We start from the raw sequence: 57,671 nt of genomic DNA, 5'->3' as shown, positions 1-57,671 counted from the left end.
ACTTAAATATTTTCGGATATTAACAGAACGCTATAGAAATAGACGGAAACGATTTGGTCTAAGAATGAATTTAATTGTTGGAATGGTGAATTGGATGCTCTTGAATTAACTTTCGCAAGAGATCTATTGGTGAAGTTTATTTATTCATTTTGAAAAAAAGCGAGAATTTATATCCTCGCTTTTTGAATTTGCATAAGATGTATTATTTTAATTGTAAAAATTTTTAATCAATTTCATACTCTGATGGATCTATCTTATACTTTTTAAAAAGTGCCGAACGTACAGAATCATTTATAGTCTCATCATTTTTAATAATCAAATATATATCTTTCTGGATTAAAGCTACACTTTTAGCCATGTTTAATAAGTCTTTAGATCTTATGGCTGAAAGCTCACTAGGTTGCTTTAAAATTTCAGGATCTTGTTCTTCAAAATTAAAATCAACCCCCTGTAAATTGAAGTAAACTTTTACTCTTTGATTTAAAGAGTCACTATCATCATATAGTACTGTTCCCTCTGGAAGAATCGAATATTCTGGTAATGTAGAGTTCTGGGAATATTTACCTTCAAATGAATAAATCTTTAAAGGTCTTTCTAATATATGAATTTTTGGCACTTCTGTTCCTCGCCATAGATATATATTCAATAAAAGTTGAATGAGAAAAAGTAAAGATAATATTATGATTATTAATTTTCTTTTCATTTCAACTACCTATTAATACGATAAGTGTTTTTTATGTTAACTTTTACATCTGGAGACTCTTTTAAGTAATCATTCAAATTATCTGGTAAAAATAAATAGTTAGGCATTTCATATTTACTAGCCTTAAAAGCAAGTTTAGCCGTAGTAGGTAAGACTTTATCAGAGTTAACAAATCTATGACCTGATTTAGCCATACTTGGTATGGCCTTTTTTGTTGCATCTAAACTTTGGGTAGTACAGTTAGGTCCTAAAGCAAAGTAATCTTGATTAAGCTTATATCGTTTATAATGTGTAGTATTTTGGACAGATAAAGATGATTTAATTAAATTATTATAATAATTAATAACTAAATTAGCCTGACTATCAAAAATTTTATAGCCATAGGCATAAGTTGTTCTAGAACGTCCGCTATTCGCCCCTTGCCTATTTTCTTCCTCAATATATGCTGAAAAACTACTCCAAACTTTTAAGATACCTTCGCCACGAGGACTACTAGCTCCAGATAGAGTAAAAGGACCAAAAGTCTCAGGTTTAATGCGACCATAACGACCAAAATCGTAAATATACTCTTTCCCTTGTACTTTAATATATACAGCAGTATGTCCATAAGGAGATTCCTTTTCTCCTGTACCATAAGCACTTCCTACCAACAGATGTAATTCAGCCTCAGGTTTTAAAGAAACTTGTTGAGTTGGTGAGTTTGAACTTTTTATTGTATTACTTGTTGTTGTTGTCGTCACATTAACTCTCTTCTTGATCAAACCATTTTACTTCTAGTTCATCAGTTTCAGGAGACTTAATTGTATGTGTCATCCCTTCATTATCTGTAAACCCATAGGTCTTAATGCCTGTTCTTTTATTCAAAATTGAATAAGGAATATTTATTAAAATTTCATTATTTTCGGAATTAATTGCCTGAAAATTTCGATGTTCTGTTTTAATTCTTATATCAGGCAAAACTGTTCTAGCAATGTCAACTTTTGTTCCATTTTTAAAAAGATGTTGTCCTGCTTTGGCTTCAAACTTTGCAGGAGTTATAATTTTAATACCATCTTTATTAATGATAATCTGAGAACCACCAGCCATAGGTTTACCTATTCTTTATCAATTGTAAAAATTCAATTAAAATTGGAAAATATAAACATTTCAAAACCTTGGGTGTAAACATGACTTTCATTGTAGCCATACAATTAAATGATAGCATCATTGTCACCACAGACAATAAAAAAATTGTTTTAAAAGAATCTGGTGAAATTCAATTTAATACTAAAAAAAGTCAAAAAATCTACTCATGGGACAAAGGTATTATCACGGGTACAGGTGAAAGTTATGTCATTAGCCGATCTATTGAACTATTTAAGACATTAGCTCACTCAGACATCAACAAACTTCCTCAATGCCTCGATATTTCTAGACAAATAAGAGAATTCGAAGTAGGAACTGACTATTTTCAGATTGAAAATACTAAACTACTTTGTTCCAGTTATAGCGAATATGGCGCACAGCTCTATACAATACAACGCTTTGAACCCTCACAACCGTATGAAGTCACCGTGATTTCCCCTATGGATATTAGAGTTTGGTTGTTTCATCCTAATATTGAAGCCATATCTAATGACTTACAAAACCTCTATGCTGATCTAAAAGATTACAGCACCTTTACCGATAAAGCTGAATGGATTAATTACTATCTCAACCACCTTGCACCGATGTATCAAAAGCAGAGCAAACAAGACCCACTGATGAGTAAAAGGTTTGATTTCTTTTTTCAGGCGAAGAATGAGTATGTGTTTGGGCATGTTCCCAATACCCAAGAAACAGCTTTGAATTTTCAAGAAATATCCACTAATTTTGGAGCTATTTAAAATAAACTGTTATACGAAATTGACAATATGTACAGAATTCTGTGCATTTATATTGTAAAGTTTCAATCCCTACCGCTGAGGTAGTCTAGCTAGCAGCGTTTTGACGCAGCTTACCCTATGAGGGATAGATATATACAATGTATTTACATATGTGGATGCACGTAACAATTTAAAATCTGTTTTAGATAAAGTCTTGATGATGTAGACGTTGCTCTTATTACAAGAAAAGAAGGTGATCATACTGTAGTAATGGGGCAAAATCATTACGATAGCCTAATGGAAACGTTATATCTGCTTTCATCTCCAAATAATGCCAGTCGCTTAAATGAATCAATTGCTCACTTACGTGCAGGGAAAAACCAAACAAAGAGAGTTGATTGAGGATGACGAATCGTAACGTCGAATGGACTGATAATGTCTGGGATAAATATATCTATTGGCAAACACAGGATAAAAAGATAATTAAGCGTATCAATACTTTAATCAAAGAATGTCAAAGGACACCTTTTGAAGGCACAGGAAAACCAGAATCTTTAAAAGCGAATCTTTCAGGATTTTGGAGCCGTAGAATTGATGAAAAGCATAGATTGGTTTATGAAGTGACAGATGAACGAATCTCTATTATTCAATGTCAATTCCATTATTAGCAATATCCCCTATTTTTAGGGGATTATTTTTTGATTTAATATCTTACACGAAACCTACTCCAATCCCTCCTCACACTTCTTACACTCTAGCATCACCCCTAATTTTTCTTTGCGTCCTTGCTCCGTCATCACCCAGGGCCGGTTCTGCCATGGCGGATTATGCCGCACGTGCTGGCCATGACCACAGGCCAGCTCTGCGACCCAATGATTTTCTTCATCTAAATGATATCCCACAATTGGCTGTTGCATGGGCAGCTTCCTGAAATCAGCAAATACAGCGCTGCAAAGCTTTACTCAAATTTAGAAAAACAGGCAGCGAATCTCCGTTATACTCCACATCATAGCAATTTTAAAAGAGCAGTCATTATGCGCGTACTTGTGGTGATGGACCCGATTGAAACGGTGAACCTGAAAAAAGATTCCACCATGGCCATGCTGTGGGCCGCGGCACGTCGGGGTCATGAACTCGGTTATGCACTACAACAAGATTTATATATTGATCAGGGTAAGGCTTTCGGTCTAATCAGCCCGTTAAAAGTCTTTGAAGATTACAACCATTATTATGAGCTGGGCGAAAAACAAAAAGAATCCATCGCGGCCTATGATGTGGTGCTGATGCGTAAAGACCCGCCGTTTGACATGAACTTTGTCTATAGCACCTATATTCTGGAACAGGCAGAGCGCGAAGGAGCGTGGATTATTAACAAGCCGCAAAGCCTGCGTGACTGTAATGAAAAACTGTTTGCCACCCAGTTCCCGGAGCTGCAGGTGCCGACTTTAGTGACCTCTCAGCAACGCCTGATTCGTGAATTTATTCAGCAACATGGCGATGTGATTGTGAAACCGCTCGATGGGATGGGAGGTATGGGCATTTTCCGTCTGTATCAGGATGGTGTGAATATTGGCTCCACCATTGAAATTCTGACCAATAACGGCACCCAGCCAATTATGGCGCAGCGTTATATTCCGGAAATCGTAGAAGGGGATAAACGCATTTTAATGGTCAATGGAGAACCAATTCCGTATTGTCTGGCGCGTATTCCGCAAAACGGCGAAGTGCGTGGCAACCTGGCCGCTGGTGGTCTGGGTGAAGCACGTCCATTGACCGACAATGACAAGGCAATTGCTGCCAAAGTCGGGCCATTTTTACGTGAAAAAGGTCTGGTATTTGTCGGTCTGGATGTGATTGGTAACTATGTCACTGAAATTAACGTGACCAGTCCAACCTGTATCCGTGAAATTGATGCCCAGTTCGGCACCTCAATTGCCGATAGCCTGTTTGATGTACTGGAAGCTGGTCGTTAAGCAGTTCTTGAAAAGAGTCACTTTGGGTGGCTCTTTTTGTATTCTTAAGCGAGATTTGGGGTTGAAAAACTGCGTTGAGCAAGAAAATCATAGCGATTTTGTAAACCAAAACCAGTCGACATAATTTGATGAAAAATGCAGTAAACTTAACAATTTCGGTGAATTAATAATAAAACTAGTTTAAACTTTCAAAACTGTTGAAAAAAACAATGAGCCGCTTGGTGAAAAAAAGTAAATAAACTTTCAAGCTTATACGATTGTGATTACAATTGAGCGCTTATAAAGAACTTTCATTAGCCATATTTGGATTGAAGAATTAGACCGTGACTGATGCAGCGCAAACCAAGCCTAAACATGTGATGATGATGGCCGCAGGCACTGGTGGCCATGTTTTCCCGGCCCTAGCCGTGGCCAAAGAACTCCAGCAGCAGGGAATCCATGTGTCCTGGTTAGCAACGCCTACAGGCATGGAAAACCGTTTATTACAAAACCAGAATATTCCGATTTATCAGATTGATATTCAAGGCGTGCGCGGTAACGGGCTGGCACGCAAACTAATGGCGCCTTTTAAAATTCTAAAAGCCACCTTAAGCGCCATGCAGTTAATGAAAAAACACCAAGTAGAGGTTGTCGCCGGCTTTGGTGGCTATGTGGCAGGACCCGGCGGTCTGGCGGCACGTCTGCTTGGCATTCCGGTCATTATTCATGAGCAGAATGCGATTGCCGGCTTTACCAATACCCAGCTGTCGCATATTGCCAAAACCGTTTGTCAGGCGTTCCCGGATACATTTCCGGCCAGCACTAAAATTGTCACCACTGGCAACCCGGTGCGTAAAGAAATTAGTGCGACCTTAACCCCATCCTGGCGTTATCAGGAACGTGAAAAAGCAGGTTTGCCGCTGCGTATTTTAATTGTTGGCGGCTCTTTGGGTGCGCAGGCACTGAATGAACGTGTCCCAGAAGCCTTAAAACAGCTGAATGTACCTTTAAATGTGTATCATCAGTGTGGGCAAAATCATGCAGACAGCACCCGAGCGCGTTATGCCAACAAGCCGGACAGCTTAACGGTTGAAGTGCAACCCTTTATTGAAGATATGGCACAGGCCTATAGCGATGCCGATCTGATTATCTGCCGGGCCGGCGCACTGACGGTTACGGAAATTGCAACCGCGGGTGTGGCTGCGGTATTTGTGCCCTTGCCAAGCGCTGTGGATGACCATCAGACGGCCAATGCACAATTCCTGGCCAAGACGGGCGCGGCAAAAATCTGTCCGCAAGCCAGCATGACCCCGGACAGCTTAAAAGAACTGTTAATGCCGTTGATGAACCGCCAACTGCTCTCTGAAATGGCCAGCAAGGCGCGTCAACAGGCACAACCTAATGCAACCCAACATGTGGTTGCTTTAATTCAAGATTTGTAAACCGAGTAAACTATGTCTCCATCTATCCCTGCTGATCAAGTAAAAGAACTGATTAAAGTGCCTGAAATGCGTCGTATCAAACATATCCACTTTGTCGGGATTGGCGGCGCCGGGATGTGTGGCATTGCCGAGGTATTAAAAAACCAGGGCTATGACGTTTCCGGTTCAGATATTAAAGCCTCAAAAACCACCGCCCAGCTGGAAGAAAACGGCATTCGGGTGTTTATTGGTCATAGCGCAGACAATATTCAGGGCGCCAATGTACTGGTGGTCTCTACCGCGATTGATCCGGAAAACCCGGAAGTTAAAGCCGCTATTGAGAACCGTATTCCGGTGGTGCGCCGTGCTGAAATGCTGGGTGAGCTGATGCGTTATCGTCACGGGATTGCCGTGGCCGGAACACATGGTAAAACCACCACCACCAGCCTGGTTACCTGTATGCTGGCAGAAGAAAATCTGGACCCGACTTACGTGATAGGCGGTTTGCTGAACCGTACCGGGGTTAATGCTGCACTGGGTGCGAGCCGTTATATTGTGGCTGAAGCCGATGAATCAGATGCATCTTTCCTGCATCTGGAGCCAATGGCAGCGATTGTCACCAATATTGATGCCGACCACATGGATACTTATGGCGGCAGCTTTGACAAGCTAAAAGATACCTTTATTGAATTCCTGCACAAACTGCCATTCTATGGTTTGGCAGTGGTTTGTGGTGATGATGCCAACATCCGTGAAATTATGCCGCGTATTGCCCGTCCGGTGCTAACCTACGGCTTTAATGAAGACAATGATATTCGCGCAGTCGATGTTGATCAGGACGGTATGCGTACCCACTTTACAGTATTGCGTAAAGACCGCGAGCCACTGCGTGTTACCGTGAATCAGCCAGGTCTGCACAATGTACTGAATGCCTTGGCCGCCATTGGTGTGGCGACCGATGAAGGTGTTTCTGATGGTGCGATTTGCCGTGCACTGGAAGGCTTTAGTGGTGTAGGTCGCCGTTTCCAGGTGCAAGGTGAATTTGAACTGGACGGTGGCAGCATCAAACTGGTCGATGACTATGGTCACCATCCTAAAGAAGTGGAAGCCACCATTAAAGCCGCGCGTCAGAGCCATCCGGACCGCCGTCTGGTGATGTTGTTCCAGCCGCACCGTTTTAGCCGTACCCGTGACTGTTTTGATGACTTTGTTGAAGTGTTATCGCAGGTCGATCAACTGCTGTTGCTGGAAGTGTATCCTGCCGGTGAAAAAGCCATTGTGGGTGCCGACAGTCGCAGTCTGGCACGCAGTATCCGTCTGCGTGGTCAGGTTGAACCGATTCTGATTGATCCGGTTGAAGGCAATCTGGAAACACTGGTACAAAAAGTGTTACAACCGAATGATTTATTATTGACCCAAGGTGCGGGTAATGTAGGAGCAATCTCCATCGAGCTTGCTCAAAATAAATTGTATTTAAAATAATCACCCAAAGTGATATTTGAATTTGGTCGCTCAGTGTAAAGTTTAAGGATATAAACGTGTCAAATGCTTCAAAGTTCGGCAAAGTTGCCGTGTTATTTGGTGGAAAATCTGCCGAGCGTGGGGTGTCTCTGGATAGTGGACAGGCAGTGCTCGATGCGCTGCTGCGCGAAGGCATTCAGGCAGAAGCGTTTGACCCGAAAGATCGTAGTGTGACCGAACTGGTCAACTATGATCGTGCCTTTATTGTCCTGCACGGCCGCGGCGGTGAAGATGGCCAGATTCAGGGTGTACTGGAATGGCTGAATGTGCCGTATACCGGTACTGGCGTACAGGGTTCAGCCATTGGCATGGACAAGGTCAAAACCAAACAGGTCTGGCAAGGTTCCGAGCTGCCAACAGCGCCGTATCGTATTGTCACCAAAGATTCAAACCCGGCTGATATTGTCGCTGCATTGGGTTTACCACTGATTATCAAGCCGGTACATGAAGGTTCCAGTATTGGCATGAGCAAAGTCGAACGTATTGAAGACTTTGCTGAAGCGATTGCCAAAGCCACCGAGCATGATGCAGTGGTGATGGCTGAAAAATGGATTACCGGTCGCGAGTTCACGATTGTCTTACTGAACGGTCAGGCCTTGCCGGTGATTCGTCTGGAACCGCCTAAAGATGTGGCGTTCTATGACTATGAAGCCAAATACAACCGTAATGATGTGCAATACGGCATTCCATGTGGCTTAACCGAGTCGGAAGAGCAGCAGTTACAGGTCTTGGCCCTGCGTGCGTTCCAGGCGGTAGGTGCCAGCGGCTGGGGCCGTATTGATGCAATGCAGGATGAACAAGGCAATTTCTGGCTGCTTGAAGTCAACACTGTACCGGGCATGACCAGTCACTCACTGGTGCCAAAAGCCGCGCAGGCGGTGGGCTACAGTTTTGATGCCTTGTGCGTGGCAATTCTTGAACAAACCTTAACGGATGCGACCCACTAAGCCATGGCTCAACTTCCTGCTTCCATGCGCCGTAAACGCGCAGCGATTACCTCGATTCACGATAAGCCACCGACGCGTAAAGAAAAGCTGACGAACCTGGGTGGATGGGTATTGCTGTGCGTGGCGATTGTGGTATTGGCAGCAGGAATCTATGGTCTATATAAAGTCATGACCGATGCACGCGTGGCTGAACTGGACGTGGTCGGTACCCGTTCCAATGCCGAACTGCGCCAGGTCATGACCCATGTTTCGCCAGTGGTCACAGATAACTATTTTACTTCCGATCTGGAACAGATTCGTGATACCGCACTGGAACTGTCCTGGGTCGATCGGGTGGTGGTGTCACGCGCCTGGCCGAATGCCATCCGTTTACGGGTCATGCCACGCCATGCGATTGCGCGCTGGGGCACCGGACGTTTACTCAGTGACAGCGGTGATGTGTTTTCGGAAGTGACACCCAAGAATAATCAGCATCTGCCGTTATTACATGGCCCGATGCATCAGTCCAAAATGATGATGCGTCGCTATAATGAAATTAACCAGTTATTTTTACCGGTGAATCTGCGTTTAAAAGAGTTATATCTCACCGACCGGATGACCTGGTTTATGCAGTTTGATTCTGGCCTGCGGGTGATTGTGGATCAGGATCAGACCATGAGTAAATTGCAGCGTCTGAGTCATCTGGCGCAAAGTGACTTCAAGCCGGTATGGTCCAGGATTTCTGCAATTGACCTGCGTTACCGCAATGGTCTGGCGATCCAGTGGAAAAACTCGGTGGCACCAAAAATTGCCAATGGTCATTTTGTTGTAACGATTGATGACACAAGCATTGCGAATGCAATAGCAGCAAAGCCATAATACTTGGCTTTAAAAATAGAGGCATTAAGCCATTAATTAAACAAACATGTGATGGTAGTAAATAAATGAGTGAAGCTGTTCCCTCGGTTGTTGCGATTGACATTGGGACACACAAAGTTTCAGTTTTGATTGGTAAGGTACACGCGCCAGACAATATCCAAGTGATTGGTATGGCTACCGCTCGTAACCGAGGCATGAATAAAGGAAAAATTGTAAGTCTCGATAAAGTCATTACAGCCATTAAAAATGCCGTTCAAGAAGCAGAAGATATGGCGGAATGCCGGGTGCATTCAGCCTGGATTTCTATTCCAAGTGCAGAATTAAAAAGTTTTTATGCTGCGGGGCGTACCCCAATTGAAAATAGTGACCACACAATTACAACAAGTGAAGTGGTTCGTGCCTTAGATCTGGCCAAAGCCAGCCATTTAACTTCAGACCATTATCTGGTCAGCGCGGTGCCATTGGGCTTTGATCTGGATGATTCCGGTGAATGGGTACAAAACCCGATCCGTATGTCGGCGCATAGCATGACCGGTCATTATCAGCTGATGATGCTGCCGATTAGCACCATGCAGAATCTGGACCGTGCCTTAAAAGGGGCCAATATTGGTGTAGAAAAAATGGTGGTGTCGCATCTGGCCACCGCTGAAGCCAGTTTACTGAAAGATGAAAAAGAATATGGCGTGTGCCTGGTTGATATTGGCGCCGGTACCACCAATATTGCGGTCTATCTGGATGGTCGTCTGGCGCTGTCACAAACCCTGCAGCGTGGCGGTGAGCATGTGACCCGTGATATCGCGGCGGTATTGCAGACCACCACCGAAGAAGCCGAGCGGATTAAACTGCTTTACGGTTGCGTCGATTTAAAAGTGGTCAAACCTGATCACATGATTCAGATTCAGGGCATTGATGGTCCGCAAACCATCAGCCGGATTGAACTGTCGGAAATTATTATTGCGCGTTATGAAGAAATTTTTGCGCAAATCCGTCAAGAACTGGAAAACAGTGGCGCCATTCATGGCTTATATCATGGTGTGGTGCTGGCTGGTGATGCCTGTCAGATTGAAGGCATGGTCAGTCTGGTGCGCCGCACCCTGGGTGTGTCTGCGCATTTGGGCAATCCGCCGGTACAGGTTTATGCCGATGAACCGCATCAGGCTGCCTTACGCCGTTCGCAGTATGCAACCGCAGCGGGCGTGCTGATGTATAGCCAGAGCTACAGTCAGGACACCATTGTCGAAACCGAAGACCCGGAGACCTTATCGGTCTGGGCGCGTGTAGGTCGTGCCTGGTCAGGACTCAACGAAAAACTGAAATCAATTTTTTAGTTGATTTTTTAGGGAATATTGTTAGGAAGTTGTACGGATTATCGCTTGTACTTGACAAGGCAGCCGTTGGACAGCATTCTTAAAAACAATTTTTTATTAAGATCAAGGCAGTATACGGGCTGAAGTGACTGCCAATTATGAATTAGGAAAGCTAAAGGTCATGGCCTCATTTGAATTTTTTGAAGATGATCAAACCGATAACAACGGTCAAGCCCGTTTCACTGTATTTGGTGTAGGTGGTGCAGGCGGTAACGCCGTACAGCATATGCTGGAATCAGATATCCAGGGTGTGAAATTTGTCTGTGCCAATACCGATAAACAGGCACTGGACCGCATGAATGCACAGTGCAAAATCCAGCTGGGCGAGCAAAGTACCCGTGGTCTGGGCGCAGGGGCTAATCCGCAAGTGGGTCAAACCGCTGCTGAAGAAAGCCGCGAGCTGATTCGCCAGCAGTTAGAAGGCACCGATATGGTGTTTGTGACCGCCGGTATGGGCGGCGGTACCGGTACCGGTGCTGCACCTGTTGTGGCTGAAATTGCCAAAGAAATGGGCATTTTAACTGTCGGTGTCGTAACCACACCGTTTAACTTTGAAGGTAAACGCCGTCTGCAATCTGCGGAAAAAGGCATTGAAGCTTTAGAGCAGCATGTTGATTCCCTGATCATCATTCCAAACCAGCGCTTGTTAAAAGTATTCCGCGACATTTCCATGAAAGATGCCTATAAAAAGGCAGATGACGTGCTGTTAAATGCCGTGCGCAGTATCTTTGATTTAGTGGTACGTCCAGGTCACATCAACCTTGACTTTGCCGATCTGAAAACGGCCATGAGCACTCGTGGTTATGCCATGATGGGTGTCGGTCTGGGTCGTGGTGAAAACCGTGCCCGTCAGGCAGCAGAGCAGGCGATCCGCAGTCCATTACTCGATAACGTGACCATCATGAATGCTAAAGGTATTCTGATTAACGTGACCGGTGGTGATGACGTGACCTTTGGTGAAATTGAAGAAATTACCGATGTTGTCAACCAGATTGTCGATCTGGATGAAGGCCAGGTATTCTACGGTACCGTATTTGATCCGGATGCGCGTGATGAAATCAGCGTGACCGTAATTGCCACTGGTTTGACCCGTAATTCAGCCGATGCGGTTGAGCCAGTCAAGCGTTCTTCAGTGGTGCAGTCTGCACAGGCAACCGCTCAACAGCCGGTTGAAGAAGATGATGTTCCGGCCATTCAGCGTCAGGCAGAGGCAGCGCCGGCCATCAATGCGACTGCAGGCAGCAGCAATAATTCACGTCCAACGCCAATGAGTATTCAGGAATATCTTAAAAATCAACAACGTAAATAATTTTTACGATATAGATTTTTATTCCAGAACTTGTAAAAGGTAGCCAAATGGCTACCTTTTTGTTTTTTATCAATGGCTAAATATGCTAACGTATAGCGGTTTTATATACAGATGAATTGAGAGCATGTTGAAACAACGTACCCTAGAACGTGTCGTGAAAGCGAGTGGTATAGGTCTGCATAGTGGACAGAAAGTCATGATTAACTTTGTGCCGCACCATGCTGACGGGGGAATCGTGTTTCGCCGTATTGACCTGAATCCACCGGTCGATATTCCGGCCGATGCCATGCTGATTCAGGAAGCCTTTATGTGCTCGAATCTGGTTCAGGACAATGCCAAAGTCGGCACCATTGAACACATTATGAGTGCGCTGGCGGGTCTGGGAATTGATAACCTGATTATCGAGGTTTCCGCCTCTGAAGTGCCAATTATGGACGGCAGTGCCGGTCCCTTCATCTATTTATTAATGCAGGGTGGCTTAAAAGAGCAGGATGCGCCAAAAAAATTCATCAAGATTTTAAAACCGGTCGAAGCGCTAATTGATGATAAACGTGCCATTTTCACCCCGCATGACGGTTTCCAGCTCAATTTTACCATCGATTTCGATCATCCCGCCTTTAAAAAAGAATATCAGTCTGCCACCATTGATTTTTCTACCGAAACCTTCGTCTATGAAGTCAGTGAAGCACGCACCTTTGGCTTTATGAAAGATCTGGATTATTTAAAAGCCAACAATCTGGCCTTGGGCGCCAGCCTGGAAAATGCCATTGGGGTCGATGACACCGGTGTGGTCAATGAAGAGGGCCTGCGTTTCTCGGATGAATTTGTTCGTCACAAAATATTAGATGCGGTGGGCGACCTGTATTTGCTCGGTCATCAAATTATTGCGAAATTTGATGGATATAAATCGGGTCATGCACTGAATAACCAGCTCTTGCGGAATGTGCAAAAAGATCCAAGCAGCTATGAAATTGTAACATTTGATGACATCAATCAATGTCCAATTCCGTATGTGAGTGTGACATAAGTCATTGTCTTTCCTTGGTGATGTTATAATGTAACATCTAAAAAAGTGAACTAATTCTCGTTTTTATCGGTTTTGTATTTTTTAGATTGGCGCAATGTTACTTTTTATTGCTTGCCAAACGTAACAAAGCTTGGCTAAGCTTAGGGTCGCTCACAAAGTCAGCAGCACCGCGAAGCATTTCCTGGGTTTCTGTACTGAGTGTTCTTGAAGATTTTTCCTGTTTTGGGGGCGTTTGCAACTGCGGTTTTAACCGGACCTGAATCTTGTGTAAATCTTGAAGTTCTGCCAATTGTGATAGCTGAGCAACATACTGTTTTTGCAAATAGGCCAGTTGACTCACCATCGCCTGATTGGCGCCAGTAATGGTAAGAATCCCTTGCTGATAACAAACAACCTGCCAAAGTTCGGGTTGGGGCAACAAGGGTTGAATAATTTGAGTAAGTTTCTGCCAGGCAGCAACTTGCGTTGAGAGAAACGTTAGGTTTCCTGTTTTTATGTGTTTTCTTGTTTGGCGAAAGACGTTACAAGGCTCGGACATACATATTTCCTTCATGTTTATGTCTTAATCTTATGCGCTCCTTTCAGTGAAGATCAAGGAAGAGATCACCAAGGAACTCTGAGTAAGAACAGTTTTTATGAGGTTTTTATGCATACGCGACGTATTTTATTAGCGTTTTCTTTGGCGGCTTCTGCGGCGTCAGTGGCTTTTGCTGATCTGGTTGACTTAAACAGCCAAAATTCATCGACAGACCGTATTGAAGAATTGACCCGCACCCTGGCACAAGGGACCTATAGCGAGTCACAAGACATCAATATTCCGGCGCAAACTGAAATTAATGTCAAACTGCGTGAAAAAACGGTTGAATTAAACAACGAATCTTTAGCGAAAAAATACGGTTCAGCGTCTTCTGCGAAATCTTATAGCGCTAATCCATATAGCTGGTTAGTGGCGCATCCTTTACCCAATGCCCGCGTGAGCTCAAACTATGGCGGTCGTACCATGAATGGTCGTGCTGAACGTCATTCAGGTTTAGATTTAGCAGCGCCAAGCGGCACACCAATTTATGCCACTGGCCCGGGTATCGTAACTAAATCAGGTTGGGGTACAGGTTATGGTCAATATGTTGAAATTAACCATGGCAATGGCTATTTAACCCGTTACGCTCATGCATCACGCTTAATTGCACGTGTCGGCGATCGTGTTGCTGCAGGTGAGCATATTGCAAACGTGGGTTGTACAGGTCGTTGTACCGGTCCTCATTTACATTATGAAGTAGTAAAAGACGGCGTTCGTAAAAACCCATCAACTTACCTGGCAATGCTGCCTTAACAGCTTGCGGCTTTTGCTCAAAAGGCCTAATTTTTGAGCACGTCATGCATTAAGACCTTATAACGATTATATTATCACTCAAAAGAATATTGTCTGTATATTAAACCGCCGCTATTGGCGGTTTTTTGTTATTTTGGGTAATAAAACGTCAATAGATATTTTTTCTCGAAATACTAGTCTAAAGTCGTATTCACCGATGGCCATACCTTTAGAAAGCAGAAATATGGTACATATAAACCATATAATTAGGATTCAGGAATGACCGACTATGGCGTATTATGGTGATACCGACGCGCAGGAAACCCAAGAGTGGCAGGACGCGTTTGATTCAGTTTTGCAGCACATGGGAACCGAGCGTGCGGCATTTTTATTAGAAAAACTTTATCAACGGGCAATCGCGAAACACGTTCCCATTCAGCGTCTAAATACGCCTTATTTAAATACCATTTCAGTTGAAGAGCAACCGCCAATGCCGGGTGATCAGGATATGGAGCGTCGTATCCGCGCCCTGATTCGCTGGAATGCACTGGCGATGGTGCTGCGTGCTAACAAAACGGGCGATGATCTTGGTGGTCACCTGGCCAGTTTTGCTTCTTCTGCCACCCTTTATGATGTCGGCTTTAACCATTTCTTCCGTGCCAATAGTGATAACTTTGGCGGCGACATGATCTATTATCAAGGTCACTGTGCTCCGGGTATCTATGCACGTTCTTTCCTTGAAGGTCGTCTGACTGAAGAACATTTAAATAACTTCCGCCGTGAAGTCGGCGGTAAAGGTTTGCCATCTTACCCACACCCATACCTGATGCCAGACTACTGGCAGTTCCCGACCGTATCCATGGGTCTGGGTCCGATCATGTCGATCTATCAGGCGCATATTCAAAAATACCTGATGAACCGTGGCCTGATCAAAGAAGAAGACCGTAAAGTCTGGGCTTATCTGGGCGATGGCGAAATGGATGAGCCGGAAAGCCTGGGTGCGATTTCACTGGCGGGTCGTGAGAAGCTCGACAACCTGATCTGGGTGGTGAACTGTAACTTGCAGCGTTTAGATGGTCCGGTACGTGGTAACGGTAAAATTATTCAGGAACTGGAATCACTGTTCCGCGGCGCAGGCTGGCGTGTAATTAAAGTGGTCTGGGGCCGTCATTGGGACCCGCTACTGGATAAAGATAAATCTGGCGCGCTGAAAGCAGTGATGGAAGAAGCGGTTGATGGTGACTATCAGCGTTATCAGGTGAAAGGTGGTGCTTACACCCGTGCGCACTTCTTTGGCCGTTATCCGGAAGCTGAAGAGCTGGTGAAAAACTTAAGCGATGAAGATATTGATAATCTGAACCGCGGCGGTCACGACCCGTACAAGGTATTTGCCGCCTATACCGAAGCGACCAAAGCCAAAGGTCAGCCAACCGTGATTCTGGCCAAAACCGTAAAAGGCTATGGTCTGTCTGAAGAAATTGAAGCGGTGAACAAAACTCACCAAATCAAGAAAATGCAGCTTGAATCACTGAAATATGTACGTAACCGTTTCAACCTGCCATTTACCGATGAGCAGCTGGAAGAAGTGCCATTCTATCGTCCAAGTGAAAACTCGCCTGAAATTAAATATATGAAGGCGCGTCGTGAAGCGCTGGGCGGTTACTTGCCGGCACGCCGTAAAGACAGTGAATCTCTCGCGATTCCTGAGCTGTCGGTGTTTGATGCAGTGCTAAAAGGTTCAAACGGTAAAGAACAATCGACTACTATGGTGATGGTGCGTCTGATCTCTGCACTGTTAAAAGAAAAAGCCATTAAAGACCGCGTGGTGCCAATTGTTCCAGATGAAGCGCGTACCTTCGGTCTGGAAGGTATGTTCCGTCAACTGGGTATTTATGCCGCACATGGCCAGAAATACACTCCGGAAGACCAGGAACAGTTGATGCATTACCGTGAAGCCAAAGACGGTCACATGCTGCAGGAAGGGATTAACGAAGCCGGTGCGATGAGTGCCTGGGCGGCGTTGGCGACCAGTTATTCGACCAATAACCTGCCAATGATTCCGATGTACATGTACTACTCGATGTTTGGTTTCCAGCGAATCGGCGATATTGCCTGGGCAGCCGGTGATGCACAGGCGCAAGGTTTCTTGCTCGGTGCAACCGCAGGCCGTACTACCCTGAACGGTGAAGGTTTACAGCACCAGGACGGTCACTCGCACATTCTGGCCAATACCATTCCAAACTGTGTCTCTTATGACCCATGTTTCGGTTATGAACTGGCGGTTATCGTCCATGACGGTTTACAACGCATGTATGTCAATCAGGAACGTGTATTCTATTACCTGACGGTTATGAACGAGAACTACGAGCATCCTGAAATGCCGCAGGGCGTTGAAGAAGGCATCAAGCGTGGTATGTATCTACTTGAAGAAGATGAAAAAGCCACGGTTCAGCTTCTTGGTTCCGGCGTGATTCTGCGTGAAGTGATTAAAGCCGCGAAAATCCTGCGTGAGGAATACCAGATTCACTCCAATGTCTACAGCGTGACCAGCTTCAACGAACTGGCGCGTGATGGTATGGCATGCGAAGAATACAACCGTCTGCATCCGCTGGCGGAAGAAGCCAAAGAGCCGTGGGTATCGAAACAGCTGCGTGGTACGGACGGTATTGTGGTATCTGCAACTGACCATATGCGTGCTTATAGCGAACAGATCCGTGCTTATTTGCCAGACAGCCGTCCGTTTGTGGCGCTGGGTACAGATGGTTATGGCCGTTCGGATACACGTGCCAACCTGCGTAGCTACTTTGGTGTCGATGCCGCACACATTGTGGTGGCGACCTTGAAGAAACTGGCCGATGAAGGCGAAGTTGATGCGCGTCTGGTCAAAGATGCCATTTCAAGCTTTGAGCTGGATACCGACCGTCCGGTCGCGTGGGCACCACAGGCTACGCCTGAGCTGCACGCTGTGGCTGACTACAAAGAGGAGAACTAATCATGCACATTACGACTCCTGATATTGGTGTAGATAAAGCCACCGTGGCTGAAATTCTGGTCAAAGTCGGCGATAGCATCGCGGTCGATGACAGTATTGTGTTGCTGGAATCCGACAAAGCCTCTGTTGAAGTGCCAAGCACTTCAGCCGGGGTGGTGAAAAGCATTCTGGTCAATCAGGGTGATGAAGTCGCAGAAGGCGCGGTGCTGATTGAACTGGAAGCCGAAGATGGAACGTCACAAGCCGTTGAACCACAACTGGCTGATGCACCGCAAAAAACGTCTGAAAACACCCCGACCTCATTGTCTGATCAGGACATTATTGCGGAAGTGAGCAGCCATCAACCTGCGGCAGCCTCGCAAAACCAGACAGCAGCGGCTGGCAGCGCTGTAACCGTTGAAGTGAAAGTGCCGGATATTGGTGTAGAAAAAGCGCTGGTTGGTGAAATTCTGGTTCAGGTCGGCGATCAGATTGATGTCGATCAGAGCATTGTGGTGGTGGAATCGGACAAAGCCACGGTGGAAGTGCCAAGTACGGTATCGGGTACGGTGGCCTCTATTGAGATTCAGGCTGGCGATAGCGTCAAAGAAGGTGTGGTGATTCTGACCGTGGCCACGGCAGAGGCAGCACCAGCAGCTGAACAGTCGCAAGCTCAAGCCGAACAGCAACCCACTGCTCAGGCGGCGCCTGAACCCAAAGCTGAACCAGCAGCGCCAGCTTCTGCAGCACCGGCGGGTGATGTCGAAGTGAAGGTCCCGGATTTAGGGGTTGATAAAGCCGCGGTTGCAGAAATTCTGGTTCAGGTCGGTGATACGGTCGAAAAAGATCAAAGTATTATTGTGGTGGAATCGGACAAGGCCACGGTTGAAGTGCCAAGTACCGCCGCGGGTGTAATCAAGGCGATTCATGTCGAGCTGGGCCAGAATGTGTCAGAAGGCATTGCCTTGGTGACCATTGAGGCGGAAGGTCAGGCAGCACCTGCAGCACCGCAAGCAGCAAAAGCTGAAGCGCCAGCACAAAAAGCCGCACCTGCTGCGCCAGCCGCACAGGCCTCAAGCGCTGTACCGAGTACACATACTGCAGACAAGCTCACCAAAGAGCAAAATGCAGCGAACTCGAAAGTATATGCTGGTCCTGCAGTGCGTAAACTGGCACGTGAACTGGGTGTCATCCTGGCCGATGTCAAAGCTTCCGGTCCACATGCACGGGTTATGAAAGAAGACCTGGTGGCCTATGTGAAGTCGCGTCTGACAGCACCGCAAACTGCTCCGGCAGCCGCAGCGGTGGCAGCAGCACCATCAGGCTTGCCGAAACTGCCAAGTTTCGATGCGTTTGGTGGTGTGGAAGAGAAAGCTTTAACCCGCTTGCAGCAAGTGTCCATTCCGCAGCTGTCTTTAAACAACTACATTCCGCAAGTAACCCAGTTTGATGCAGCAGACATCACCGAACTGGAAGCATGGCGTAATGAGCTGAAAGGCAACTTCAAGAAAGAGGGCATCAGCCTGACCATTATGGCCTTTATTATTAAGGCAGTGGCCTACTTGCTGAAAGAAGAGCGCGAGTTTGCCGGTCATTTGTCTGATGATGGCAAGTCTGTGCTGCTCCGTAATGAAATCCATATGGGCATCGCGGTGGCAACACCAGATGGCCTAACGGTACCGGTACTGCGTAATCCAGACCAAAAATCAATTAAGCAGATTGCCGTTGAACTGGGCGAGCTGGGTCAAAAAGCGCGTGACAAGAAACTGTCGCCGAAAGACCTGCAAGGCGCCAACTTTACCATTTCCAGCCTTGGCGCAATTGGTGGTACCGCCTTCACGCCGCTGGTGAACTGGCCGCAAGTGGCAATTCTGGGGATTTCTCCTGCCACTATGCAACCGGTTTGGAATGGCGAAGGCTTTGATCCACGCTTAATGTTGCCACTGTCGCTGTCTTATGATCACCGTGTGATTAATGGCGCAGATGCAGCCCGATTTACCAACAAGCTGACCAAGCTGCTCAAAGATATCCGGACTTTGTTAATCTAAAACTCCGCTTGGTGTTTCTCTGTGACGGAGAACGTGCAAAGTTGAAAAAACCCTGCTTCGGCAGGGTTTTTGCTTTTGGTACTTGAGTTTTTTCTGTGGCCGATTACAATAACAGCACTTCATTGGGGAGTAGCCGCTTTTTACGCAAAGTAAAAAGGTGATGGTCAACATATTTGCTCAACAGGGCATGGTCATCATAGCAAAGAACCAAAATGCTTTTCTCAAGCTTTCTTTTGTTGGCAAGACCTTTGATTTATCACTCTGCAGATTTGGCTAGCAGGAGGGATAGGTCATTGGTATGTGTGCTAGCCAGAGAAATCCATCATGTATGAATTCCTGATCTCAACTGCAATTGTCGCTTTGGCCGAAATGGGTGATAAAACCCAGCTGTTGGCCCTGTTACTGGCGGCCCGCTTCCGTAAACCGCTGCCAATTCTGCTGGCGATTCTGGCCGCTACCCTGATCAATCACGGTTTATCTGCAGCCTTGGGACAATGGATTACCACCATTTTAAGTCCTGAAATTCTGCGCTGGATTCTGGCACTCGGTTTTATTGGAATGGCGATCTGGATGCTGATTCCGGATGAGCTGGATGATGAAAATGAAAGCATCAACAAATGGCAGAAATACGGAGTGTTTGGTGCCACCTTTATTCTGTTCTTCCTGGCAGAAATTGGCGATAAAACCCAGATTGCAACCGTGGCGCTGGCTGCGCGTTTTGACAGTATTTTCTGGGTGATGATTGGCACCACCTTGGGGATGATGATTGCCAATGCGCCGGCAGTATTTATCGGCAATAAAATGGCAGAGAAATTACCGGTATCCTTGATTCATAAAATTGGTGCACTGATTTTCCTGATCATCGGGGTCAGCACCTTGTTGCAATATTATTTCTTTTAAAGGCTGCTACTGATTTTGGCCCAATCTTCCCGGTTGGGCTTTTTTATGGGCTGAACCTGACCCGTGCTTCTACAAAATAGTTGAAAGTTAAATTGTATATTGATTGTAAGTTGGCGGAATACCCTTTATTTTATAGGGAATTAAAAATTTAATGTAAAGATAAGATTTTTTTGGGGACAAGGTATGGCGTTCGATCGCACCACATCACAAGTATTATTTGATAATGGCACGCATAAATGTATCAGTTTCACCAGTCTGGTCAAAGGTGAGGGCGTACAGGCCAACCAGTTTCTGATTCTGGACAATGACCGTGCCGCGGTTCTGGATCCGGGCGGCGATTTGACTTATGTGCCGCTGACCATGGAACTGAATAAATATACCCGCCTGACCAATCTGGACTATGTGATGGCATCGCATCAGGACCCGGATATTATTACCTCAATGCCGCGCTGGCTGGTGTATACCGATGCCAAAGTGGTGGCTTCGAAACTGTGGGCACGCTTCTTGCCGCACTTGAACTCGGCTTTTATGAGTGACCGGATGAAAGGCAACTGGCTGGAGCGTCTGATTGAGCTGCCCGATCATGGTCAGGTGATTCCATTGGGACAGGCATCTATTGTTGCCATTCCTGCGCATTTTCTGCATTCGGTCGGTAATTTCCAGTTTTATGATCCGGTGGCTAAAATCCTGTTTTCCGGTGATATGGGTGCTTCAATGGTCGAAGATGCGTCCAAGCCGTTAGAAAACTTTGCCGCGCATATTCCAAAAATGAAAGCTTTTCATCAGCGTTATATGTGTGCCAATAAAGTCATCCGTTTATGGGTGAATATGGTGCGTCAAATGGATGTTGAAATGATTGTACCGCAGCATGGTACCGCGTTTGTGGGCAAGGAGCAGATCAACCAGTTCCTGGACTGGATTGAAACGCTGGAATGCGGTGTCGACCTGATGGATGAGTCGGTATTTACCTGTCCGACTTAAGCCAAAAAATCGCGTAAAAAAACTGAAAAAATAACTTGAGTGTAAAAACAACATTTTTTATATTTTCTTCCCCAAAAAAACTCTTTTTTGATGACGAGAATTTTAACAATGTTGTCTCAAGTTGCTTCCTCAGATGCGTGTCTTAGCTGCGGCGCATGCTGCACCTATTTTAGAGTTTCATTTTACTGGGCAGAAGGCATTCCCATGCCTGAGCATTATACCGAACCGGTAAATGCCCTCTATTCATGCATGAAAGGGACCAATCAGGCCAATCCGCGTTGTATTGCGCTGGAGGGAACGGTCGGACAACAGGTCAGCTGCTCTATGTACGAGCAGCGCAGTTCCAGTTGCAAAGAGGTGCAGATTGCCGATGAGCAGTGCAATAAGGCACGCCGTGCGCATAACCTGATTCCTTTAGTGCTGGTCGAAGCGGCCAATGATGGCCAGGACCCGGATTTTGACCGGGTCAGTTAAAGACTTCAGCATCCAGATGCTGTTATCGTAGAAAAGCAGGCCATGGCCCATTGCTGTCCCACAATTTTTCACAAGAGGAAGCTCATTTGAGCTTCCTCTTGTTTTATGGGTATTTTATCGGGTGAAAATAAAGCTTTTAAAGTTCTTCTTTCAAACAAATTCACTTGAATTATTCTGAGTAAACGTTGAACTGTCCAACCTGTTTTTCCTAAATGTCGAGCGAAACTCACCAATAAATAGGCGATCATCGCAATCCAGATTTGTGTCTGAATTGCGTTCCTGCTGCGGCCTAGAAACGCTTTTAATTTGAGATTCTGCTTAATCGCCTTAAAGAACAGCTCAACTTTCCAACGATCTTTATAAATCGCCGCAATGGTGGAGGCGGCTAAATGAAAGTTATTGCTGAGAAAGCTAAAGTGCTTGCCACTTTGCTGATCTCTATATTCAATTCTTCTTAACACTGGGGCTTTTCTTTTTAGGGCATGTGCGCTATTCAGCTGAATGGTTTCATCTTTTAGAATACCTTTGGATTCAAGCACTGGATGTTGCTGGATCACCTGATACACAGATTTAGGCCTAAAACGTGTGACAAATCCAATGTTTTGAGCAGTCAGATTTGCATACCATTGGTAATCGACATAGCCTTTATCAAAAACTACAATGCTGCCAGCAGGAAACTGGAATTTGCGGCCTTGTACCATGTCATTTTCTTTGCCATTTTCAACTGCAACAAACTCAGGAATATCATTGCTGTGATTCAATCCTATACTGAGTTTCATGCTGGCTTTTGAGTCGTGAACTTTGGCCCATTCACATAAGGAAAGCGACAGGTCAATATGACTGGCATCCAAGGAATACAAGGGATTCTTAAAGCGAAATTTATGAGCTACTTTTGAGTGTTCATAGTATTTAAGCAACTTGTAAAATAGCTGTTGATACAAGGCAGCAGGCTGCTGCTCATTGATTCGTGCCAGCGTGCTTCGGGGAATAGACTTTGCTCCGAGATGACTCAGCTTTTCCTGTTGGCACTCCAAATTGGATTGAATATCTCTCAGACTTTGCCTACAAGAGAATTGAGACATCAATATGGCAATAAACTGATCCCACCGGGAAGCCGCTCTAAATTTCTGTCCAACATGGTGTACTTTAGCAAGTTGTTCAAAATCCTGTCGCACAACAGGTTTAATTAGCTCATGAAATACGGTATTCTGATGTGACAAAACCTGAATCCTGGTCGTTAAAGTGTTTGTTTGCACTCATATTTTAACTGTTAGGACTCAGGTTTTTTATTTAAAGCAAACTATGGGACAGCAGTGGGCCACGGCCTGCTTTTTTCATCAGCAAACTCACCCGAATTGTCAGGATGTGCGGAATAAATAATTATTTATGCAATAACAAATGAAATTTATAGCAAGATTTGTTTATAATAGCGCACGGAAATTACCAGTGAGACTGTTATGTTGACCATCGTTCAAGAAGCGCTAACCTTCGATGATGTCTTATTACTCCCTGCCTACTCAACTGTCCTCCCAAAAGATGTCTCTCTAAAGACACGTTTAACTCGCGGCATTAATCTGAATATTCCTCTTGTGTCTGCAGCCATGGATACGGTGACTGAATCCCGTATGGCCATTGCAATGGCGCAAAATGGCGGTATTGGTATCCTGCATAAAAACATGGATATCGCAGCGCAGGCGGCTGAAGTACGTCGTGTGAAAAAATTTGAAGCCGGTATGGTCAAAGACCCGATCACTGTGACCCCAGAAACCACAGTACGTGAACTGATTGCCTTAACTCAAGCCAACAACATCAGCGGTGTTCCTGTGGTGAAAGATGGCAAAGTGGTGGGCATCGTCACCGGTCGTGATACACGCTTTGAAACCAATCTGGAGCAGCCGGTCAGCAACATCATGACCGGTCAGGACCGTCTGGTGACGGTGCGTGAAGGCGAATCAAAAGAAAATATCCAGGCACTGTTGCAACAGCACCGTATTGAAAAAGTACTGGTGGTGGGTGAGAACAACGAACTGCGTGGTTTAATTACGGTCACCGATTTCCGTAAAGCAGAACTTTATCCAAACAGCTGTAAAGATGACCTCGGTCGTTTACGCGTAGGTGCTGCAGTCGGTACCGGTGTAGAAACCCCAAGCCGTGTAGAAGCGCTGGTTGAAGCTGGTGTGGACGTGATTGTAGTCGATACTGCACACGGGCACTCTGCCGGTGTAATTGAACGCGTACGCTGGGTAAAACAGAACTATCCGCAAGTGCAGGTCATTGGTGGTAACATCGCAACGGGTGATGCTGCGCTTGCGTTATTAGATGCTGGTGCAGATGCAGTGAAAGTCGGTATTGGTCCGGGTTCTATCTGTACCACCCGTATTGTGGCCGGTATTGGTATGCCGCAAATCTCGGCGATTGACTCTGTAGCAAATGCATTAAAAGAACAGATTCCATTGATCGCGGATGGTGGTATCCGTTTCTCTGGCGATATGGCCAAAGCGATTGGCGCAGGTGCCAGCACGATTATGGTCGGTTCACTGCTGGCTGGTACTGAAGAAGCACCGGGCGAAGTTGAATTCTTCCAGGGCCGTTATTACAAGGCTTATCGTGGTATGGGTTCATTGGGTGCCATGGCGGGTGCAACCGGTTCTGCAGACCGTTACTTCCAGGACTCTAAAGCCGGTGCTGAAAAACTGGTGCCAGAAGGTATTGAAGGTCGCGTACCGTACAAAGGCCCAATGGGTAATATCGTGCATCAGATGATGGGTGGTTTACGTTCATCAATGGGTTATACCGGTTCTTCAACCATTGAAGACCTGCGTCAGAATGCCAAATTCGTGAAGATTACTGCAGCCGGTATGTCTGAATCTCACGTGCATGATGTGACCATTACCAAAGAAGCACCGAACTATCGCGTTGGTTGATTTTTGGTAATTCGCCTTATAGAAAAGCCGTCATAAATGTGACGGCTTTTTTAATTTTGGTGTAAAGTAAGCGTGTTGAAACAGGATGATGAAAATCACCATAACCCTATAAGAAGTGAGTAAGACATGAGTTATTTTGGAACCGATGGTATACGTGGCAAGTTTGGGGAGCTTCCAATTACACCAGAGTTTGCATTGAAACTAGGTTTCGCGGCAGGTAAAGTTTTAAAAAAATACAGCAAGAAAAATAAACCGATTGTGGTACTGGGCAAAGATACCCGTCTGTCAGGTTATATTCTGGAATCGGCGCTACAGGCTGGTCTGAACGCTGCCGGTATTTATGTACATTTACTGGGGCCATTGCCGACCCCCGCGATTGCACATTTAACCCGTGCCTTACATGCCAGTCTGGGCATTGTCATTTCTGCATCGCATAACCCGTATTTTGATAACGGGATTAAATTCTTCTCCAGCGAAGGCAAAAAACTGCCGGATGAACTGCAGGAAGCGATTAATCAAGAACTCGAAAATGAAATTCAGATTGAAGATAACGCCAATCTGGGTAAAAGCTTCCGCGTTAAAGACTCTGCCGGACGTTATATCGAATTCTGTAAATCGACCTTTCCTTATCATTTCGATCTGAACCATTTAAAAATTGTGGTGGACTGTGCCAATGGTGCAGCCTATAACGTTGGTCCGGCGGTATTTAAAGAACTGGGTGCCAAGGTCATTCCGCTATATAACACCCCAGATGGTCTGAATATTAATGAAGATTGTGGTTCGACCCATCCGGAACAGTTACAGCAGGCGGTGGTAGAACATCAGGCGGATTTGGGCATTGCCTTTGATGGCGATGCTGACCGGGTGATTATGGTTGACAAAAATGGTGAGCAGATCACCGGTGATCATATCCTTTATATTCTGGCGACGCAGGCCAAAAACAAACCGGCAGGTATTGCCGGAACTGTCATGAGTAATATGGCACTGGAACTGGCGTTAGAAAAAGCTGGAGTCGAGTTTGTCCGGGCCAAAGTTGGTGACCGCTATGTGTTGCAGGCGCTTGAGGAAAATGGCTGGAATATCGGCGGTGAGCCATCGGGCCATGTCCTGACTCTGGATAAAAGCACCACTGGTGATGCGATTATTGCCGCATTACAGGTCTTAACCGTCATGGTAGAGCAGGGCAAAGCCCTGCATGAACTGGTTGCCGATTTTAAACTGTTCCCGCAAGTGCTGGTGAATGTACGTTTAGAGGCCATGTTTGACCCGTATGCCGTGCCCGCTTTAGTGGAAGAATTTGGTAAAGCAGAAGCGCAGCTGCAAGGCCGTGGCCGTATCCTGATTCGTAAGTCAGGCACTGAACCGGTGATTCGTGTAATGGTCGAAGGGGATGACCAGCAGGAAGTGACCGTACTGGCCAACCATCTGGCCGATGCCGTGCGTCATCATGCGATTGCTGCCTAAGGGGAGTATAGATGTCTGATTTAATTAAAGACTTAAGTGAATTACGTTTAAGCTATCAAAAAGGCGAGCTGCATGAGTCAGCCGCTTTGGCTGATCCACATCAGCAGTTCTTAAACTGGTTTAATCATGCACTGGAAATCAAACTGCATGAACCCTATGCCATGTCTTTGGCCACAGCCAATGCGCAGGGCCGTCCGCATGTGCGTACCGTGCTACTGCGCGGTGCAACCGAACTTGGTTATGACTTTTATACCAACTATGACAGCCAGAAAGGCACCGACTTACTGGAAAATCCTTATGCGGAATTGCTGTTTTACTGGCCGGAACTGGAACGCCAGATTCGGGTTAGCGGCCGGGTGAGTAAAATTCCGGAGGAAGAGTCGCATCTGTACTATAACAAGCGTCCACGTGACAGCCAGATTGCGGCGCATATCAGTACCCCGCAAAGTGGTGTGATTGCCAGCCGTGAAGCGTTGCAACAGCGTTTTGCACAGCTTGCTGCCCAGGTGGGTGAGCAGGATGTACTGAGCAAGCCGGAATTCTGGGGCGGTTATCGTCTGGAACCGGATTATTATGAATTTTGGCAGGGGCGCCCGAATCGTTTACATGACCGTTTAAGTTATGAAAAAACCGATGGGGCATGGACACTGCAACGACTGATGCCTTAAATGTCGAATATACAGATTAAACAACGACCTTTTCTGACACGCCCTGAAAGTTTTCAGGGCGTGACGCCGTTGATTGCCCAGATTTTGGCGCGACGTGGTGTGCAATCCGAGCAGGAACTGGAACTGAAGCTGAAACACTTGCTGGCGCCGACCATGAAAGGGCTGGATCAGGCCATTCAGATTCTGGATCAGGCCATTGACGGGCAAAAAGAGATTGTCATTGTCGGTGATTATGATGCCGATGGCGCCACCAGTACCGCTTTAATGGTGCTGGCCTTGCGTGAATTGGGTGCCAAGGTACAGTATCTAGTGCCGGACCGGTTTAAATATGGGTATGGCCTGACTCCGGCAATTGCCGATCTGGCCTTTACCCGCTTTCAGCCTGATTTATTAATTACCGTTGATAATGGTATTTCCAGCCATGCCGGCGTGGAACAGGCGCAAGCACATGGTATGCAGGTTATTATTACCGACCATCACCTGACCACCAAAGCTACACCAGCGGCGGATGCCGTCGTCAATCCAAACCAGCTCGGCTGCGAATTTCCAAGTAAAGCGCTGGCCGGCGTCGGGGTGGCATTTTATGTCTTGGCCAACCTGTCCAGCTATCGTAAAAAACAAGGCAAATCCAGTTCCAATCTGACCCAATATCTGGATCTGGTGGCCTTGGGCACCTATGCCGATGTGGCCAGTCTGGATTATAACAACCGTATTCTGGTGGATGCCGGACTAAAAAAAATCCAGCAACATCTGTGTCGGCCGGGAATTTCAGCACTGCTCGATATAGCCGGACGAGAGGCAGCCAGCCTAAAAGCCCAGGATTTAGGTTTTGTGTTGGGACCACGGATTAATGCCGCGGGTCGAATGGAAACCATGGATATTGGTATTGAATGTCTGCTGGCCAATGATGCACAAACTGCTTATCGCTTCGCTGAACAGTTAAACCAGCTGAATGTAGAACGCCGTCAGGTTGAAGGGCAGATCAAGCAGGAAGCATTGCAGGAGTTGGAAAAAATCCAGCTCGATGCAAGTGAACTGCCTGCAGCCTTAATCATGTTTGAGCCGCACTGGCATCAAGGGGTGATTGGCATTGTCGCAGGTCGGCTGAAAGAGCAGTTCCATCGCCCGAGTATTGTGTTTGCGGCTGATGAAGATGGTATTCATATTAAAGGTTCGGCGCGTTCCATTGATGGCATTCATATTCGTGATGCGATTGAACAGGTGGCAGAGCAGCATCCGCATCTGGTCAGTCATTTTGGCGGACATGCGGCCGCGGCCGGACTGACCATTCAAAAAGCCCATTTTCAGGAATTTAGGCAGATTTTTGAACAGCTGATTGCCAGCATGGACCCTGAGCTGTTTCAGGCCACCTTATGGACCGATGGTGAATTGCCGGTAGAAGATTTTCATTTAGAAACTGTGCATACCTTGCAGCACTTGGCGCCGTGGGGGCAGAAATTTCCACCGCCAATTTTTGAGGGACAATTTCAGATTGTAGATTATCGCTGGTTAAAAGACAGCCATTTAAAGCTGCGTCTGGCTTTAAATAACGGGCAGGTATTAGATGCAATTGCTTTTAGCGCCAAAGATAAATTTGCATTTGACCCGATGCAGGATAGCGTGCATTTGGTCTATGAGCTGGAACGCAATGAGTTTAATGGCAATGTCAGCTTACAGCTGCGGATTTTACATTTACAACAATAAAAAACCGCTCAAGTGAGCGGTTTTTTTGCTTTTAATCGGAGGGATTAGAAGCGGAAAGTACCGTTAATACCGAAAGAGTCAGCACCGTCAGTAGTTGTGTAGTTAACGCCAGCTGCAATTGCAGGGGTAAAGAATTTTTGAGTACGAACACTAAAAATAGTATCTGATTCATCAGCAGTAGAGTCAGCAAAAGAAACACCAACGCTAAGTGTAGGATCAATATAAAGATCAGCAGCTAAACGATAAGCAGTTTCATCACCGAAATATGTTACTCCCTCGAAATTAGTAAAATGATTACCAATTTGAGTCACATATTTAGCTCGCAAAGAAACAGCGGTGTCTTCACCTACAGCTACACCGTAACCAAGGGTGCTAGCAAATCCAATTTTAGAAGCAAGCATAGGATCTACACTTTCTTTAGCAACTCCTAGAGCCAACAATAACCCATTAACTGGTAAGTAACCAGCTTCTAAAGAATAGCCAGTAGTGTCATCAGATTCATCATAAGTAAACCCAGGAGCACGTGCGCTAGCTGTATAATCCACTTGGTTTAAACTACCAGAAATATAAAATTGAGAGTTAGGAATAAAGAATTCACCATTAACACCAATAATCTCAAACTCTTCTTCTGCATTAATACCAGCTTCGCTCAATTCATTTTGAGCATTAACGTATCCTAAACCAATATTACTAGCTTTATTTAAAAAGGCAGCTTCAGCTAGAGGAGCATTTTTAGTATTTACGGTATTTAAGTAGTATTTACCGTTAACAAAAAATAAATCCCCATCAGAGTCAAGTTCAAATCCACCTAGATTATTTTCAAAGTCAGTGTTTTCATACCCGACATTAAGTTCAGCTTGGTAAGCATGTGCAGTTCCCAGGCCAGCAAGAAGCGCTGTAGCAAGAGCAAGTTTCTTAAGCATTTAGATTTCTCTCTTTGTTATAAAAATATGACTGTTTGATGAACAGTTGTAACAAATTGTACAGTTTATATTCGCTCAGTCAATGTGCAAAAACTACCTAAATGCTTCTTATCAGTGCAAAAAACCCATCCGAAGATGGGTTTTTTTACGATTTATGCGTTTCTATACAGATTAGAAGCGGTATTTTGCTGCTACACCAAAGCGGTTGTAGTCGTTGCTACCTGCTTCACCGAAACCGACACGACCTTCAAGGCTGACTTGTGGGGTGAAGAATTTACGGGCATTGATACCAAACTCGCTGTTGTCGTTCAGATCATTGTTGTAATAATCTGCGCCGATACTCAGGGTTTTATCAATGTAGTAATCTGCTGCCAGGTTGTATTCGTCCAGATCACCGAACGCTGCACCGGCTTCAAGGTTAATGTCTTTACCATTGCTTAAGGTAGTGACATATTTGGCACGTAAGGTAGGGTCTACACCGTCGTCATAGTCATTGTCCCAACCTTTCACACCTGCGGCAATTAACAGACCCGGTGCTGGTAAATAACCTACTTCGGCACCATAGGTGGTTAAATCATTGTCGAAGTCATCATTGTCTTTTAAATCATGACCATTGACGTTACCGCTCAAGTAGAAATCTGAGTTTGGTACAAAGTACTCAGCGCCTACGCCATAACGATGCGCTTCACCATCACCGACTTCATCATATTGATATTGCGCATTCACGTTGCTGGCACGATCAAGGAAGGCTGCTTCTGCCAAAGGCGCATTACGCGTTTGAACAGGGTTAAAGTAGTAGGTACCATCTACACCAAAAGAACCACTTGTGCCGCCATGATCTGGATCAATTAATCCTGCAGAAGCACCAATTTCAGCTTGGTATGCATGTGCTGTACCTGCGACTGCGAATACAGATAAAAGTGCTGAAGCAATTGCTAGTTTTTTCATGGATCTTACCCCTCTGAAATCAGGTTGACTGTTTAATTTTTTGTTACAACTTCAGTCTAGGCCAAATAAAATTTTGGTCAATCCAGCAAAAGTTACCGCATTGTTTCAGCTGTAATATTGTGTAATTGATTAATTTTAAGATATTGATAAATAATAGAAAATAATTAATGTTTTGTTTTATTAAAAGTATGGGGATTCTGTGAATTTAGGTCAATTTGTATAATTTTTGCGCTGTATTATAAGTTATGATGCGGCTTTGTAAAACCCTTTTGCGAAAGATGAAAAATTTCATTTTTATCAATTTGAAAGCCAAGAACGGGCAATTAAACCGAATTTTAAATGCGTTTTTTTCTTGATCTTTCTTCTAGTTTGCTGGTCTCTGTAGGTTGTGCTCATCATGGCCGTCTAAGTTTATATCCATCATTTTAGTTGAGTGGATGCAGGCGCCTCTTACTCCTGATTGGCTCTATGCTACAATACACGGGTTTTATCGATATTTTTTGAGAGCATTCACGTGGAAATTAATCCTTATCTAAACCAGCTAAAAGACTTGAACGAACGTGGTCAAACACTACGGGGGTATCTTTGACTACGATCTTAAAAAAGAGCGTTTAGAAGAAGTTCTCCGTGAATTGGAAGATCCGGCCATCTGGAATGACCAGAACCGCGCCCAAGCCATGGCCAAAGAAAAAGGCGAGCTTGAGAACGTTCTGAATGTATTAGACGGTCTGGCAACACAGCTCGAAGATGCGCAGGCAATGCTGGATCTGGCGGTGGAAGCCGATGAAGAAGCCATGCTGGAAGATGTGCAGGCCGAATTGAGCGCCGCTGAAGAAGAGTTGGCAAAACTTGAATTTCGCCGGATGTTTAACAATCCAATGGACCCGAATCCGTGCTATGTCGAAATTCAGGCCGGTTCTGGCGGTACCGAAGCACAAGACTGGGCTTCAATGCTACTGCGTATGTATATGCGCTGGATTGAGCGTCATGGCTTTAAGGCCGAGCTGATGGAAGAATCAGACGGTGATGTGGCCGGGATTAAATCTGCGACTATTCGTGTAGAAGGCGAGTATGCTTATGGCTGGTTGCGGACTGAATCGGGTGTCCATCGTTTGGTGCGTAAGTCACCATTTGACTCGGGTAACCGCCGTCATACGTCATTCTCTGCAGTGTTCGTTTCACCTGAAGTAGATGACAATATTGAAATTGAAATCAATCCGTCAGATGTCCGTACCGATACCTATCGTGCATCGGGTGCTGGTGGTCAGCACATTAACAAAACTGACTCTGCCGTGCGTTTAACCCACATTCCAACCGGTATTGTGGTGGCCTGTCAGAACCAGCGTTCACAACATGCCAACCGTGACCATGCCTGGAAACAGTTACGTGCCAAACTCTATGAACTGGAGATGAGCAAACGTAATGAAGCCGCTCAGGCATTAGAAGACTCGAAGTCTGACATTGGTTGGGGTAGCCAGATCCGTTCTTATGTACTGGATGACTCACGTATCAAAGACTTACGTACTGGTGTTGAAAATTCAAATACAGGTGCAGTTCTGGATGGTGATCTGGATAAATTTATTGAAGCAAGCTTGAAACAAGGCCTGTAAGCAGACCTTTTAACTCTCTGCGTAGCAAAGCAGATACAGTTTGTGACTTTTATATCTAAAATATTCGATATATAAATCGAAAAAATACGATATAATGGGATAAATGCTGCAATCAGCTTTGTTGCGCACGACTATGTGATGTGACTATGGACTTTGATCTGATCTTTAAAGCACTGGCAAATCCCACACGCCGGCAAATTCTGGAATGGTTAAAAACACCAGAGCAGTTTCTGTCTGCCGAAGAATGTGGCGGCTTTCAGCGTGGTGTTTGTGCGGGCCAGATTGAAAAATTAGGGCAAGTTTCGCAGTCCACCATGTCCAATCATTTGTCCGTGTTACAGCAGGCGGGATTAATTACCGCCACCAAACATGGGCAATGGTCATATTTCTCCCGCAACGAAGCTTTGATTCAGCAGTACATCGAACATCTACAACAACACCTCTAAAACATATCTGGAGGTCGGAGTCAGTATGGCTGAATTAAATACCCCCCTGAAACTGGGTGCGCTTGAATTAAAAAACCGTGTCATCATGGCACCTTTAACCCGTAGTCGTGCAACTGATGAGCGTGTCCCAACCGCGATGATGGCTGAGTATTATGCCCAACGTGCAAGTGCAGGCCTGATCATTTCTGAAGCCACAGTCATTTCTGAAGAAGCCAATGGCTATTTAAATACTCCGGGCCTGTTTAGCGATGCTCAGGTTGAAGGCTGGAAGCGGGTCACCCATGCAGTGCATGAGCGCGGAAGTTTAATTGTGGCGCAGTTATGGCATGTGGGCCGGGTGTCGCATCCCGATTTACTTCAAGGCGAAACGCCGGTGTCTGCCAGCGCTGTGCAACAGGCTGGTCATGTCAGCTTGCTGCGTCCAAAACGTCCTTATGTGCTGCCACGTCCGCTAGAAATTGCTGAAATTCACGTGATTACCGAGCAATATAAACAGGCAGCGATACGTGCCAAAGACGCCGGTTTTGACGGGGTAGAACTGCACGCGGCCAATGGCTATTTAATTGACCAGTTCCTGCAAAGCAAGACCAACCAGCGTGAAGATCAGTATGGCGGTTCAGTTGAAAACCGTGCCCGTTTCTTGCTGGAAGTGGTGGATGCCTTGATTGAGGTCTGGGGTGCCGGTCGTGTGGGTGTACACCTTGCACCGCGCGGTGATGAGCATGATATGGGCGATGATGATCCACGTGAAACATTTGGCTATGTGATGCAGGAATTGGGTAAACGTCAGATCGCGTTTTTCTTTACCCGTGAATATTTGGCAGAAGACAGTATTTCCGAGTATATGAAACAGCGTTCAGGTGGTGTTCCCTACATTGCCAATATGCGTTTAAGCCGTACCGATGCGATTGAACTGCTGGCTTCGGGCAAAGCCGATGCCGTGTCTTTTGGTAAGGCTTATATTGCCAACCCGGATTTATATGAACGTCTGCTGGATGATGCACCGCTAAATGATTTGCAGCTGGAAACCATGATTGGGGTGCAGGGTGCAGCAGGCTATACCGATTATCCAACTCTGGCTGAAAGCGTGGTGAATGCCGACTAAAGCAGCCGCGTTGTTGCTTTGCTTTTTTATTTGGAGCCATATCCATTAACATGCGGATAGGGCTCTGTTATATTCTCAGGGCAAAAAATCAGTTTGAGGCATCTCTTTGGCTACTCCGTTTTGGTATAACGCAGCGTTATCTGTTCTAAAACCGTTGTATCGGTCGCGTATTAAAAAGCGGGCCGAGAGTGAAGCGCAGTATCAGCAGGAAATTGTAGAGCGTTTCGGGCCATTTCAGCCGCCGAAAAATCTGCAGGCGATCTGGTTTCATGTGGTCTCGGTGGGAGAAACCAACGCGGCCCAGCCTTTAATTGAACATTATTTAAAAGCCGGTCATCCGGTGCTGGTCACCAATACCACCAAGACGGGGCAGGCGCGTGCCAAATCATTATTTTTAAAAGCACCGTATTTAGATTTATTTCAAGCCGTATATTTACCTGCCGATCAGGTGCATCTAATTCGTGAGTTTTATCAGAAATATCAGCCCAAATTATTGGCATTGGTTGAAACGGAATTGTGGCCAAATTTGATTGATCAGGCGCAGCATTTTCAAGTCCCGTGTTTGTTAATTAATGCACGGCTTTCGGAAAAATCCGCCAAAGGCTATGCCAAAGTTAAAGGATTGACACGTGGCATGCTGCAAAATTTACAGCAACTTTTGGCGCAAGACCTTGCCACACAGCAGCGTTTTATTGCATTGGGGATGCCTAGCGAGCGTACAAAGGTGGTGGGTAATATTAAATTTGATATTCGTGCCCCAGAAGATTTTGTAGAGCAAGCCGTTCAGTTGCAACAGACATGGCAATTGGCACATCGCAAAATTATTACCCTTGCCAGTACCCATGCACCAGAAGAACAGCAATTATTGACTGCACTGAAACCTTATTTTGCAGAACATCCTGAACTGTTATGTATTGTTATCCCGCGTCATCCAGAGCGTTTTGATGAGGTCTTTCACGTGGCACAGGCTTTGGGTTTGCGTACCCAACGCCGCAGTTTAGAACAAAGTATTGAAGCGAATACCCAAGTCTATCTGGCCGATTCAATGGGCGAAATGTGGCTCTGGTACGGTCTGAGTCAGGCCTGTTATGTCGGCGGTTCTTTAAATGAACCGGGCGGTGGACACAATATTCTGGAGCCGATTGCGCTGCATGTGCCGACCATTCTGGGTAAGAATTATTTTAATTTCCAGACCATTGTCGATGAGTTTCTCGACGCTCAAGCGGTGGTGGTGGTAGAGAATGCTGAACAAGCGGCACAGACCATGCTGGAGATCTTATCGGATTCCTCCAAAGCACTGGCTTTAAATACCGCAGCACAAAAGATTATGCAGCAGAATCAGGGTTCACTGGCAAAGCATATTCAGGTGATTGATCAATATCTTTGATGATATTCTGATGGGTAAAGAAGCTGATTTTCATGGATTTACGAGATCAGATTCAAACCGGGCCTTCTCTTTATAGATTTAATACCAGGAGCTCCGCTTTCTTTTACTTTTGTTTCGGCAAAAGGAGTCCTGCCTCGGACCGTTGTGGATGACGTTTCCGCCTATCCAGTGATGGATTTGTTGAGTTATTTTTTTATGAATATTGTCCTTCTTGATCCTCGCCAAACTGAATCTGAACTGTGGTCGATTAGTTCAACGCGGCAGTTAGCGCATTTGCAACAGCATCTGGATATTCAGGTTGGTGATACCCTGAAAGTTGGGATTCGTGAAGGCAAACGGTATCTCACGGAAATTATCGAAATTACAGACAAAACAGTTCGTCTAAAACCGTTAAAAGAAGAAGCTGTGCCAGCAAAATTGCCAGTGACGTTAATTGTGGCTTTACCACGTCCGAAAGTGCTGCGCCGTTTAATTATGGATGCAGTCACGGTCGGGGTGGAAAAAATTATCCTGATGCATAGCTATCGGGTCGATAAAAGCTACTGGCAGACGCCATTTTTACAGCAGCTGGAGCATTATATTGAACTGGGGCTGGAGCAGGCCGGCGATACCATTGCACCAAAAGTTGAACTGTACAAACGCTTTAAACCCTTTGTTGAAGATGTTTTACCGGGTCTGATTAGCGCCGATTGTCCTGCCTATGTGGCACATCCCTATGCAGAGATGCGCATGCCCGCCGCGATTCAACACCCGTGCAGCATTGTGATTGGGCCGGAAGGTGGTTTTATTCCTTATGAGGTCGATCTTTTGATACATAACGGCTGCCAGGCGGTGAGTCTGGGCAACCGGATTATCCGTACAGAAACCGTGATTCCGTATGTGCTGGGACGTTTATTTAGCCTCTGAGCTGTCTGCCACGGAAGGATCACCACGATAGACTTTTACTTCCTGCACCGGGTAAGGAATGGAAATACCGTGTTCGGCAAAGCTTTGAATAACTTCTTCCTGAATTTTACTGATAGATGCCGCGCTATTGGTTTCGCTGGTATTAATCCACCATTGCACGCGTAAATTGACCGAGAAATTGGCCAGCGCATCGACATTAACGCTAAATTCCGGCTGGGTCAGAATGGTCGGGTCACGTTTCAGAATGCACATCACCAGATCTTTGGCTTTCTGAATGTCATCTTCATAGCCAATGCCGACCACAAATTCGCAGCGGCGGCGTGGAAAGGCGGTATTAACAGTAATGGCGCTGGTATAGACCGTGGCATTGGGAATTACAATCCGGCGACCATCGGCCGAGCGTAAAAAGGTCGCGCGAATCTGGATATCTTCGACCGTACCTTCCAGTCCATTCACCAGAATGCTGTCGCCAATTTTAAAGGGCTCGCCCAGTAAAATCAGTACGCCGGAAAGCAGGTTCTGGAAAATATCCTTAAAGGCAAAGCCAATGGCAACCGAACCAATCCCGAGGGCGCTCATCAGCTGGCTTGGGGTAAAACCCGGAATGGCAATCACCAGACCAATTAAGAACCCGAAGAAGATAATCACCGAACTGCCGACCCGGTTCAGTACCAGCACCAGATTTTGCCGGGTATAACTGCGGTTGGATAAGGTTTTTTTCACAAAAAATTTAAACAGCTGGGCAATCAGCCAGAAAATCAGAATCACGCCAAGCGCGATCAGGAAATAGGGCACACGCTCCCAGAACCCTTCCATGATTTTATCAATAGCAGAATAGGCATCATTGTATTTATGGGTATGTTCAATGACTTTCTGGGTGGTTTTTTCCGTGGCCTGTTGAATCAGCTCGGAAGTTTCTTGGGTGACTTCGCCCAGTTGGGTTTTTTCTTCGGCCACGAATCTGCCAGTCCTCAGCAATAAAATCGTATTTTGCCTGAAATCCGGCCGGATTTTAATAAACATTTTGCAAGCGCGCTGCCGATTTTTGCAAAGTACACTGCGGTTTTGGCTACAAGCGGGTGGTTTTTATAGATAAAGCTACCGCTTTTATACTGAAAAGTACGGCAAAGACATTGAATCTGCTGGTGTATCTGTGCTTAAAATTAAATCAATCGCTACGACCAAAGCATGATTGTGGTGGAGAAAAAATAAGCGTCATACTGCTGATATGCAGAAATAAAAATCAAGAATGTGGCATACATCTCGTGATGAGATGAGAGAAGATCAAGGAAGTATAATATGAATGAGATCTATCCTGTACCCGAAGAATTTAAGAAAACTGCGCGTACCAACGAGGCAGAATATTTCGAACGTTATCAGCAATCCATTGAACAACCCGACGAGTTCTGGGCCGAGCAGGCCAAGCGTCTGGACTGGATTAAACCGTTTACCCAGGTCAAAAATACCAATTTTGATCCGGACAATTTCAAGATTGAATGGTTTGCCGATGGCCAGCTTAATGTCAGTGCCAACTGTCTGGACCGGCATTTAAAAGAACATCCTTATAAACCGGCAATTATCTGGGAAGGCGACCACCCTTCACGGCATAAAATTATTTCCTACCGTGAGCTGTACGATGAAACCTGCCGCTTTGCCAATGTGCTGAAAAAAAATGGCGTCACCAAAGGCGACCGCGTAGTGCTGTATATGCCAATGGTGTCCGAGGCTGCCATTGCCATGCTGGCCTGTGCCCGGATTGGCGCGGTGCATTGTGTGGTGTTTGGTGGATTCTCTCCAGATTCGCTGGCCAGCCGGATTGAAGACAGCCAGGCCAAACTGGTGATTACCGCAGATTCGGCCATGCGCGGCGGCAAGCCGATTTATTTAAAGGCCAATGTCGATCAGGCCCTTACTGTGGCCGGTACCGAGTCGGTGCAAAACGTGATTGTGGTCCACCGGACCGGTAACCCGATTGAAATGAAAGCCGGGCGTGACCTGTGGTATCACATGGAAATCATGACGGTCAATGAAATTTGCCCGCCTGAGCCAATGAATGCCGAAGACCCGTTATTTATTTTATATACCTCCGGCTCAACCGGTAAGCCGAAAGGGGTGCTGCACACCACCGGCGGTTATCTGACTTATGTCAACAGTACCTTCCGTGAAGTGTTTGATATTAAACAGGATGATGTGTTCTGGTGTACCGCCGATGTCGGCTGGGTGACCGGGCACTCCTATGTAATTTACGGGCCATTATCGAATGGCACCACCACAGTGATGTTTGAAGGGGTGCCGCAATATCCGACCTGGGCGCGCACCGGGCATTTGATTGATAAACACAACGTCACGATTTTATATACCGCACCTACTGCGATTCGTGCCATGATGCGTGAAGGTGACAGCTTTGTACGGGAAAGTGACCGTAGCAGCCTGCGTCTGCTGGGTTCGGTCGGTGAACCGATTAACCCGGAAGCCTGGAATTGGTACTACACTGTGGTTGGTGAAAGTCGCTGCCCAATTGTGGATACCTGGTGGCAAACTGAAACCGGCGGGATTCTGATGTCGCCGCTGCCGGGCGCAACGCCACTGAAACCGGGCTCGGCCACGCGTCCGCTGTTTGGGGTACAACCGGCTCTGGTTGATGCTGAAGGCAATGAGCTGGAAGGCGAAGCCGAAGGTAATCTGATTATCAAGGATTCCTGGCCGGGGCAAATGCGCACCATCTGGGGTGATCCGGCTCGCTTTATTGAAGCCTATTTTGCCACCTATCCGGGCAGTTACTTTACCGGAGATGGCGCGCGCCGCGATAAAGATGGCTATTACTGGATTACCGGCCGGGTCGATGATGTCCTGAATATTTCCGGACACCGTTTGGGCACGGCTGAAATTGAAAGTGCGCTGGTGGCACATGATGCGGTGGCCGAAGCCGCGGTGGTGGGCATGCCGCATGATATTAAAGGTCAGGGCATTTGTACCTTTGTTACCTTGCAAGCCGGCGTGACAGAAAGTGATGAGCTGCGTACCGAACTGGTCAACTGGGTCCGGAAAATTCTGGGACCGGTGGCCACTCCAGATGCGCTGCATTGGGCACCGGCCTTACCAAAAACCCGTTCCGGTAAAATCATGCGCCGGATCTTGAGAAAAATTGCCGCCAATGAGCTGGATAGTCTGGGCGATACCTCAACCCTGGCAGAACCACAAGTGGTAGATCAGCTGATTGCCACGGTGCAAGCCAGCCGTTAAAAATAAATATTAAGATACCGCCTCTCGTAGGCGGTATTTTTATACTGAAAACCGTGTAGCATAGCTGGACACGATGCGAGCACAACAGCCAGCTCCACCCACAGTATTACGATTGATCAAGGATATGATTTTCAGATGAACCCGACTACGGCCACTGTTTTAGACCCGCGTGAAATTGCCCGACAACTGGCCCGCCAGTTTGCCTAGACCGCTGCTGAACGTGACCGGCAGGGTGGTAATCCCAAAGCAGAGCGTGATCTGATTCGCCGTAGCGGATTGTTGAGTTTATCAATCCCGACAGAATATGGCGGGCAGGGTGCCACCTGGCCGATCATATTTAAAACGGTCCAGATTTTGGCACAAGCGGACAGCTCCTTGGCGCATGTCTATGCCTTTCATCATTTACTGATTGCCACCGTGCAGCTGTTTGCCCAGCCCGTACAATATCAGCACTGGTTACAACAGACAGTTCAGCAGCAGCTGTTCTGGGGCAATGCCCTGAATCCGCTGGATCGGCGTACCACGGTCACACCGGTTGCAGATTCTGAATATCTGTTTCAGGGCGATAAAAGCTTCTGCTCCGGTTCGGTCGATTCAGACCTGTTGCTCTGTTCCGGTTATGATGCGACCGGCAGGCTTTTGATTGCGGTGATTCCGAGTACCCGGAGTGGTGTCCATTTTCTGGGTGACTGGCACAATATGGGACAGCGCCAGACCGATAGCGGCACGACCCATTTTGAACAGGTGCGTGTTCATCAACATGAATTGCTGCTGAATCCCGGACCGCTAAGTACGCCTTATGCCAGTTTGCGGCCGCTAATTGCACAACTGATTTTTGTGCATCTGTTTTTGGGTGTGGCCGAAGGGGCATTTGAAACAGCGATTCAGAGCGTGCAAGGTCAAAAAGCCTGGTCCAAATCTCGGGTCGAGCAGGCGGTGGATGACCCGTTTATTCAACGGCATTGCGCCGAGTTTTATCTGCAGCTAGAAAGTGTCCGGCTTTTGGCAGATAAAGCCGTGCAGAGTGTGCAGCAGGCTTGGCGCATCGGACCGGAACTCACGGCTGAACAGCGCGGTGAAGTAGCGGTGGCCATTGCTACGGCCAAAATTGCCTCGACCAATACCTCTTTATATATTACCGAGCAGATGTTTCAGGTAATGGGCGCACGGGCCACCACCGCCCAGCTGAATCTGGACCGTTTCTGGCGCAATGTGCGTACTCAGACCCTGCATGATCCGGTAGATTATAAATATCAGGAACTGGGCGAATGGGTGCTGACTGGCAAAGTGCCAGATCCCAGTTTTTATTCTTAGGACTAAAACCGCTTCATTCTCATTTCATTGAGTCAGATAAAATGAAAAAATCCCTCAAGCCGAGTCTTGAGGGAAAAATAAGGGGCCTGTTGTTGTGTTTATTTGATCCGGCATTGCAGCGATGTTTCGCTGCAAGCTTGCGGACCCAGGCTGCTGCAAGCCTGAATCCGCAGGATCAATGGCCAAGACTACACTCGGAAGAAGGGGATGCCAGCGGGTCAGCAGATTAAGCCACTTGCGGTTTGACCTTGTTCTGATGCAGACGCGATTCTGCTGCATCCAGACTAGGTACTGCAGCAGAAGGTAGTACTTCATCCTGCTCAATCTGTTTATTAATGCCCAGGTTCTGGTTGGCCTGCTGGGTTTTACTTTTCACCACTTCGGCGCGCTGGCCTTTGGCCGGTGCCCATTCCAGAATGGGCAGGGCGCGTGCCACAGCCAACGTAATCCGGTCACGCAGGGCCTCGCTATGGATGGTGTATTCCAGGGTAAAGTCACGGTCTGTGGCATAGACACCAATAGGCAAGGTTTGCGCCTGGAAAAAGCTGAATAACGGACGCAGCTGATGCTCCAGTACCAAGGCATGGCGGTCACTACCCCCCGATGCCGCCAGTAATACCGGTACATCTACCAGCGCAGTCTGTTCGACAAAATCAAAGAAATGTTTGAATAGACCGGTAAAGGAGGCGCGATATACCGGTGTACCGACAATTAATGCATCCGCTGCTTCAACGGCAGCCAGATCATCCTGCACGCGCTGTGGTAACTGCTTGCGGTAAATGGCACCGCCCAGCAAAGGGGCAATTTCACTGAATTTAATAAAATGCACCTGAATCGGGGTGGCTTCGCCCAGTTCATCAATAATGGCTTGCACCAAAGCTTCGGTTTTAGACGGATGATTTAAGCCGCCCGATACTGCGACAATATTGAGCGGTTTGGTTGAATTGAAAACAGACATAGGCTTACCTGAATTGTGGTTGATCTCGGAATGTCTGTTATTAATCAATAGTTGAATTACCCTGTAAAATAAGCAAATACAGAAAAGTTATCTGTTTTTCAGATAACTTTAAAATGAGCAATTAATAACTAAATTTAATGAAATAAATAATTGAAATTTATACTTATATGCGACTCAGATAAGCATCTGAATCAGGCTGATAAATGTTATATCAAAATCAGATTTCCTATCTCAGATTTAAGAAAATGTAAGAAAATATGAATAATCGGACAAAAAATCTCGTTTAAGCCAAAAATAGTTCACTCTTGCATATCCTTAACTGCATTTGTATGGGTAGAATAGGAGCCATTGTGCACAAGATCTCTCACGTCACTTATGAATATTTTAATCGTTGATGATCATCCGCTGTTTCGTCATGCTTTAATTCAGGCTGTACGCTATAGCTTACCGCAAGCTCAAATTCATGAAACTGCTGCAGTCAATGAATTCTATGAACGTTTAGAAAAAGGACCTGAACCTGATCTTGTTCTCCTCGATTTAAATTTGCCAGGCGCTTCGGGTTTCTCGGCGCTGGTGCATGTGCGTGCACAATATCCTTCAATTCCGATTATTGTGGTGTCGGCACATGAAGAAGTGTCGATTATCCAGCGTGCCATTGCGCATGGTGCCATGGGTTATATTCCAAAATCTGCCCACCCAAGCCATATTGGCGAAGCGATTCGTCAGGTGCTGGAAGGCGAAATCTGGTTACCGCCAAACCTGCCGGCCAATGTCAATTTTGACCCGCGTGCTGCCGATGAAACTGCACTGGCAGAGCGGATTCAGTCCTTAACGCCGCAGCAGTTCCGTGTGTTGATGATGGTGGCTGAAGGTTTGCTGAATAAACAGATTGCCTATGAACTGGATGTTTCTGAAGCGACCATTAAGGCACACGTGACGGCGATTTTCCGTAAACTGGGCGTACAAAACCGTACCCAGGCGGTATTGGCGATTAATGCGCTGAATATTGAAGAAAAGAAAATCTAAATATTGAAAAATATATAAAAAGGACATCAAATGATGTCCTTTTTGTTTTGCAGATCGGCTAAGGCTTAAGCCAGACAATCCTGTTTCGGTGTGGCATCGGTACAGAACAGCGGATTCAAAGCGCATTGCAATTCATCAATCTGTTCCTGAGTCACATAGTCCTGAGATTTTAAGTAGTCGGCAATACGGTCATCGCGCAGGCTTAAAAATGCCGGATCATAGACGCCTAAATCGACAAATAGCGCGGCAGTTTCCAGACTGTTAAAACGGTCCAAATAGACATCATTGCCATACATCAGGAAGATATGATCTTCATGGGAATGAATATCTACACCTAAACGCTGTGCCAGTTCATGCGGCGGGGTTTTGATAAACAGTAAATCGGACAGTTCATCAAACTGGCTGGTATCGAGTTCGGTTTTATCGGTTTTGACTTTGCCGAGCCAGGCTTTAAATACCAGGACCGCACCACCGCGCAGCAGCATGCTCCAGATCTGGTGACGGGTGGTGGCACCAAGACAGTCACATTCAGTTTCCAGCGAACGCAGCAGTTTCTGTTCCTGTTCAGACAGTTTTTCAAACAGGCCCAGTCCTTGTGGTTTATAGGCTGCCGGACTAAATACATCAAAATGCAGTTCATCAAAGACCTGTAAGGCCAGCGGTACAGCGGTTTGATAAATGGTATTCAGGGCTTCAATATGCGCATGTTCTAATTTGCTGTGCTGAAACAGGGTTTTCCAGTCGATGGCCGGCAACAGGGCATTGGCGCCATACTGACGGTGAAACTGTTGGTTCTGCTCATGACCTTGCTGTACTGCGCTTGAAAGACTCATCAAAAAACTCCTCTAGGCTGGATGATGATCAGCTCCGGACAGGACGTTCAAGGGCTCATCTCCAGACTAAACACTGATCTTTTCTTTTTAATGTCTTTTTTATGCGCGTATTGCTACATATCAGATATACGACTAAAGTCTAATGTGTATTTTTTAATCAAAAAATAATTTTAAAAATCATAAGATTAAAATTTTGTAACCAGGTATACAGCTGTACACTGAGATTTTTGGTAGCCTTTGCCATAGTAAATAATTCAATGGAATTTTCTGCCAATGGCTGTCAGGCAGATAGCGCCTGTTTTGAGCAGTTTTGCCTAGCGGGCTGCAATAAATCGCCATTTTCAGGCCCAAAATACAAAACCTCTTTGTTACCGAAGCCGCAAAGAGGTTTCAAAATATGTCAGCCTAAGCTGAAATTTTCAGACCGGATAACCAGGCTCGCAAGGAGGCCGGTTTCAGCGGTTTTTTCAGCAACACGATATTCAGCTCTTTTAGACGCTGCGGTAATTCCGGATCCGAATCGGCGGTAATTAATGCCACTGGTACATTTTCCTGACGGTTGGCCAGAATAAAGTCCAGACCGACTTTATTGTTATTTAAATGCTGATCGACCAGCCAGACCTGAATATTTTCCTGCTGGATAATCTCCAGGGCCTGTTCCGGTTCGGTGGCTTTAAAGACCTGATAGCCCCATTTGCCCAATAAGGTCGCCATGCCTTCTAAAATGGTTTCATCATTATCCAGACACAGAATTTTATAGGCCTTGGTTTTCAGCGGTACGGCCTGAACCGGTGCAGCCACGGCTTTAGGTGCATCCACCACCGGTACTTCAATCATGAAGCAGGAGCCCTGTCCGAGAGTGGAATAGACATAGACCGGATAATCCAGCAGGCTGGTCATACGCTGCACAATGGCCAGACCGAGGCCCAGACCCTGTTCACCCCACGGCGAGGTATGGCCGCAACGTTCAAATTCCTGGAACAGTTTAATGCGCTGTTCTTCGGCAATGCCGGGACCGGTATCCCAGACCCCGATGCGGATATGCTGCGGACGCTGTGCAGAACGTAATACCCCGACCACGACTTTGCCTTTGGCGGTATAACGCAGTGCATTGCTGACAAAGTTTTGGATAATCCGGCGAATCCATTGCGGATCGGTGTCAATCCAGAACTGGGCATCATGCACGGCAAACTGGATGCCCCGCTGCGCGGCAATGGATTTAAATTGCAGTTCCAGATCACTGAGCAAGTCATGCAGTGGATAAGGCTGACGTTTCGGCTGAATGGTGCCGCCTTCTAAACGGGCAATATCCAGCAGCGCAGACAACATACTTTCAGCGCCATGCAGGGCACGATCCAGCTGCTGCAAGGTTTTGCGGTCATCATCCGACTGGATGCTTTGCTCTAGCGCGGTACTGAACAGACGGGCTGCGTGCATCGGCTGTAATAGGTCATGACTGGCCGCGGCAATAAAGCGGCTCTTGGACATATTGGCTTTATCGGCCTGTTCGCGCGCCAGCTGCTGTTCGGCCAGGGCATCGGCCAATTGCTGGGTACGATCCTGCACGCGTGCTTCAAGGACCGCTTCATTTTCACGGAAGGCGGTAATATCGGCAAAGGTGGTCACGAAGCCACCGCCTTCAATCGGATTACCGCGCATTTGAATCACGCGGCCATCTTTACGGATACGTTCAAACTCATGCGCACTGCCGACTTTCATCCAGTGAATCCGTTTACGCACGTGTTCTTCCACCGAGCCCGGGCCACATTCGCCGCGCTCGGCGTTATAGCGGATCAGGTCGGCAATTGGACAGCCGACATAGACAATATCTTTTGGATAATCAAACAGTTTTAGATATTGATTGTTCCAAGCCACCAGACACATATTTTCATCGACCACGCTCACCCCCTGGGTCATGTGGTCGATCATGGTCATGATCAGATTCTGGTTAAAGCGCTGCCATTGGGAGGCCTGGTCAAGAATATTGGCGACCTGACCCAGTGCCAGACCATTGTTGACCATCGCCGTGGTGAGCAGGGTTCGCGCCGATGCCGCGCCAATGGTGCCGGCCAGGTACTGTTCGGTAAAACGCCACCACATGCCGTTGGCATTGCTGTTTTCATTCAGCACCACATTATTCTGTTCACTGAACTGCCGAAAGGCCTGCATGGTTGGCTCATCGCCGGTAATGCGTTTGGCCAGCGTAATCAGGTCACCGACTTTTAAACGCGCCACATCCTGATGCGAATAGCTGACTTCATTGCTGGTGGTGTGCGATGGCAGCGGCTTGGTTTCATAGTAGAAGAAACTTTCAGCCTGAATCTGTTCAGCCACACTCGGGCGGAATATGCGCGATACCCAGACATACAGCAACAGGTTCAGACCGAGTGACCAGACCACCCCATGTGTCAGCGGCGCAAAAGATTCAAAACCTAACAGCGCTTCCGGACGTAAGCCATTAATACCAAATGGCCCCACAGTTAAATAATACTGGGTAATCGCTGAGAACTGTTCTGGCAGACTGCGTAAAACCGTTGGCCAGAGCAGGGTATAGGCCCACATGATAAAACCGACAATCAGGCCGGCATAAACACCCTGTTTACTGCCGCCGCGCCAGTACAGCCCGCCAATCAGGGCAGGGGAGAACTGCGCTACCGCACTAAAGGCCAGTAAACCGAAGACCGAAAGCTGGTCAATATCATTAAAGAAATGGAAGAACAGGAAGCCAAGCAGCATCACCGCCAGAATACAGATGCGGCGGGTGAATTTCAGCACCAGTGGCAACCGTTTGTCATGACGCGAAATCAGGCCCGAGCGCCACAGCGCCGGCATGATCAGGTCATTACTGAGCATGATCGACAGCGCCACCGAAGATACCAGCAACATCCCGGTTGAAGCCGAAAAACCACCCAGGAAGGCCAGTAAGGTCAGCCATTCCTGATTATAGCTGAGCGGTAAGGACAGCACCGCGACATCCGGAATCATCAGATATTGCGGCGCGGCATGTAAGGCCCAGCTGGCAATTGGAATAATCGCGATGGTGGTTAAAATCAGATAAACGGCAAACCAGCGCCGTGCCCCGCGAATATGTTTTTCATCGCGTAATTCGACCACCGCCACGTGGAACTGGCGTGGCAAGCAGATAATCGCCAGTGCGGCGAGCAGGGTTTGCACCCAGAAAGTTTCCGGTACGCCCAACAGCTGCACTTCATGGAAGGTCTGGGCCACATCATTGCTGATCTGCTTCAGGTTATCGGCCGATTCAAAGACAAAGAAACCGGCCACACAGAGCAGGGCAAACAGCTTGACGAAAGATTCAAACGCCACCGCCAGCATTAAACCGCCGTGCTGTTCGGTGTTGGCAATTTGCCGGGTGCCAAACAGCATCGCCAGAATTGCCAGCAGCGCGGTTAAAAACAGTACACCATTGGTGGTACTTTCGACATGGGTGGTCTGATCCAGAATCACGGCAGCACTTAAGGCAATTGCGCGTAACTGCAGGGCCAGATAGGGAATAATCGCAATGACTGCCAGAATGGTCACCAGCGAGGCCAGGGCACCACTTTTGCCATATCGCGCTGCCACGAAGTCGGCAATCGAGGAAATGGCATGATGCTGCCGGACCCGTCCCAAACGGCGCCAGATGTCATAGCCAACCGCCACGAACAAGAGCGGCCCTAAATAGATCGGTAGGAAGATAATGCCTTCACGCACCGCTGCACCAGTGGCCCCGTAAAAGGTCCAGGATGAACAGTAGACGCCCAAGGTCAGACTGAACAGCAGCATACGACCGCGCGTACTGAGGCGGCTCGCATGTTTTTCACCAAAAAATGCACAAATAAAAAGTAATGCAATATAAAGGGCTAACACCCCGATAATCAGCCAGCTGTTCATAATACCCGCGGTGTATTTATCTCGCGTTATAATACTCTATTCGTGAACGCATCAGTTTGAATTGCTCAAAATTTAACGACCAAAGTCTAAATTACAAGCACCCTACAAACTTGTTAGTTTTCATCATGAATATAATTCAAATTAAAAATTACGCCTAAGGCTGGGTGTTTCAAGGAGTAAAACTATGGATGAGGCTCAAGTAGATCGAATTCTACACAATCCAAAATTCAAAGAAATGGTTGCAAAAAAGCGTAATCTTAGCTGGACGCTTACCGCAATCATGTTAATCGTTTATGTCGGCTTCATGTTGTTAGTTGGCTATAACAAAGAGTTTCTATTATCTTCCATTTCTGGTGGCGTGACGACCTGGGGTATTCCACTGGGTCTGGGCATCATCGTGTTATCTTTCATTTTGTGTGCAGTGTATTCCTATATTGCGAATAACAAGCTGGATCAACTGAATGAAGAAGCAATGCGTGAAGTAGAAGCAATTGCACAACAAAAAGGACAAGACTAAGATGAAATGGACTTCATTGAAGGCGCAAGCTGCTGCAGCTTCAGCGTTGATGATGTCAGGTATGGCTTTTGCCGCACCTGATCTGGGCGCAGCAGAACAACAAGCCACCAACTGGCCTGCAATTATCATGTTCCTGATCTTTGTGGGTGCGACCCTGTTCATTACCAAATGGGCGGCGAAACAAACCACCAATACCAAAGACTTCTATACTGCCGGTGGTGGTATTTCAGGTTTCCAAAACGGTCTGGCTATTGCCGGTGACTATATGTCGGCTGCGTCTTTCCTGGGTATTTCCGCCATGGTGTTTATGTCAGGCTTCGACGGCTTGCTGTACTCACTGGGCTTCATGGTGGGCTGGCCAATCGTATTGTTCCTGATTGCAGAACGTTTACGTAACCTGGGTAAATACAACCTGTCTGACGTAGTTTCCTTCCGTTTATCAGAAAAACCGGTACGTACCCTAGCAGCATTCAGCTCGCTAGTCGTTGTCGCGTTCTATCTGATTGCACAGATGGTGGGTGCAGGTCAGCTGATCAAACTGCTGTTCGGTCTGAACTATAACATCGCGGTTGTGCTGGTTGGCTTATTGATGATGGCTTACGTTATGTTCGGCGGCATGCTGGCAACGACCTGGGTACAGATCATTAAAGCGGTACTGTTACTGTCTGGTGCAACCTTCATGGCCTTCATGGTAATGAAAGGCGTGGGCTTCAGCTTCACCAACATGTTTGAACAATCAATTCAGGTGTTCTCGAAGGTACATGACCTGAGCCTGGCTGATGCAGCCAATATCATGGGTCCAGGTAGCCTGGCATCTAACCCGATTGATGCGATCTCACTGGGTCTGGCATTAATGTTCGGTACTGCAGGTTTGCCACACATCCTGATGCGTTTCTTCACGGTAAAAGATGCCAAAGAAGCACGTAAATCTGTTGTGGTTGCAACCGGCTTTATTGGTTACTTCTACCTGTTAACCTTCATCATTGGTTTCGGTGCGATCCTGTATGTGGCCAACAACCCGCAATTCCTGGATGTCGCGAAAATGGCAGTCACTGGCAAACTTGAGCTGGTGGGTGGTAACAACATGGCAGCGGTACACCTGTCTGATGCAGTCGGTGGCGACCTGTTCATGGGCTTCATTTCAGCGGTTGCATTCGCCACAATTCTTGCGGTGGTTGCCGGTCTGACCCTGTCAGGTGCTTCAGCAATCTCTCACGACTTGTATGCCAACGTATTCAAGAAAGGTCAAACTACACCTGAATCTGAACTGCGCATGTCTAAAATCGCAACTTTAGGCTTAGCAATCTTCGCAATGATCTTGGGTATTCTTTTCGAGAAACAAAACGTTGCGTTCATGGTCGGTTTAGCATTCTCTGTAGCAGCATGTGCAAACTTCCCAGTACTTGTACTATCTATGTTCTGGAAAGGCTTAACGACTCGCGGTGCAGTGATTGGTGGGGTAGCAGGCTTAGTTGCAGCAGTCACCTTGATTGTATTGTCTAAAGCAGTTTGGGTAGATACGCTTCAAATTTCTGACACACCAATCAACCCATTCAATGGTCCTGCGATCTTTGCAATGCCACTTTCATTCTTCTGCTGCTGGTTGTTCTCTATCACTGACAACTCTGCGCAAGCACAAGCTGAACGTAAAGCATTCGATGCACAGTTCGTACGCTCACAAACCGGTATTGGTATCTCAGGTGCATCTGATCACTAAGATGAGCAGATATGCCTAAAAAAAGCCCCGCAAGGGGCTTTTTTATGGCTGCGGTTTTTGCTTGCTGGCCCAGTAGGCCTGTAGTTTGCGATATAGCGCTGATTCTTTTTCAAACCAGGTTGCTTTGGCATTCAGTAACAGCTTGGCGACCAGGTAGGCACCCGTGACCTGACCGACCACCGGTAGACCCAACAGCAGACCAATAAAGGCAATTTTACTGACCTTGATGCCAGATACTTTGGCCACCATCCATTTAAATTCTGACCAGCTGATTTCCTGCTGCTGATAGCGCCGGAACAGTTCATAAATCGCCAGTGAAACACTGGCCACGGAGATGGCCGGAAAGTAGTCCCAGAAATGTTCATCATTCGGGTCTTTGGCGGTGACAATTACATCAATCGCATCTTCCACGCTCTGGGTCAGCTCTTTGGGGCTGAGACCAGAACTTTCCAGACCCAACTGTGCCGCGATTTCTTCAGTGGCAAGCAACATTTCTTCAGGAGGGGCAGCAATCCAGTCTTTGCCGGTGCCAGTACCTTCGATGGCTTTTAGTTGCAGTTGCCAGCTTTCGCCGCTGTGCTGATCGGCCAGAAGCACATCAAAATCGGTATGGTCGTGCTGGTTCAGATACGCGGCATACAGACTGTCGCCATCTTCATGGTCCAGCCGTACAAACTCCATATCATGCAACATGCCTTTAACCGTCGATACCAGCCCGACAATCTGCTGCTCATCAAAACCCTGTAAATAAGCCTGAATATCTTCCAGAGGGGCGTTTGCCAGTTCAGCATGACTGCGTCTTAATGCGGCCAGTACCGCCTGATCCGCTTCAGTCAGTTGCGGCCTGTGTTCGTTCCAGGCCAGTTTGGCCAATACGGTGGTGATGGCCAGCGCATCAAAATTTTTACGGAGATAGTGAATCGGTGAGGGTGAGGACGATCGGGTCATGGCTTAATCCTCTGGCTGTTGCAGCTGCTCTGCCTGAGCCTGTCCCTGCTTTTTACCTTGCTGGAACGCCTGTTTCCATACCGCTTTAATGCGTTCCTCACTGAGCTTTTCATTGCGGGCTTTATGAGAAAAATACAAATCGGCCACTTTCATAATCGCAAAAGTCAGGCCGTAGACCAGCGGAATGGTCAGCAGGCCGCCAAAGCCAAAGGTCACGGTTTTCCAGACCCCCAGTGCAATCTGCTGCGCGGCGATGCCCAAACCCACCAGCCCGATCAGTTCCTTGACCCAGTCCAGCGCTTCATTGTCGGTCAGTTTAATACCGTGAATGGCAGCAATCCGGCTGGCAAAGTAGCCTTGTAAGGGTGTCAGAATCAGAATATCGGCAAAAGGCAGGGGCTGAATGGCGACACCGGCACAGGTGGCACAGGCCAGATGGGTGATTTTGGCAATTTTTTTATCCTGAGAAAGGTCATCCCGGAATTCAATCTGGGTGATTTCTTGACGTACTTTTTCTGTAATTTTCATACAAAGGAGTGATCTGTCTGCGCTTTTAAGCATGCTATGGTAATCAGAACAAAAAAGAAAGTGATGTCCGCATTACACCAAGATACCCAGGATGTGCCCATGCAAGCATTCATTGATTTATGGAAAGGATTCCGGCTGTTGCCTTCGGCCTGGCTGCTGTTAATGCAGTTTTTTATTCTCGTGTTGTCGCTGCTCAGTCATCATGCCACCTATCGCGTGCTGATCTGGATGCTGGGTGTGGTGGTATTGCTGTTAATTGCCAAAGTCATTCGCCAGACCCCGATGTTTACTTTTTTAGGGCTGAGCTTTGTTACGGGCGCCTTGTTTTTTTCCCTGCTGATTGTACTGGGGGTTAACAACCCGACCGTGCTGGTGATTAGCCATGCCTTTGAAGCCGCGGCCTATTTAAGTGCGGCCTATGGTTTGCTGCGTTATATGTTTGAAGACCGTTATCTAACCCGCGATGAACTGTTTGCCGCCGGCGCAGTATTCACCTTAATTGCCTGGGCGTTTGCCTTTGTTTACAATATTTGCCAGATACTGGATCCTTCCAGTTTTTATCATCCGACCCAACCAGATTTACAAAGCTGGCTGGATCTACTGTTTCTGAGTTTCAGTTTGCAGTCTGCCACCGGCCTGTCTGACCTGATGCCGATTGGTCCGGCAGTACGGGTGATTGCCATGCTGCAAATGTTTTGCGGGGTGATGTATCTGGCCTTAATTGTTTCCCGGCTGATTGCCCTGCAATACATTCGTCATTTGCCCAGAAATAAAGATTAATCATCGGCTTGGGCTATTGTGTTACAGCAGTTCAATAGTGTTTCTGCTGCGAGAGGACTAAGCTGTGCGCGAGTTTAAGCTCACGACACTCATCTTTTGTTCACCTTTGCGGTGAATGCTGCCCGGACCTAAAGCGTCTGTCTATCATCTTTAAAAATAAAATGGGGGAGTTATGCCTTCCGAAAAATTGCCCTGGTGGGGCAATATCAATCCGAATGTATTTATCAGTACGGTCGCGGTTATTGCGATTTTTCTGGCGGTGGTGCTGCTGGCGCCCAATAGTTTTGAACTGCTGACCCAGCGCATGAACCAGTGGATTACTGATTCTTTTAGCTGGTTCTATGTACTGTCAGTGGCGGTATTCCTGATTCTGCTGATTTATATTGCACTGTCCGATATGGGCAAAATCAAGCTCGGTCCGGACCATAGCCAGCCGGAATATCATCAGGGTTCCTGGTTTGCGATGCTGTTTACTGCTGGGATGGGCATTGGCCTGATGTTCTTTGGCGTGGCTGAACCGGTGATGCACTATGTCTCGCCACCGGTCGGTGAGCCGGCCACCATCCAGGCAGCACAGCAGGCGATGCGCATTTCTTTTTTCCACTGGGGCATTCATGCCTGGGCCATTTATGCGCTGGTCGGGCTGGCACTGGCTTATTTTGCTTACCGGCACAATCTGCCGCTAAAAGTCCGTTCGGCCCTGTATCCGCTGATTGGCTCAAAAATTTACGGCCCGCTCGGAGATGGGATTGATACCTTTGCCACGCTCGGCACTGTCTTCGGAATTGCCACCACTTTAGGTTTTGGTGTGACTCAGATCAATTCGGGGCTGAATTATTTATTCGGGATTGAACAAAGTGCCAGTACCCAGATGATCCTGATTATTGTGGTCAGCAGCATGGCGTCTTTATCGGTGTTTTTTGGTCTGGACAAAGGTATTAAACGGCTGTCAGAGCTGAATCTGGTGCTGGCGGTGGTGCTGCTGTTATTTGTATTTATAACGGGGCCGAGTATCTATTTACTACAAACCACCATTCAGAATATTGGTCAGTATGCCTCGAATCTGTTTCATATGACCTTCAATTTATATGCCTATCAACCGAGTGGCTGGATTGGGGGCTGGACCATCATGTACTGGGCCTGGTGGATCTCCTGGTCGCCATTTGTGGGACTGTTTATTGCCCGGGTATCCAAAGGACGCAGTATCCGTGAATTTATTGTGGGGGTAATGCTGATTCCGACTGGTTTTACCCTGGTCTGGATGGGTTTTATGGGCAATGCCGCGCTGTATAGCATTTTGCATGAAGCGAATCTGCAATTGATGACCGCAGTACAGCAGGACTCCTCGGTGGCCCTGTTTGAGTTTTTAAGTAATCTGCCTTTTGCCTCCATCATGAGTCTGCTGGCGACCCTGCTGGTGATGCTGTTTTTTGTTACTTCGGCAGATTCAGGTGCGCTGGTCACAGATTTTCTCACTGCAAAAACGGAACATTCTCCGGTCTGGCAACGGCTGTTCTGGACCGTATTGATGGCGGTGCTGGCGATTATCCTGCTATTGGCCGGTGGCCTGAGTGCGCTCCAGTCGGCCACCATTATGAGTGCCTTGCCATTTACCCTCATTCTGCTGCTGATGTGCTGGGGCCTGCTCAAAGCCCTACGGCTAGATGTCACCAAAATGAATGCCTTGCAGGAAGCACGGATTACGCCGCGCGCCATTCATAATCCACGCAGCTGGCAACAGCGTCTGGGGCTGATCATGCATTATCCGCATAGCCAGGCTGAGGTAGAACAGTATATTCAGATTCAGGTACAGCAGGCTTTCGAGAATATTCAGAAGGAGTTTCAAAAGCGGCATCTGACTGTGTCGATTGATTCGCTGGAAGATGGCCTGCGTTTAAAGGTCGATCATCAGCATGAGATTAACTTTATTTATCAGGTGGTGTCCCGTGAAACTGTGCCGCCGAGCTTTATGCCAGAAGTCACGGCCGATGCGCCGTTTTATCAGGCTGAGGTATTTTTAAGAGAGGGCGGGCAGAACTACGATGTGATGGACTGGACCCAGGAAGATTTACTACAGGATATTCTGGATCAATATGAACGGCATTTATATTTCCTGAGTATTGTGCGTAGTCCGGAATAATCATTTCTTTCAAACAAAAAAAGACGCTCATAGAGCGTCTTTTTTACATCAGTTTCTAAATCAGATTAGAAACGGAATTTAGCATTTAAGCCAACAGTTTGAGTGTCACGCACGTCACCTTCAGCATTAGCATTTACATAGCTTGCGCCAACTGCAACTGCTGGAGTGATGAAGTAATTTACGTTTGCACCCCAAGCTTTATCGTTAGCGATATCAGCGCTAGTTTCAGCATAAGAAGCACCTACGCTAAGAGCAGGTGTTAAGTAAAGATCAGTTTTTAATGCATAAGCAGTGCTTTCACCGTAAACAAGGCCAGTTTCAAAACCGATCGCCATGTTTGTACCATCAATTGCACCCACGTATTTAGTACGTGCAGTAATAGCGTCTTGGTCATCTGCGATTGTTTCAGATTCTAAAGCAGCTTTAGCAACACCATTAGAAAGGATGTTAAAAGCATCATAAGAAACTTGATCTGCAACGCTGGTATAACCTACAGCAACCAGGAAGTTTGGCGCTACTAATGCACCAAGTTCTAAAGCATAGCGATCGCCTTGATCATCAGTTGCTAAAGCATTTTTGCTGTCATTAATTGTATGGCTATAAGATGCGCTTGCATAAGCTGGAACGAATTTTGTTGGAATGTAAGCTTCTGCTTTAGCACCATAAGTATGAGAAACAATATCTAAACCATTTTCATCATATTCACCGTAGTTATACGCTAAAGAGAAGTTTGATGCTTGGTTTAAAAACGCAGCTTCAGCTAAAGGACCTTTAGTTGAATCAACATTTTTGAAGTAGTAAGTACCTTGAACTGCACCAGTGAAGTTTTGCTCATTTACAGTGTTGTCGATGAATTCCGATTGACCTTGAACTTCGAATTGGTACGCTTGAGCACCGGTCATGGCTAATAATAAAGCTGTGGCTAAACCGAGTTTTTTCATGATAGTTACCAGTTTTGTTAAAAATGGATTAAACAATAGGCATTGTATTGTAACAATTTATTAAGTCAATGAAGACAAAGGAGATTATTTAGTTGAGTAATTGCTCTAAAATGTGCATGGGCGAAAAAGTAGTCAATTGATAAATCTGTTGTCAACCTAAAAAGTGTATAAAGAACAAGCGGCTAAATCTCATTTGCGAAAGAAAAGTGTTTGCTGCCTCACTTTTCTTTATAGTTAATATGAATTGATTCAATATAAATTATCTATAAAAGCAATCTAATAAAAATGTGAAAAGCAGCGCATAAAGCTTAAAAAATGAAACTTAAGACCAGGATTATGTAGCTGAAATTGATAACGCTTTACTTTTTTTCTACGTTTTCTGGTTTTTATAGGTCTAAATTCGCTGACTATTAATACTGGTTAAACTAAAAGTAGACTATTTTAATAGGCTTTACAAAAAGTGTGATGAGTATCATAATGGCTAGATAAAGTTATACCGTTTGGTCGGCTTTATCGAAATTGTGATTTCGGTCATGATTTTTCTTGATGCAGGACTAGAGGTTAGAGGAACTGCACTGAGATTCTCCACAAAGTTTTACTTTTTATATGCCCAGCTTTCCCCAAGGCTGGGTTTTTTTTATGCCTGAATCCTGTAGTCAGGATTAAAAACCGCTTAAGTATAAATTTATTGTGCACTATATTGGTGCAATATTTCTTGAATTAAAAAGCGCTATTGAATATATGACCATAAAAAAATCCCGGTTTTCAACGAAAACCGGGATTTTTTAGCCAAAATTTGCGGGAAAATTTAAAATTCTGCTGAGGAATATCTAAAGTCGCCCCAATGCGGTGCATTATGCACTTATTTGATGCAGCTGTAAAATGTTTTCTTTAATTTTTTATACAATTTTTAAAACCTTATTTTTTATTATATAAATCATTGGCTTATATTTAATTTTTAAGATAATGCAATCTCGGTTGCCCTTCAAAAAAAATAGAAACTTACTCTAATTTCGTCGGTTTTTATTCAATTTAATCAATAAATTTGTTAACCTTGTCACAATTTTTTAGTTATCTTGCTGATTTATTCGACTTATAGTTGAATGAACGCTACCGCTGTCCTGTTATTTTTTCCTCAGCAGTGTGGTCATCCGCTTCAGGTCGTTGCTCTGCCTTTGTTGATTCAATACGTTCAGTTCATGCTCATGGTAGTGAGGTTATAAACATGTCCCATCGCTTGCATTCAGAGAATACTAAGCAGCGTCTGTTTATTTCTATGCTCATTATCATCCTGTCGATTCTGTTTATTTCGGTTCCGGTGACGCTGAAGAGTTATCGCTCTTATCAGCAGTCCGATGTGGTGCTGACCGAAATTTCAGTCTTACGTCATGTGGCCGATCTGGCCAATGAGATTTCACGCGAACGTGGTCCGGCCAATAAGGTCATGTCCAGTACTCCAGATGAACTCAGTGCCAACCTGAAAGAGCTGACCCTGTTTCGAGAGCGGGTCGATCTGCAGATTGAACACACCATGCAATTGTTAAATAGCGCCGGTTTTGCTGCACAGGCCAATGCCTTGACCACCGATTTAAAACCGGCTTTGGCAAAAGGACGTGCTGCGGTGGATGCCTATGCTGCACAACCCTATGCCCAGCGCAGTTCAGCACAGCTGGATCAGGCCATTCAGGCCATGTTTCGTGCCTGGGATGAAGTCTATGAGGTGCTGAAGCATGTCATGATGCAGTCGGAAGGCAAAAAGACCATGCTGTCGGAGTCCTATAGTCTGATTCTGGTACTGGCCGATTTACGTGATCAGGCCGGACGTCTGGCCTCGACGATTATGGCGGCCGTGACTTTTAAAGAACCAATTCCTGAACAGAACCTGGCTTATTCCTTACAGAGCCAGCGGCAATCTTATTATTTATGGGATCTGGTCAACTCGATTCAGCCTGAACAGTACAAAACGCCTGAATACCTGGGACTGCATCAACAGGTTAAACAAAAATATCTGGATCAGGGGGTTCCTATTGTCAGCCAGCTGATTGAAGAAAGTCTGCATGCGCGCCCGTATTCATTAAGCGGAATTGAATTGACTCTGAAGATTGTCGATAAATTTACGACAGTGGTGAATCTGCAGAAATATCTGCTGGATTATAGTGTCTGGCTGGCCCAGCAGGAGCGCCATGCTGCCTGGCAGCAGTTTATCCTGACGCTGTCGGTGTCGATTATTTCCTTGCTGGCAGCGCTGTTTACCATGGTCTATGCGCGTTTTAAGGTATTTAAACCTTTAATTGAAGCGCGAGATCTGATTTTAGAGCTATCTGAAGCCCAGCCGCAGACGGCCACAGTTCCAGATTCCTCACCCACCTCTTTATTTGCTGCACTCAGGCAGTTGCAGGCACGCTTGGCTGAACGGGATTTGCTGGAATTCCAGCTACGTAATATGGCGAATACCGATACCCTGACCGGAGTCTCCAATCGTCTGGCGCTAGAAGAATATATTCAATATCTGAATCAGAATCCGGACAAGCTCCATCAAACCGGTTTAATTATTATTGATATTGATGACTTTAAAGAGGTCAATGATCAGTATGGGCATATTGTCGGTGACCGGGTGATTCAGGGAATTGCCGAAGTGTTAAAACACAGTGTGCGTTCATCTGACCTGATTGTGCGTTATGGGGGCGATGAATTCCTGATTCTGATTGAGCAGATTGATCTGGACGGGGCCTTGAGTATTGCCGAGAAATTACGTCAGGAAATTAGCCAGAATGTTCTGACCCTGCCGGGACTGGACACGCCATTAAATATTTCTGTCAGTGCCGGGGTCGCCGCAGATGCAGGCAGCTGGATGGAGCTGTTTGGCCGGGCAGACCAGTCCTTATTTAAGGCCAAAGAGAAGGGGCGGAATAGGGTGGAAAGTATGCTCTAAACCGTAAATTAAAATAGAAAAATATTTTAAATATATATCTTGATATTTTTCAGGTGAATCTAATAACAAAGAAAAGGGCTCCTCAGAGCATTGCTGTCCCACAATTTTTCACAAGAGGAAGCTCATTTGAGCTTCCTCTTGTTTTATGGGTATTTTATCGGGTGAAAATAAAGCTTTTAAAGT

General features: G+C 46.4%; 48 protein-coding genes, 3 pseudogenes and 1 riboswitch (1 of these 52 only partly in view). Of the genes and pseudogenes, 36 read left to right on the top strand and 15 right to left on the bottom strand.

Annotated elements, in window-relative coordinates; all coding sequences use genetic code 11:
- A pseudogene (locus tag F905_RS15440) lies at positions 1 to 109 on the top strand (IS5/IS1182 family transposase) (its annotated part extends 11 nt beyond the left edge of the window); the annotation flags it as partial.
- Positions 110 to 223: 114 nt separating this feature from the next.
- Here F905_RS15440 and F905_RS11350 read toward each other — a convergent pair.
- From F905_RS11350 to F905_RS11340, 3 genes are read right to left on the bottom strand one after another with little or no spacing between them, the layout of a single operon-like run.
- Positions 224 to 703: a hypothetical protein gene (locus tag F905_RS11350; protein WP_034598040.1), complete on the bottom strand. Its 480-nt coding sequence runs from the start codon at positions 701 to 703 to the stop codon at positions 224 to 226.
- A gap of 5 nt (positions 704 to 708) precedes the next feature.
- A complete protein-coding gene (locus F905_RS11345; protein WP_005180826.1) occupies positions 709 to 1,443 on the bottom strand; it encodes a hypothetical protein in 735 nt (244 codons plus the stop codon).
- A gap of 1 nt (position 1,444) precedes the next feature.
- Positions 1,445 to 1,789 carry a hypothetical protein gene (locus tag F905_RS11340; RefSeq protein WP_005180824.1) on the bottom strand — a complete coding sequence of 115 codons (345 nt, stop codon included), beginning with the start codon at positions 1,787 to 1,789 and terminating at the stop codon, positions 1,445 to 1,447.
- Between the two features lie 80 nt (positions 1,790 to 1,869).
- Here F905_RS11340 and F905_RS11335 point away from each other — a divergent pair, with 80 nt between their 5' ends.
- From F905_RS11335 to F905_RS11330, 3 genes and pseudogenes are all read left to right on the top strand, one after another.
- Entirely contained in the window at positions 1,870 to 2,568 is a 699-nt protein-coding gene (locus F905_RS11335) for a hypothetical protein (protein WP_005180822.1), read from the top strand.
- 130 nt (positions 2,569 to 2,698) lie between these two features.
- Positions 2,699 to 2,965: pseudogene (locus F905_RS15225) on the top strand (type II toxin-antitoxin system Phd/YefM family antitoxin).
- A complete protein-coding gene (locus tag F905_RS11330; protein ID WP_005180821.1) occupies positions 2,952 to 3,215 on the top strand; it encodes a Txe/YoeB family addiction module toxin in 264 nt (87 codons plus the stop codon). Before F905_RS15225 ends, F905_RS11330 begins: the two are co-directional and overlap by 14 nt.
- A 54-nt stretch (positions 3,216 to 3,269) precedes the next feature.
- Here F905_RS11330 and F905_RS11325 read toward each other — a convergent pair whose 3' ends face one another.
- Positions 3,270 to 3,464: a DUF3565 domain-containing protein gene (locus F905_RS11325; protein ID WP_005180819.1), complete on the bottom strand. Its 195-nt coding sequence runs from the start codon at positions 3,462 to 3,464 to the stop codon at positions 3,270 to 3,272.
- 117 nt (positions 3,465 to 3,581) lie between these two features.
- On the opposite strand from F905_RS11325, the gene gshB reads away from it, so the two are divergent.
- The 8 genes from gshB (at position 3,582) to lpxC (ending at position 12,949) form a co-directional block, all read left to right on the top strand.
- Positions 3,582 to 4,520 carry a glutathione synthase gene (gshB, locus tag F905_RS11320; RefSeq protein ID WP_005180818.1) on the top strand — a complete coding sequence of 313 codons (939 nt, stop codon included), beginning with the start codon at positions 3,582 to 3,584 and terminating at the stop codon, positions 4,518 to 4,520.
- Positions 4,521 to 4,843: 323 nt separating this feature from the next.
- Complete coding sequence (gene murG, locus F905_RS11315) at positions 4,844 to 5,941, top strand: undecaprenyldiphospho-muramoylpentapeptide beta-N-acetylglucosaminyltransferase (protein ID WP_005180817.1); 1,098 nt, start codon at positions 4,844 to 4,846, stop codon at positions 5,939 to 5,941.
- A 12-nt stretch (positions 5,942 to 5,953) separates the two neighbouring features.
- Entirely contained in the window at positions 5,954 to 7,402 is a 1,449-nt protein-coding gene (murC, locus tag F905_RS11310; protein ID WP_005180816.1) for a UDP-N-acetylmuramate--L-alanine ligase, read from the top strand.
- Between the two features lie 56 nt (positions 7,403 to 7,458).
- Positions 7,459 to 8,388, top strand: coding sequence for a D-alanine--D-alanine ligase (locus F905_RS11305; RefSeq protein WP_005180815.1), 930 nt, complete (start codon positions 7,459 to 7,461; stop codon positions 8,386 to 8,388).
- A gap of 3 nt (positions 8,389 to 8,391) precedes the next feature.
- Positions 8,392 to 9,246, top strand: a complete 855-nt coding sequence (locus tag F905_RS11300) for a cell division protein FtsQ/DivIB (RefSeq protein WP_005180814.1) — start codon at positions 8,392 to 8,394, stop codon at positions 9,244 to 9,246.
- A gap of 65 nt (positions 9,247 to 9,311) precedes the next feature.
- The gene (gene ftsA / locus F905_RS11295) at positions 9,312 to 10,574 is read left to right on the top strand and encodes a cell division protein FtsA (protein WP_005180811.1); all 1,263 of its coding nucleotides are present in this window, start codon (positions 9,312 to 9,314) and stop codon (positions 10,572 to 10,574) included.
- 160 nt (positions 10,575 to 10,734) lie between these two features.
- Positions 10,735 to 11,922, top strand: a complete 1,188-nt coding sequence (gene ftsZ / locus F905_RS11290) for a cell division protein FtsZ (protein ID WP_005180810.1) — start codon at positions 10,735 to 10,737, stop codon at positions 11,920 to 11,922.
- A gap of 124 nt (positions 11,923 to 12,046) precedes the next feature.
- Positions 12,047 to 12,949, top strand: a complete 903-nt coding sequence (gene lpxC / locus F905_RS11285) for a UDP-3-O-acyl-N-acetylglucosamine deacetylase (RefSeq protein WP_005180809.1) — start codon at positions 12,047 to 12,049, stop codon at positions 12,947 to 12,949.
- Between the two features lie 97 nt (positions 12,950 to 13,046).
- Here lpxC and F905_RS11280 read toward each other — a convergent pair whose 3' ends face one another.
- Complete coding sequence (locus F905_RS11280; protein ID WP_005180808.1) at positions 13,047 to 13,487, bottom strand: DciA family protein; 441 nt, start codon at positions 13,485 to 13,487, stop codon at positions 13,047 to 13,049.
- Between the two features lie 108 nt (positions 13,488 to 13,595).
- On the opposite strand from F905_RS11280, the gene F905_RS11275 reads away from it, so the two are divergent.
- From F905_RS11275 to F905_RS11250, 6 genes are all read left to right on the top strand, one after another.
- Positions 13,596 to 14,279: a M23 family metallopeptidase gene (locus F905_RS11275; protein WP_005180807.1), complete on the top strand. Its 684-nt coding sequence runs from the start codon at positions 13,596 to 13,598 to the stop codon at positions 14,277 to 14,279.
- Positions 14,280 to 14,547: 268 nt separating this feature from the next.
- Entirely contained in the window at positions 14,548 to 17,250 is a 2,703-nt protein-coding gene (gene aceE / locus F905_RS11270; RefSeq protein WP_005180803.1) for a pyruvate dehydrogenase (acetyl-transferring), homodimeric type, read from the top strand.
- Between the two features lie 2 nt (positions 17,251 to 17,252).
- A complete protein-coding gene (locus tag F905_RS11265) occupies positions 17,253 to 19,277 on the top strand; it encodes a 2-oxo acid dehydrogenase subunit E2 (RefSeq protein ID WP_005180802.1) in 2,025 nt (674 codons plus the stop codon).
- Positions 19,278 to 19,389: 112 nt separating this feature from the next.
- Positions 19,390 to 19,530: riboswitch (yybP-ykoY riboswitch) on the top strand.
- Between the two features lie 71 nt (positions 19,531 to 19,601).
- Positions 19,602 to 20,177: a TMEM165/GDT1 family protein gene (locus F905_RS11260; RefSeq protein ID WP_005180800.1), complete on the top strand. Its 576-nt coding sequence runs from the start codon at positions 19,602 to 19,604 to the stop codon at positions 20,175 to 20,177.
- Between the two features lie 183 nt (positions 20,178 to 20,360).
- Positions 20,361 to 21,158 carry an oxygen-binding di-iron domain-containing protein gene (locus F905_RS11255; protein ID WP_005180798.1) on the top strand — a complete coding sequence of 266 codons (798 nt, stop codon included), beginning with the start codon at positions 20,361 to 20,363 and terminating at the stop codon, positions 21,156 to 21,158.
- A 108-nt stretch (positions 21,159 to 21,266) separates the two neighbouring features.
- Positions 21,267 to 21,632, top strand: coding sequence for a YkgJ family cysteine cluster protein (locus F905_RS11250; protein WP_075167288.1), 366 nt, complete (start codon positions 21,267 to 21,269; stop codon positions 21,630 to 21,632).
- A 68-nt stretch (positions 21,633 to 21,700) separates the two neighbouring features.
- On the opposite strand, the gene F905_RS11245 is transcribed toward F905_RS11250, so the two are convergent.
- The gene (locus F905_RS11245) at positions 21,701 to 22,852 is read right to left on the bottom strand and encodes an IS4-like element ISAbe18 family transposase (protein WP_005176703.1); all 1,152 of its coding nucleotides are present in this window, start codon (positions 22,850 to 22,852) and stop codon (positions 21,701 to 21,703) included.
- A gap of 237 nt (positions 22,853 to 23,089) precedes the next feature.
- Between F905_RS11245 and guaB the strand changes: the two genes are divergently transcribed.
- From guaB to recJ, 4 genes are all read left to right on the top strand, one after another.
- Complete coding sequence (guaB, locus tag F905_RS11240) at positions 23,090 to 24,556, top strand: IMP dehydrogenase (RefSeq protein ID WP_005180795.1); 1,467 nt, start codon at positions 23,090 to 23,092, stop codon at positions 24,554 to 24,556.
- Between the two features lie 126 nt (positions 24,557 to 24,682).
- Entirely contained in the window at positions 24,683 to 26,020 is a 1,338-nt protein-coding gene (glmM, locus tag F905_RS11235; protein ID WP_005180793.1) for a phosphoglucosamine mutase, read from the top strand.
- Between the two features lie 11 nt (positions 26,021 to 26,031).
- Positions 26,032 to 26,688, top strand: a complete 657-nt coding sequence (gene pdxH / locus F905_RS11230; RefSeq protein ID WP_005180791.1) for a pyridoxamine 5'-phosphate oxidase — start codon at positions 26,032 to 26,034, stop codon at positions 26,686 to 26,688.
- Positions 26,689 to 28,392, top strand: coding sequence for a single-stranded-DNA-specific exonuclease RecJ (gene recJ / locus F905_RS11225; RefSeq protein WP_005180790.1), 1,704 nt, complete (start codon positions 26,689 to 26,691; stop codon positions 28,390 to 28,392). It begins immediately after the preceding gene.
- Between the two features lie 44 nt (positions 28,393 to 28,436).
- On the opposite strand, the gene F905_RS11220 is transcribed toward recJ, so the two are convergent.
- Positions 28,437 to 29,315: a putative porin gene (locus tag F905_RS11220; RefSeq protein ID WP_005180787.1), complete on the bottom strand. Its 879-nt coding sequence runs from the start codon at positions 29,313 to 29,315 to the stop codon at positions 28,437 to 28,439.
- A gap of 171 nt (positions 29,316 to 29,486) precedes the next feature.
- Entirely contained in the window at positions 29,487 to 30,263 is a 777-nt protein-coding gene (locus F905_RS11215) for a putative porin (protein ID WP_005180785.1), read from the bottom strand.
- Positions 30,264 to 30,777: 514 nt separating this feature from the next.
- Between F905_RS11215 and prfB the strand changes: the two genes are divergently transcribed.
- From prfB to F905_RS11190, 5 genes are all read left to right on the top strand, one after another.
- Positions 30,778 to 31,873 (top strand): peptide chain release factor 2 gene (prfB, locus tag F905_RS11210; RefSeq protein WP_155756629.1). Its coding sequence is split into 2 segments (ribosomal slippage): positions 30,778 to 30,849 and positions 30,851 to 31,873, totalling 1,095 coding nucleotides; the frame shifts between segments, so codons are not numbered across the junction.
- A 146-nt stretch (positions 31,874 to 32,019) separates the two neighbouring features.
- Positions 32,020 to 32,319, top strand: a complete 300-nt coding sequence (locus tag F905_RS11205) for an ArsR/SmtB family transcription factor (RefSeq protein WP_005180779.1) — start codon at positions 32,020 to 32,022, stop codon at positions 32,317 to 32,319.
- Positions 32,320 to 32,344: 25 nt separating this feature from the next.
- Positions 32,345 to 33,424, top strand: a complete 1,080-nt coding sequence (locus tag F905_RS11200) for an alkene reductase (protein WP_005180777.1) — start codon at positions 32,345 to 32,347, stop codon at positions 33,422 to 33,424.
- Between the two features lie 106 nt (positions 33,425 to 33,530).
- Positions 33,531 to 34,811, top strand: a complete 1,281-nt coding sequence (locus tag F905_RS11195; protein ID WP_005180774.1) for a 3-deoxy-D-manno-octulosonic acid transferase — start codon at positions 33,531 to 33,533, stop codon at positions 34,809 to 34,811.
- Between the two features lie 195 nt (positions 34,812 to 35,006).
- The gene (locus F905_RS11190) at positions 35,007 to 35,717 is read left to right on the top strand and encodes a 16S rRNA (uracil(1498)-N(3))-methyltransferase (RefSeq protein WP_005180773.1); all 711 of its coding nucleotides are present in this window, start codon (positions 35,007 to 35,009) and stop codon (positions 35,715 to 35,717) included.
- Here the strand turns inward: F905_RS11190 and F905_RS11185 are convergent.
- Positions 35,703 to 36,674 (bottom strand): mechanosensitive ion channel family protein, encoded by a 972-nt coding sequence (locus F905_RS11185; protein WP_005180767.1) that lies wholly within the window; start codon positions 36,672 to 36,674, stop codon positions 35,703 to 35,705. The two genes, F905_RS11190 and F905_RS11185, sit on opposite strands and share 15 nt — an antisense overlap.
- Positions 36,675 to 37,016: 342 nt before the next feature.
- Between F905_RS11185 and acs the strand changes: the two genes are divergently transcribed.
- The 3 genes and pseudogenes from acs (at position 37,017) to F905_RS11170 (ending at position 40,504) form a co-directional block, all read left to right on the top strand.
- Positions 37,017 to 38,960, top strand: coding sequence for an acetate--CoA ligase (acs, locus tag F905_RS11180; RefSeq protein ID WP_005180764.1), 1,944 nt, complete (start codon positions 37,017 to 37,019; stop codon positions 38,958 to 38,960).
- Positions 38,961 to 39,095: 135 nt separating this feature from the next.
- Positions 39,096 to 40,274: pseudogene (locus F905_RS11175) on the top strand (acyl-CoA dehydrogenase family protein).
- The gene (locus F905_RS11170; RefSeq protein WP_005180759.1) at positions 40,229 to 40,504 is read left to right on the top strand and encodes a hypothetical protein; all 276 of its coding nucleotides are present in this window, start codon (positions 40,229 to 40,231) and stop codon (positions 40,502 to 40,504) included. The pseudogene F905_RS11175 and the gene F905_RS11170 overlap by 46 nt, the downstream one beginning before the upstream one ends.
- Here the strand turns inward: F905_RS11170 and msuE are convergent.
- Positions 40,501 to 41,232, bottom strand: a complete 732-nt coding sequence (gene msuE, locus F905_RS11165; protein ID WP_005180758.1) for an FMN reductase — start codon at positions 41,230 to 41,232, stop codon at positions 40,501 to 40,503. The two genes, F905_RS11170 and msuE, sit on opposite strands and share 4 nt — an antisense overlap.
- Before the next feature lie 375 nt (positions 41,233 to 41,607).
- Here msuE and F905_RS11160 point away from each other — a divergent pair, with 375 nt between their 5' ends.
- On the top strand, positions 41,608 to 42,258 hold the full coding sequence (locus F905_RS11160; RefSeq protein ID WP_005180757.1) for a response regulator: 651 nt from the start codon (positions 41,608 to 41,610) through the stop codon (positions 42,256 to 42,258).
- A 65-nt stretch (positions 42,259 to 42,323) separates the two neighbouring features.
- On the opposite strand, the gene F905_RS11155 is transcribed toward F905_RS11160, so the two are convergent.
- Positions 42,324 to 43,091, bottom strand: coding sequence for a hypothetical protein (locus tag F905_RS11155; protein WP_005180752.1), 768 nt, complete (start codon positions 43,089 to 43,091; stop codon positions 42,324 to 42,326).
- A 405-nt stretch (positions 43,092 to 43,496) separates the two neighbouring features.
- Positions 43,497 to 46,985: a hybrid sensor histidine kinase/response regulator gene (locus tag F905_RS11150; protein ID WP_005180746.1), complete on the bottom strand. Its 3,489-nt coding sequence runs from the start codon at positions 46,983 to 46,985 to the stop codon at positions 43,497 to 43,499.
- A gap of 184 nt (positions 46,986 to 47,169) precedes the next feature.
- Between F905_RS11150 and F905_RS11145 the strand changes: the two genes are divergently transcribed.
- Both F905_RS11145 and F905_RS11140 read left to right on the top strand, forming a co-directional pair.
- On the top strand, positions 47,170 to 47,502 hold the full coding sequence (locus F905_RS11145; protein ID WP_005180745.1) for a DUF485 domain-containing protein: 333 nt from the start codon (positions 47,170 to 47,172) through the stop codon (positions 47,500 to 47,502).
- A gap of 1 nt (position 47,503) precedes the next feature.
- Entirely contained in the window at positions 47,504 to 49,219 is a 1,716-nt protein-coding gene (locus F905_RS11140) for a cation acetate symporter (protein WP_005180743.1), read from the top strand.
- 42 nt (positions 49,220 to 49,261) lie between these two features.
- Here the strand turns inward: F905_RS11140 and F905_RS11135 are convergent, their stop codons facing one another.
- On the bottom strand, positions 49,262 to 50,167 hold the full coding sequence (locus F905_RS11135; protein ID WP_005180741.1) for a hypothetical protein: 906 nt from the start codon (positions 50,165 to 50,167) through the stop codon (positions 49,262 to 49,264).
- A 3-nt stretch (positions 50,168 to 50,170) separates the two neighbouring features.
- On the bottom strand, positions 50,171 to 50,695 hold the full coding sequence (locus tag F905_RS11130) for a DUF697 domain-containing protein (RefSeq protein ID WP_005180740.1): 525 nt from the start codon (positions 50,693 to 50,695) through the stop codon (positions 50,171 to 50,173).
- A gap of 99 nt (positions 50,696 to 50,794) precedes the next feature.
- Here F905_RS11130 and F905_RS11125 point away from each other — a divergent pair, with 99 nt between their 5' ends.
- Positions 50,795 to 51,475, top strand: coding sequence for an ion channel (locus tag F905_RS11125; protein WP_005180739.1), 681 nt, complete (start codon positions 50,795 to 50,797; stop codon positions 51,473 to 51,475).
- 172 nt (positions 51,476 to 51,647) lie between these two features.
- Positions 51,648 to 53,615, top strand: a complete 1,968-nt coding sequence (locus tag F905_RS11120) for a BCCT family transporter (RefSeq protein ID WP_005180738.1) — start codon at positions 51,648 to 51,650, stop codon at positions 53,613 to 53,615.
- A 65-nt stretch (positions 53,616 to 53,680) separates the two neighbouring features.
- Here the strand turns inward: F905_RS11120 and omp33-36 are convergent, their stop codons facing one another.
- Positions 53,681 to 54,559, bottom strand: a complete 879-nt coding sequence (gene omp33-36, locus F905_RS11115; protein ID WP_265596407.1) for a porin Omp33-36 — start codon at positions 54,557 to 54,559, stop codon at positions 53,681 to 53,683.
- 1,222 nt (positions 54,560 to 55,781) lie between these two features.
- Here omp33-36 and F905_RS11110 point away from each other — a divergent pair.
- Entirely contained in the window at positions 55,782 to 57,488 is a 1,707-nt protein-coding gene (locus tag F905_RS11110) for a GGDEF domain-containing protein (protein ID WP_005180736.1), read from the top strand.
- Positions 57,489 to 57,671: the final 183 nt, after the last annotated feature.

The organism is Acinetobacter sp. CIP 53.82 (assembly GCF_000369465.1).
GTDB classification, from domain to species: domain Bacteria; phylum Pseudomonadota; class Gammaproteobacteria; order Pseudomonadales; family Moraxellaceae; genus Acinetobacter; species Acinetobacter indicus.
The sequence above is the reverse complement of the archived record's forward strand: the minus strand, read 5'-3'. Positions and strand labels throughout refer to the sequence as shown.

What these genes read in the sequence shown, in the direction of transcription:
- murC (WP_005180816.1), top strand. Translation starts at nt 5,954, where the DNA reads ATGTCTCCATCTATCCCTGCTGATCAAGTAAAAGAACTGATTAAAGTG.
- acs (WP_005180764.1), top strand. Translation starts at nt 37,017, where the DNA reads ATGAATGAGATCTATCCTGTACCCGAAGAATTTAAGAAAACTGCGCGT.
- pdxH (WP_005180791.1), top strand. Translation starts at nt 26,032, where the DNA reads ATGTCTGATTTAATTAAAGACTTAAGTGAATTACGTTTAAGCTATCAA.
- gshB (WP_005180818.1), top strand. Translation starts at nt 3,582, where the DNA reads ATGCGCGTACTTGTGGTGATGGACCCGATTGAAACGGTGAACCTGAAA.
- F905_RS11110 (WP_005180736.1), top strand. Translation starts at nt 55,782, where the DNA reads ATGTCCCATCGCTTGCATTCAGAGAATACTAAGCAGCGTCTGTTTATT.
- glmM (WP_005180793.1), top strand. Translation starts at nt 24,683, where the DNA reads ATGAGTTATTTTGGAACCGATGGTATACGTGGCAAGTTTGGGGAGCTT.
- F905_RS11350 (WP_034598040.1), bottom strand. Translation starts at nt 703, where the DNA reads ATGAAAAGAAAATTAATAATCATAATATTATCTTTACTTTTTCTCATT.
- F905_RS11265 (WP_005180802.1), top strand. Translation starts at nt 17,253, where the DNA reads ATGCACATTACGACTCCTGATATTGGTGTAGATAAAGCCACCGTGGCT.
- F905_RS11190 (WP_005180773.1), top strand. Translation starts at nt 35,007, where the DNA reads ATGAATATTGTCCTTCTTGATCCTCGCCAAACTGAATCTGAACTGTGG.
- F905_RS11145 (WP_005180745.1), top strand. Translation starts at nt 47,170, where the DNA reads ATGGATGAGGCTCAAGTAGATCGAATTCTACACAATCCAAAATTCAAA.
- F905_RS11150 (WP_005180746.1), bottom strand. Translation starts at nt 46,985, where the DNA reads ATGAACAGCTGGCTGATTATCGGGGTGTTAGCCCTTTATATTGCATTA.
- F905_RS11255 (WP_005180798.1), top strand. Translation starts at nt 20,361, where the DNA reads ATGGCGTTCGATCGCACCACATCACAAGTATTATTTGATAATGGCACG.
- lpxC (WP_005180809.1), top strand. Translation starts at nt 12,047, where the DNA reads ATGTTGAAACAACGTACCCTAGAACGTGTCGTGAAAGCGAGTGGTATA.
- F905_RS11335 (WP_005180822.1), top strand. Translation starts at nt 1,870, where the DNA reads ATGACTTTCATTGTAGCCATACAATTAAATGATAGCATCATTGTCACC.
- guaB (WP_005180795.1), top strand. Translation starts at nt 23,090, where the DNA reads ATGTTGACCATCGTTCAAGAAGCGCTAACCTTCGATGATGTCTTATTA.
- F905_RS11125 (WP_005180739.1), top strand. Translation starts at nt 50,795, where the DNA reads ATGCAAGCATTCATTGATTTATGGAAAGGATTCCGGCTGTTGCCTTCG.
- aceE (WP_005180803.1), top strand. Translation starts at nt 14,548, where the DNA reads ATGGCGTATTATGGTGATACCGACGCGCAGGAAACCCAAGAGTGGCAG.
- F905_RS11300 (WP_005180814.1), top strand. Translation starts at nt 8,392, where the DNA reads ATGGCTCAACTTCCTGCTTCCATGCGCCGTAAACGCGCAGCGATTACC.
- F905_RS11280 (WP_005180808.1), bottom strand. Translation starts at nt 13,487, where the DNA reads ATGTCCGAGCCTTGTAACGTCTTTCGCCAAACAAGAAAACACATAAAA.
- F905_RS11250 (WP_075167288.1), top strand. Translation starts at nt 21,267, where the DNA reads ATGTTGTCTCAAGTTGCTTCCTCAGATGCGTGTCTTAGCTGCGGCGCA.
- F905_RS11160 (WP_005180757.1), top strand. Translation starts at nt 41,608, where the DNA reads ATGAATATTTTAATCGTTGATGATCATCCGCTGTTTCGTCATGCTTTA.
- msuE (WP_005180758.1), bottom strand. Translation starts at nt 41,232, where the DNA reads ATGTCTGTTTTCAATTCAACCAAACCGCTCAATATTGTCGCAGTATCG.
- ftsZ (WP_005180810.1), top strand. Translation starts at nt 10,735, where the DNA reads ATGGCCTCATTTGAATTTTTTGAAGATGATCAAACCGATAACAACGGT.
- recJ (WP_005180790.1), top strand. Translation starts at nt 26,689, where the DNA reads ATGTCGAATATACAGATTAAACAACGACCTTTTCTGACACGCCCTGAA.
- F905_RS11275 (WP_005180807.1), top strand. Translation starts at nt 13,596, where the DNA reads ATGCATACGCGACGTATTTTATTAGCGTTTTCTTTGGCGGCTTCTGCG.
- F905_RS11330 (WP_005180821.1), top strand. Translation starts at nt 2,952, where the DNA reads ATGACGAATCGTAACGTCGAATGGACTGATAATGTCTGGGATAAATAT.
- F905_RS11155 (WP_005180752.1), bottom strand. Translation starts at nt 43,091, where the DNA reads ATGAGTCTTTCAAGCGCAGTACAGCAAGGTCATGAGCAGAACCAACAG.
- F905_RS11220 (WP_005180787.1), bottom strand. Translation starts at nt 29,315, where the DNA reads ATGCTTAAGAAACTTGCTCTTGCTACAGCGCTTCTTGCTGGCCTGGGA.
- F905_RS11200 (WP_005180777.1), top strand. Translation starts at nt 32,345, where the DNA reads ATGGCTGAATTAAATACCCCCCTGAAACTGGGTGCGCTTGAATTAAAA.
- F905_RS11260 (WP_005180800.1), top strand. Translation starts at nt 19,602, where the DNA reads ATGTATGAATTCCTGATCTCAACTGCAATTGTCGCTTTGGCCGAAATG.
- F905_RS11135 (WP_005180741.1), bottom strand. Translation starts at nt 50,167, where the DNA reads ATGACCCGATCGTCCTCACCCTCACCGATTCACTATCTCCGTAAAAAT.
- ftsA (WP_005180811.1), top strand. Translation starts at nt 9,312, where the DNA reads ATGAGTGAAGCTGTTCCCTCGGTTGTTGCGATTGACATTGGGACACAC.
- F905_RS11140 (WP_005180743.1), top strand. Translation starts at nt 47,504, where the DNA reads ATGAAATGGACTTCATTGAAGGCGCAAGCTGCTGCAGCTTCAGCGTTG.
- F905_RS11215 (WP_005180785.1), bottom strand. Translation starts at nt 30,263, where the DNA reads ATGAAAAAACTAGCAATTGCTTCAGCACTTTTATCTGTATTCGCAGTC.
- F905_RS11130 (WP_005180740.1), bottom strand. Translation starts at nt 50,695, where the DNA reads ATGAAAATTACAGAAAAAGTACGTCAAGAAATCACCCAGATTGAATTC.
- F905_RS11120 (WP_005180738.1), top strand. Translation starts at nt 51,648, where the DNA reads ATGCCTTCCGAAAAATTGCCCTGGTGGGGCAATATCAATCCGAATGTA.
- F905_RS11340 (WP_005180824.1), bottom strand. Translation starts at nt 1,789, where the DNA reads ATGGCTGGTGGTTCTCAGATTATCATTAATAAAGATGGTATTAAAATT.
- F905_RS11325 (WP_005180819.1), bottom strand. Translation starts at nt 3,464, where the DNA reads ATGCAACAGCCAATTGTGGGATATCATTTAGATGAAGAAAATCATTGG.
- F905_RS11170 (WP_005180759.1), top strand. Translation starts at nt 40,229, where the DNA reads ATGGGTGCTGACTGGCAAAGTGCCAGATCCCAGTTTTTATTCTTAGGA.
- F905_RS11205 (WP_005180779.1), top strand. Translation starts at nt 32,020, where the DNA reads ATGGACTTTGATCTGATCTTTAAAGCACTGGCAAATCCCACACGCCGG.